53 protein-coding genes and 1 pseudogene (1 of these 54 cut by a window edge) are annotated in these 55,042 nt (G+C 71.8%); 18 read left to right on the top strand and 36 right to left on the bottom strand.

Features of this window, described 5'->3' with window-relative positions:
- The 6 genes from D466_RS0106665 to D466_RS0106640 all read right to left on the bottom strand — a co-directional run.
- Nucleotides 1–139: the 5' portion of a DUF6691 family protein gene (locus D466_RS0106665; protein ID WP_018912939.1), read on the bottom strand. The gene continues 341 nt to the left of window position 1, outside the view; the window shows 139 of its 480 coding nt (coding positions 1–139); it begins with the start codon at nt 137–139; its stop codon lies off the left edge, out of view.
- Between the two features lie 22 nt (nt 140–161).
- Complete coding sequence (locus tag D466_RS0106660) at nt 162–617, bottom strand: YeeE/YedE family protein (RefSeq protein WP_018912938.1); 456 nt, start codon at nt 615–617, stop codon at nt 162–164.
- 123 nt (nt 618–740) lie between these two features.
- Nucleotides 741–2,951 carry a xanthine dehydrogenase family protein molybdopterin-binding subunit gene (locus tag D466_RS0106655; RefSeq protein ID WP_018912937.1) on the bottom strand — a complete coding sequence of 737 codons (2,211 nt, stop codon included), beginning with the start codon at nt 2,949–2,951 and terminating at the stop codon, nt 741–743.
- Nucleotide 2,952: 1 nt separating this feature from the next.
- On the bottom strand, nt 2,953–3,417 hold the full coding sequence (locus tag D466_RS0106650) for a (2Fe-2S)-binding protein (protein ID WP_018912936.1): 465 nt from the start codon (nt 3,415–3,417) through the stop codon (nt 2,953–2,955).
- A gap of 109 nt (nt 3,418–3,526) precedes the next feature.
- Nucleotides 3,527–3,745, bottom strand: a complete 219-nt coding sequence (locus tag D466_RS0106645; protein ID WP_018912935.1) for a zf-HC2 domain-containing protein — start codon at nt 3,743–3,745, stop codon at nt 3,527–3,529.
- The gene (locus D466_RS0106640) at nt 3,742–4,338 is read right to left on the bottom strand and encodes a sigma-70 family RNA polymerase sigma factor (RefSeq protein ID WP_018912934.1); all 597 of its coding nucleotides are present in this window, start codon (nt 4,336–4,338) and stop codon (nt 3,742–3,744) included. The genes D466_RS0106645 and D466_RS0106640 overlap by 4 nt, the downstream gene beginning before the upstream one ends.
- A gap of 148 nt (nt 4,339–4,486) precedes the next feature.
- On the opposite strand from D466_RS0106640, the gene D466_RS0106635 reads away from it, so the two are divergent.
- Nucleotides 4,487–4,996: a DoxX family protein gene (locus D466_RS0106635; RefSeq protein ID WP_018912933.1), complete on the top strand. Its 510-nt coding sequence runs from the start codon at nt 4,487–4,489 to the stop codon at nt 4,994–4,996.
- 23 nt (nt 4,997–5,019) lie between these two features.
- Here D466_RS0106635 and D466_RS24685 read toward each other — a convergent pair.
- The 17 genes and pseudogenes from D466_RS24685 to D466_RS22685 all read right to left on the bottom strand — a co-directional run.
- Nucleotides 5,020–5,598, bottom strand: a pseudogene (locus D466_RS24685) (iron-containing redox enzyme family protein); the annotation flags it as partial.
- A 164-nt stretch (nt 5,599–5,762) separates the two neighbouring features.
- A complete protein-coding gene (locus D466_RS22695) occupies nt 5,763–6,527 on the bottom strand; it encodes a putative DNA-binding domain-containing protein (RefSeq protein ID WP_369759405.1) in 765 nt (254 codons plus the stop codon).
- Nucleotides 6,528–6,622: 95 nt separating this feature from the next.
- A complete protein-coding gene (locus D466_RS0106620; RefSeq protein ID WP_018912929.1) occupies nt 6,623–7,549 on the bottom strand; it encodes a DUF692 domain-containing protein in 927 nt (308 codons plus the stop codon).
- Nucleotides 7,550–7,560: 11 nt separating this feature from the next.
- Complete coding sequence (locus D466_RS20865) at nt 7,561–7,890, bottom strand: DUF2282 domain-containing protein (RefSeq protein ID WP_018912928.1); 330 nt, start codon at nt 7,888–7,890, stop codon at nt 7,561–7,563.
- A 288-nt stretch (nt 7,891–8,178) separates the two neighbouring features.
- Nucleotides 8,179–9,297 (bottom strand): enoyl-CoA hydratase/isomerase family protein, encoded by a 1,119-nt coding sequence (locus tag D466_RS0106610; protein WP_018912927.1) that lies wholly within the window; start codon nt 9,295–9,297, stop codon nt 8,179–8,181.
- A gap of 92 nt (nt 9,298–9,389) precedes the next feature.
- Entirely contained in the window at nt 9,390–10,544 is a 1,155-nt protein-coding gene (locus D466_RS22690; RefSeq protein ID WP_018912926.1) for an HD-GYP domain-containing protein, read from the bottom strand.
- A 155-nt stretch (nt 10,545–10,699) separates the two neighbouring features.
- Complete coding sequence (locus tag D466_RS0106600) at nt 10,700–11,293, bottom strand: DNA-3-methyladenine glycosylase I (protein ID WP_018912925.1); 594 nt, start codon at nt 11,291–11,293, stop codon at nt 10,700–10,702.
- 104 nt (nt 11,294–11,397) lie between these two features.
- Nucleotides 11,398–12,858 (bottom strand): efflux transporter outer membrane subunit, encoded by a 1,461-nt coding sequence (locus tag D466_RS20855; protein ID WP_081629850.1) that lies wholly within the window; start codon nt 12,856–12,858, stop codon nt 11,398–11,400.
- Entirely contained in the window at nt 12,851–14,992 is a 2,142-nt protein-coding gene (locus D466_RS0106590) for an ABC transporter permease (RefSeq protein WP_018912923.1), read from the bottom strand. The genes D466_RS20855 and D466_RS0106590 overlap by 8 nt, the downstream gene beginning before the upstream one ends.
- 22 nt (nt 14,993–15,014) lie before the next feature.
- The gene (locus D466_RS0106585; RefSeq protein ID WP_196803437.1) at nt 15,015–16,247 is read right to left on the bottom strand and encodes an efflux RND transporter periplasmic adaptor subunit; all 1,233 of its coding nucleotides are present in this window, start codon (nt 16,245–16,247) and stop codon (nt 15,015–15,017) included.
- A 99-nt stretch (nt 16,248–16,346) separates the two neighbouring features.
- Entirely contained in the window at nt 16,347–16,538 is a 192-nt protein-coding gene (locus tag D466_RS20850) for a hypothetical protein (protein WP_018912921.1), read from the bottom strand.
- A 46-nt stretch (nt 16,539–16,584) separates the two neighbouring features.
- Nucleotides 16,585–17,577, bottom strand: coding sequence for a serine/threonine protein kinase (locus D466_RS0106575; RefSeq protein WP_018912920.1), 993 nt, complete (start codon nt 17,575–17,577; stop codon nt 16,585–16,587).
- 74 nt (nt 17,578–17,651) lie between these two features.
- Nucleotides 17,652–20,003 carry an MtrB/PioB family decaheme-associated outer membrane protein gene (locus tag D466_RS0106570; RefSeq protein ID WP_018912919.1) on the bottom strand — a complete coding sequence of 784 codons (2,352 nt, stop codon included), beginning with the start codon at nt 20,001–20,003 and terminating at the stop codon, nt 17,652–17,654.
- An 18-nt stretch (nt 20,004–20,021) separates the two neighbouring features.
- A complete protein-coding gene (locus D466_RS0106565) occupies nt 20,022–21,035 on the bottom strand; it encodes a DmsE family decaheme c-type cytochrome (RefSeq protein WP_026284969.1) in 1,014 nt (337 codons plus the stop codon).
- A 74-nt stretch (nt 21,036–21,109) separates the two neighbouring features.
- Nucleotides 21,110–21,436, bottom strand: a complete 327-nt coding sequence (locus D466_RS0106560; protein WP_018912917.1) for a c-type cytochrome — start codon at nt 21,434–21,436, stop codon at nt 21,110–21,112.
- 183 nt (nt 21,437–21,619) lie between these two features.
- Nucleotides 21,620–22,255, bottom strand: a complete 636-nt coding sequence (locus tag D466_RS0106555) for a response regulator transcription factor (protein ID WP_018912916.1) — start codon at nt 22,253–22,255, stop codon at nt 21,620–21,622.
- The gene (locus tag D466_RS22685) at nt 22,252–24,285 is read right to left on the bottom strand and encodes a PAS domain S-box protein (RefSeq protein WP_156004085.1); all 2,034 of its coding nucleotides are present in this window, start codon (nt 24,283–24,285) and stop codon (nt 22,252–22,254) included. The genes D466_RS0106555 and D466_RS22685 overlap by 4 nt, the downstream gene beginning before the upstream one ends.
- 265 nt (nt 24,286–24,550) lie before the next feature.
- Between D466_RS22685 and ccmA the strand changes: the two genes are divergently transcribed.
- The 9 genes from ccmA to ccmI are packed head-to-tail and all read left to right on the top strand — an operon-like array spanning nt 24,551 to nt 31,495.
- Nucleotides 24,551–25,174, top strand: a complete 624-nt coding sequence (gene ccmA / locus D466_RS0106545) for a cytochrome c biogenesis heme-transporting ATPase CcmA (protein ID WP_018912914.1) — start codon at nt 24,551–24,553, stop codon at nt 25,172–25,174.
- Between the two features lies 1 nt (nt 25,175).
- Nucleotides 25,176–25,844, top strand: a complete 669-nt coding sequence (ccmB, locus tag D466_RS0106540; RefSeq protein WP_018912913.1) for a heme exporter protein CcmB — start codon at nt 25,176–25,178, stop codon at nt 25,842–25,844.
- Entirely contained in the window at nt 25,841–26,590 is a 750-nt protein-coding gene (ccmC, locus tag D466_RS0106535; RefSeq protein ID WP_018912912.1) for a heme ABC transporter permease CcmC, read from the top strand. Before ccmB ends, ccmC begins: the two co-directional genes overlap by 4 nt.
- Nucleotides 26,587–26,820 (top strand): heme exporter protein CcmD, encoded by a 234-nt coding sequence (ccmD, locus tag D466_RS20840; protein ID WP_018912911.1) that lies wholly within the window; start codon nt 26,587–26,589, stop codon nt 26,818–26,820. The genes ccmC and ccmD overlap by 4 nt, the downstream gene beginning before the upstream one ends.
- Complete coding sequence (gene ccmE, locus D466_RS0106525; protein WP_018912910.1) at nt 26,817–27,257, top strand: cytochrome c maturation protein CcmE; 441 nt, start codon at nt 26,817–26,819, stop codon at nt 27,255–27,257. The genes ccmD and ccmE overlap by 4 nt, the downstream gene beginning before the upstream one ends.
- Nucleotides 27,254–29,200: a heme lyase CcmF/NrfE family subunit gene (locus tag D466_RS0106520; RefSeq protein WP_018912909.1), complete on the top strand. Its 1,947-nt coding sequence runs from the start codon at nt 27,254–27,256 to the stop codon at nt 29,198–29,200. Before ccmE ends, D466_RS0106520 begins: the two co-directional genes overlap by 4 nt.
- Nucleotides 29,197–29,724: a DsbE family thiol:disulfide interchange protein gene (locus D466_RS0106515; protein ID WP_018912908.1), complete on the top strand. Its 528-nt coding sequence runs from the start codon at nt 29,197–29,199 to the stop codon at nt 29,722–29,724. The genes D466_RS0106520 and D466_RS0106515 overlap by 4 nt, the downstream gene beginning before the upstream one ends.
- Entirely contained in the window at nt 29,721–30,185 is a 465-nt protein-coding gene (locus tag D466_RS0106510) for a cytochrome c-type biogenesis protein (protein WP_018912907.1), read from the top strand. Before D466_RS0106515 ends, D466_RS0106510 begins: the two co-directional genes overlap by 4 nt.
- Nucleotides 30,182–31,495: a c-type cytochrome biogenesis protein CcmI gene (gene ccmI, locus D466_RS0106505; RefSeq protein ID WP_018912906.1), complete on the top strand. Its 1,314-nt coding sequence runs from the start codon at nt 30,182–30,184 to the stop codon at nt 31,493–31,495. The genes D466_RS0106510 and ccmI overlap by 4 nt, the downstream gene beginning before the upstream one ends.
- Nucleotides 31,496–31,554: 59 nt before the next feature.
- On the opposite strand, the gene D466_RS20835 is transcribed toward ccmI, so the two are convergent.
- Complete coding sequence (locus D466_RS20835) at nt 31,555–33,621, bottom strand: cation-translocating P-type ATPase (RefSeq protein WP_018912905.1); 2,067 nt, start codon at nt 33,619–33,621, stop codon at nt 31,555–31,557.
- A 95-nt stretch (nt 33,622–33,716) separates the two neighbouring features.
- Between D466_RS20835 and cadR the strand changes: the two genes are divergently transcribed.
- The gene (gene cadR / locus D466_RS20830; protein ID WP_018912904.1) at nt 33,717–34,235 is read left to right on the top strand and encodes a Cd(II)/Pb(II)-responsive transcriptional regulator; all 519 of its coding nucleotides are present in this window, start codon (nt 33,717–33,719) and stop codon (nt 34,233–34,235) included.
- Complete coding sequence (locus D466_RS0106490) at nt 34,232–34,810, top strand: isochorismatase family protein (RefSeq protein ID WP_018912903.1); 579 nt, start codon at nt 34,232–34,234, stop codon at nt 34,808–34,810. The genes cadR and D466_RS0106490 overlap by 4 nt, the downstream gene beginning before the upstream one ends.
- Nucleotides 34,811–34,854: 44 nt before the next feature.
- Here the strand turns inward: D466_RS0106490 and D466_RS0106485 are convergent, their stop codons facing one another.
- Both D466_RS0106485 and D466_RS0106480 read right to left on the bottom strand, forming a co-directional pair.
- Complete coding sequence (locus D466_RS0106485) at nt 34,855–36,483, bottom strand: methyl-accepting chemotaxis protein (RefSeq protein ID WP_018912902.1); 1,629 nt, start codon at nt 36,481–36,483, stop codon at nt 34,855–34,857.
- Nucleotides 36,484–36,656: 173 nt separating this feature from the next.
- Nucleotides 36,657–37,550, bottom strand: a complete 894-nt coding sequence (locus D466_RS0106480) for a LysR family transcriptional regulator (protein WP_026284967.1) — start codon at nt 37,548–37,550, stop codon at nt 36,657–36,659.
- 171 nt (nt 37,551–37,721) lie between these two features.
- Between D466_RS0106480 and D466_RS0106475 the strand changes: the two genes are divergently transcribed.
- The 4 genes from D466_RS0106475 to D466_RS0106460 all read left to right on the top strand — a co-directional run bounded on the left by D466_RS0106475 (nt 37,722) and on the right by D466_RS0106460 (nt 41,446).
- The gene (locus tag D466_RS0106475) at nt 37,722–38,342 is read left to right on the top strand and encodes a glutathione S-transferase family protein (protein ID WP_018912900.1); all 621 of its coding nucleotides are present in this window, start codon (nt 37,722–37,724) and stop codon (nt 38,340–38,342) included.
- A gap of 15 nt (nt 38,343–38,357) precedes the next feature.
- A complete protein-coding gene (locus tag D466_RS0106470) occupies nt 38,358–39,293 on the top strand; it encodes a pyridoxamine 5'-phosphate oxidase family protein (protein WP_018912899.1) in 936 nt (311 codons plus the stop codon).
- Nucleotides 39,294–39,412: 119 nt separating this feature from the next.
- Nucleotides 39,413–39,979 (top strand): NADPH-dependent FMN reductase, encoded by a 567-nt coding sequence (locus D466_RS0106465; RefSeq protein ID WP_018912898.1) that lies wholly within the window; start codon nt 39,413–39,415, stop codon nt 39,977–39,979.
- A gap of 30 nt (nt 39,980–40,009) precedes the next feature.
- Nucleotides 40,010–41,446 carry a tetratricopeptide repeat protein gene (locus D466_RS0106460; protein WP_018912897.1) on the top strand — a complete coding sequence of 479 codons (1,437 nt, stop codon included), beginning with the start codon at nt 40,010–40,012 and terminating at the stop codon, nt 41,444–41,446.
- Here D466_RS0106460 and D466_RS0106455 read toward each other — a convergent pair.
- Nucleotides 41,413–42,285 (bottom strand): FmdE family protein, encoded by an 873-nt coding sequence (locus D466_RS0106455; protein ID WP_156004083.1) that lies wholly within the window; start codon nt 42,283–42,285, stop codon nt 41,413–41,415. The genes D466_RS0106460 and D466_RS0106455 overlap by 34 nt on opposite strands.
- 179 nt (nt 42,286–42,464) lie before the next feature.
- A complete protein-coding gene (locus D466_RS0106450; protein WP_051083693.1) occupies nt 42,465–43,022 on the bottom strand; it encodes a TlpA disulfide reductase family protein in 558 nt (185 codons plus the stop codon).
- A gap of 71 nt (nt 43,023–43,093) precedes the next feature.
- Here D466_RS0106450 and D466_RS22680 point away from each other — a divergent pair, with 71 nt between their 5' ends.
- Both D466_RS22680 and D466_RS0106440 read left to right on the top strand, forming a co-directional pair.
- The gene (locus D466_RS22680) at nt 43,094–43,471 is read left to right on the top strand and encodes a hypothetical protein (RefSeq protein ID WP_018912894.1); all 378 of its coding nucleotides are present in this window, start codon (nt 43,094–43,096) and stop codon (nt 43,469–43,471) included.
- Nucleotides 43,472–43,583: 112 nt separating this feature from the next.
- Nucleotides 43,584–44,642 carry a hypothetical protein gene (locus tag D466_RS0106440; RefSeq protein WP_018912893.1) on the top strand — a complete coding sequence of 353 codons (1,059 nt, stop codon included), beginning with the start codon at nt 43,584–43,586 and terminating at the stop codon, nt 44,640–44,642.
- A gap of 70 nt (nt 44,643–44,712) precedes the next feature.
- Here D466_RS0106440 and D466_RS20820 read toward each other — a convergent pair whose 3' ends face one another.
- The 8 genes from D466_RS20820 to D466_RS0106395 form a co-directional block, all read right to left on the bottom strand.
- Nucleotides 44,713–45,273, bottom strand: coding sequence for an NADPH-dependent FMN reductase (locus D466_RS20820; RefSeq protein ID WP_018912892.1), 561 nt, complete (start codon nt 45,271–45,273; stop codon nt 44,713–44,715).
- 39 nt (nt 45,274–45,312) lie between these two features.
- The gene (locus D466_RS0106430) at nt 45,313–45,996 is read right to left on the bottom strand and encodes a response regulator (protein WP_018912891.1); all 684 of its coding nucleotides are present in this window, start codon (nt 45,994–45,996) and stop codon (nt 45,313–45,315) included.
- Nucleotides 45,965–48,745 carry a DUF4118 domain-containing protein gene (locus D466_RS0106425; RefSeq protein WP_018912890.1) on the bottom strand — a complete coding sequence of 927 codons (2,781 nt, stop codon included), beginning with the start codon at nt 48,743–48,745 and terminating at the stop codon, nt 45,965–45,967. The genes D466_RS0106430 and D466_RS0106425 overlap by 32 nt, the downstream gene beginning before the upstream one ends.
- Nucleotides 48,746–48,821: 76 nt before the next feature.
- Nucleotides 48,822–49,412 (bottom strand): potassium-transporting ATPase subunit KdpC, encoded by a 591-nt coding sequence (gene kdpC, locus D466_RS0106420; RefSeq protein WP_018912889.1) that lies wholly within the window; start codon nt 49,410–49,412, stop codon nt 48,822–48,824.
- 13 nt (nt 49,413–49,425) lie between these two features.
- Complete coding sequence (gene kdpB, locus D466_RS0106415; RefSeq protein ID WP_018912888.1) at nt 49,426–51,492, bottom strand: potassium-transporting ATPase subunit KdpB; 2,067 nt, start codon at nt 51,490–51,492, stop codon at nt 49,426–49,428.
- Nucleotides 51,493–51,511: 19 nt separating this feature from the next.
- Nucleotides 51,512–53,311, bottom strand: a complete 1,800-nt coding sequence (gene kdpA, locus D466_RS0106410; RefSeq protein WP_018912887.1) for a potassium-transporting ATPase subunit KdpA — start codon at nt 53,309–53,311, stop codon at nt 51,512–51,514.
- Nucleotides 53,311–53,400: a K(+)-transporting ATPase subunit F gene (gene kdpF, locus D466_RS23175; RefSeq protein ID WP_018912886.1), complete on the bottom strand. Its 90-nt coding sequence runs from the start codon at nt 53,398–53,400 to the stop codon at nt 53,311–53,313. Before kdpF ends, kdpA begins: the two co-directional genes overlap by 1 nt.
- Before the next feature lie 189 nt (nt 53,401–53,589).
- Entirely contained in the window at nt 53,590–54,675 is a 1,086-nt protein-coding gene (locus D466_RS0106395; protein ID WP_018912884.1) for a 3-deoxy-7-phosphoheptulonate synthase, read from the bottom strand.
- Between the last annotated feature and the right edge of the window lie 367 nt (nt 54,676–55,042).

Here is a 55,042-nt window from a genome sequence, read left to right as displayed (position 1 = left end):
AGCGCCCTGTCACGTCCAGGAAGCCCAGCACTCGATCGGGGTCGACCATGCCGCAGAGCATGAGCCCGAGGCCGAACAGGGTGCCGGAAGCCAGCGCCACCAGGTTGACGGCGCGCTTGCTGATGGCGGCGCCCTTCATCGCGGCTCCCCGCGCATCGGGCTCACAGCAGCGCTCCGGCGTGGCGGATCACGAAGACGGTAAGCATGCCGCTGGCCATGAACAAGCCCACCGCGAGCAGCGAGCGCGGCGCCAGCCGCGGGATGCCGCAGACGCCGTGGCCGCTGGTGCAGCCCGAGCCCAGGCGGGTGCCGAAGCCGGTGAGCAGCCCCGCCGGCAGCACCAGCGCCGCCGGAAGGGCGTGCGCCGCCCCGGGAAAGCCGCGGCCCAGCGCCAGCCACAGCAGGCCGCCGAGCAGCACGCCGCCCATGAACCAGGCGCGCCAGGCCTGGGCTCGCACGCCGTACACGGCGTCGTGCAGCATGGCACCGGCGATGCCGCTGCAGCCCATGATCTTTCCCGCGGCCAGCGCGAACAGCCCCGCGGCCGTGCCGATCAGCACCCCGCCGCCGAGGGCAGCAAGCGGGTGCAGATGGCTCCACTCGATGACGAAGGACATGTGGCGCGGCTCCCCGGCTGCCTGGACATGCGGCATTGTCGGGGCCCGGATACATATACTTCTATCAGTATTTGTCCGGGGGTTGGCAACCGACCCCCGCGAGGGCCGGTTGCGTCCGGAGGCTCAGGTCTTCAGCAGGTCAGGGCGCAGCGGCAGTTCGCGCAGGCGCTTGCCCGTGGCGGCGAACACCGCGTTGGCCACGGCCGGCGCGATGGGCGGAGTGCCCGGCTCGCCCAGGCCGCCGGGCGCCTGCGTGCTGGGCAGGATGTGCACGTCGACCCGCGGCGCGCTGTCCATGCGCAGCATGCGGTACTTGTCGAAGTTGCCCTGCACCACCCCGCCCGCGTGCAGGTCGATGCGGTCGTACAGCGCCGCGGTCAGCCCGTACACCACCGCGCTCTGGATCTGCGCGGTGACGATGTCGGGGTTGACCACCTGGCCGCAGTCCACCGCGCAGGTCACGCGATGCACCCGCACCTGCCCCTGCGCGTCCACCGACACCTCGGCCACCTCGGTGACGTAGCTGCCGAAGGACTCGTGCATGGCGATGCCGTGGAAATGCCCGGCCGGCAGCGCCTTGCCCCAGCCGGCCTCGCGCGCCGCCACGTCCAGCGTGCCCAGTGCGCGCTGGTCGCCGTGCACCAGCAGCTCGCGCCGGAAGCGGTAGGGGTCGGCCCCCGCGGCATGGGCGAGCTCGTCGATGAAGGATTCGACGGTGAAGGCGGTGATGGAATGCCCCACCGAGCGCCAGAAGCCCACCGGCACCGGGGTGTTGCACAGCACGTAGCGGGTCTGCGCGTTGGGCATCGCGTAAGGCAGCTTGACGGCGCCCTGCACCGAGGTGTCGTCGATGCCGTCCTTCACGTACTGCGGGAACACGCGGGAGAAGATCGACGGGCCCACGATCTGGTGGGTCCAGGCCTGCAGCCTGCCGTCGTGATCGAGCACGGCGTGCAGCCGGTGCAGGTTGGCCGGGCGGTAGAAGTCGTGCCGGGTGTCGTCCTCGCGGGTCCACACCACCTTCACGGGCTTGCCGCTGGCCTTGGACAGTTCCACCGCCTGGGCCACGAAGTCCTGCTCGAAGCGCCGGCCGAAGCCCCCGCCCAGCAGCGTGGTGTGCACGTGCACCGCATGCGGCGGCAGCCCGGCGATCTTGCCGGCGACCAGCTGGTTCATGGTCTGCGCCTGCGTGGGGCCCCAGATGTCCACGCGATCCTTCTGCACGAAGGCGGTGCAGTTCATCGGCTCCATGGTCGCGTGCGCCAGGAAGGGCAGCGCGTACTCGGCGTGCAGCGCCTTGGCGCCCGCGGCCGCCGCGGCCGGCGCCAGCGCGGCCTCGCCCTCGCCCACCTTCCAGGCCACGGCGCCGGGCTGTTCGCCGGCCTTGCGGAACAGGGCCATGATGCCGGCGTCGTCGAGCGCCGCGTTGGGACCCGGGTTCCAGTCGATCTTCAGCGCGTCGCGCCCCTTGCGCGCGGTCCAGAAGTCCTGCGCCAGCACCGCCACGCCGTCGCTGATGCGGTGCACCGAGTGCACGCCGGGAATGGCGCGCGCCGCGGAGTCGTCGAAGCCGCGCACGGTGGCGCCGAAGGCCGGCGGCTGGGCCACGCTGGCGATGAGCATGCCGGGGATCTGCATGTCCAGGCCGAACACCGCCTGGCCGGTGGTCTTCTCGGGCACGTCCACGCGCGCCAGCGGGCGCCCGACCAGCCGGAAATCCTTCGGGTCCTTCAGGCGCACCTGCGCCGGCACGGGAAGCCGCGCCGCATCCTCGGCGAGTTCCCCGAAGCGCGCCTGGCGCCCGCCGGGGCCGCGCACCACGCCGGCCTCGACGCTGCAGGCCGCCGCGTCCACCTGCCAGCGCTGCGCCGCCGCCTGCACCAACATCGCGCGCGCGGTGGCGCCGGCGCGGCGCAGCGGCAGCCAGGAGCTGCGCACGCTGGTGCTGCCCCCGGTGGCCTGCATGCCCAGCAGGGTGTTCTTGTAGGCCTCGTGCGCGCCCGCCTGCAGCAGGCGCACGCGCGGCCAGTCGGCGTCCATCTCCTCCGCCAGCAGCATGGGCAGCGCGGTCATCACGCCCTGGCCCATCTCGGACTTGTCGACCACCAGCGTGACCTGGTCGTCGCTGCCCACGCGCACGTAGGCGTTGGGCGAGAAGGCCCCCGGCTCGGCCAGGGGGTTGAACAGGGGCGCCGCGGCGGCGGCCTGCGCCACGCGCGAGGCGGTGGGCAGCATCAAGCCCAGGACCAGCCCGCCGCCGGCCAGCGCCGAGGTCTTGAGGAAGGCGCGGCGCGAGGCGGTCTCGGGCGCCATGTCGAGCAGATCGTCGGCCATTTCAGGACTCCTGGCCGAGCGCGTGCGCGGCGTCGTGGATGGCGGCGCGGATGCGCGGATAGGTTCCGCAGCGGCAGATGTTGCCGGACATGAAGGCGTCGATGTCGGCATCGCTGGGCTTGGGCGTCTGCTTGAGCAGGGCGCTGGCCGACATGATCTGGCCCGACTGGCAGTAGCCGCATTGCGGCACCTGGTGCGCCACCCAGGCGCTGCGCACGGCCTTGGCCTCGCGGGTCTGCAGGCCTTCGATGGTGGTCACGCGCATGCCCTGCACGGAGGACAGGGGAATCTGGCAGGAGCGCACGGCGTTGCCGTCCAGGTGCACGGTGCAGGCGCCGCATTCGGCGATGCCGCAGCCGAACTTGGTGCCGGTCAGGTGCAGATGGTCCCGGATCGCCCACAGCAGCGGCGTGTCGGGGCTGAGGTCCAGGGATTGCGGCTTCCCGTTGACGGTGAATTCGATCATGTTGTTCTCCCTCGGCTGCGCATCAGGCGCAAACTTCGAGAATCCTAAGAACAACTGGGAATTCTTGCGCGGAGCCGCGCAAACGTGAAATCTTGTAACGCCAGGTGCCTCAGGCGCCTTCGCCGGGCTCCGCGCCGTCGCGGTAGTTGCGCCAGGCCCCCAGCGCCTCGCGCATGCCCAGCACCTGGCGCTCGAAAATCGGGCAGGCCTGGCAGATCAGGAAATGCGCGCGGATGATCGCGCGCTCGCGCAGGCTCAGCGCGCGGTCCTCCCGCGCGATCACCAGTGCGGTGACCTCACGGCATGTGCGGAAGGGCTTGAAACTCATGATCTCGACTCACCGAACCAGCGCAGTTGCAGGCATTCGCGCAGACGCAGCCGTGCGCGGGACAGCATCTGCCATACGTTGGTCGGGGTGAAGCCCAGTTCCTGACAGATCTCGTCGGTGCCGAGTTCCAGCCACTCGCGCATCAGGAACACGCGCCCGAGCTTGCCGGGCAGCAGGTCCATGCAGGCTTCCAGCACTTCCAGGAACTGCTTCTGGCGCAGCACCTCGGAGGGGGCGTTCCACACCTGCGGGGCCTGCGCGAAATGCCCGTCGGCGAGGAACATGTGCTCGGTGGGGTCCTCCTCGTCGGAGCCGTCCTCGAACTGCTGCTCGCGCTGGCGCTGGCGCAGCTGGTCCAGCACCTTGTGCTTGAGAATGCCCACCACCCAGGTCTGCACCTGGGCGCGCGCGCCGAAGCGCGGCAGCCCCTCGATGGCCGCCAGCAGCGCTTCCGACACCGCGTCCTCGGCCCAGGCACGGTTGCGCAGCTGCAGCAGGGCCAGGCGCATCAGCGTCGGGCGCAGGGCCTCGATGCGCTCCAGCCATTGGGCCTGCTGCTCGGGACTGGCGCTGCTGGGTTCGGGAACGCTCATGGTCGGTGGGCAGGCTGCGGACGGGTTGCGCCTGCCCGGATTCTTCCACAGCTCGCAGGGCTGCGCCGCAGCCGTGTCAGGAAGCGGCGCGCCGCGCGACCAAGGGGCATCGCGGCATGGTGCCGCGCCCACCCCGAGGAGACCGCCGATGTCCGCTTCCCTGCCCCGCCACCCCCCATCCGCACTGCTGCGCCTGCCGCTGCAGGGCTGGCGCCTGGCCAGCCGCGTGCTGGACGCGCTGCGCGCGCCCGCGCTGCTGGCCGCGCGCCTGTACGTGTCCTACGTGTTCTTCCATTCCGGGCTGCAGACCCTGTCCAACTGGCAGGGCACGGTGTGGCTGTACCAGAACGAATTCCACGTGCTGCTGCTGCCGCCGCTGGCCGCGGCGCTGGTGGGCAGCGCAGGCGAACTGCTGCTGCCGCCCTTCGTGGCGCTGGGCCTGGGCGGGCGCTTCGCCGCCACCGGGCTGTTCGTGGTCAACGCGGTGGCACTGCTGTCGTACATGTACGCGCTGCAGCCGGCCGCCATCGAGCTGCACTACATCTGGGGCTCGCTGATCGCATCGGTGGCCTTGTGGGGCCCGGGCAGCTGGTCCGTCGACGCCTGGCTGCGGCGCGCGGCGGATGCGCGCAGCGCGCGGAACATGCCCGCCCAGTAATCCGCGGTGATGTGCAGGACCCGCTCGATGGAGCCGGCCAGTTCGGCCCAGTCCTTCGGTGTCCTGCATAGCCGACTCGCCGCGAGCAGCGCCTCGCGCCGGTGGGCCTTCTCCGTCGCGCCGATGTGCGCGTGGAAGTACTCGGCATGCTCGTGGAAGCTTTCGATGGAGGGATACAGCGGCATGTAGAGGCGCGCGCCCTCGTACAGCTTCGCCAGCATCGGGTAGGCAAGCCACTCCTGCGCGAGATGGGCGCCCAGGATGCCACAGGGATGCTCCGAGGTGTAGAGCACGCGCTGGGCCGCGGAGAAGGCTTGCGTGCAGGCGAGCAGCGGAGCGCGCTGCAGTTCACCGAGCGTGAAGCTGCGTCCGCCCACGCGGCTCAGCAGGTCCGTCAGGTAGTGCTCGAGCAGCTTGAGGTGGGCATGTTCGGCGTCGGCGCAGCCCAGTTCGGTGTACAGCGTGCCGGAAACCCGCGCGCGCACCTCGGTGTCCTGCACCCCCAGGATGGTCAGAGCAATCACGGCCGGGGTCTGCGAGATCCGGCCCAGGTAATTCCTGGCAAAGGTCCTCAGGTCCTCGAAACCCAGGGGCTGCCCCATCCAGAGGGCGTAGAAATCGTTGTCCAGGGCCGGATGGCGGTGGACGCCGTCCAGCAGTTCCTGGACCGCGGGGGCAACGTGGTCTGTCATGGCGAAGAGCTCCTCGTGCGATGCGCGCCGTGCCGGCGCGTGGCTGTTGGACCCCGCCGCCGCGCCGAAGTTCGCTAGCAGGCCTCGACGCCGTCGAGCCAGGCCTCGCGCACGGCCCGCTGCAGCCAAGCCGCGAAATCCCAGCCCGGCCCGGCGCTGCGCAGGGCCGAGGCCACGCTGGCGCCGCGGCGCAGCGCGCGCACCCAGCGGCGTTGCGCGGCGTCCAGCGCCTCGCATTGCACGCCCTCGGGGCCGCGCCAGGCCCAGGCGCATTGCGCGCCTTGCTCCAGTGCGCGGCGCAGGGCTTCGCCGTCCGCGCCGGGGCTGCGGTGCAGCAGCCAGAGCCGGGCCACCGGCCAGCGCGAATCCAGCTCGCTCACGCCGGCGGCCGGGCGCAGGCGCAAACGGGCCGGGTCGTGCAGCGCCAGGGCCTGCAGGTCCTGCGCGCCCAGGCGCGCGGGCCTCGCGTATTGCAGTTGCCACACGGCCCAGTCCAGGCGCGCGCAGTCGCGCAGCCAGGGCCATGCGCGCAGGCGGCGCAGGCGCCCCAGGTAGTCGGGTAGTTCGGCACCGATGCCGGCCAGGTCGCCGGCGCGCGGCGGGCGCGCGCGCCAGTAGGCCGCGCACAGCGCGCGCATCTGCGCCTCGCCGAGCATGGCCTGCAGCGTGGGGAATTGCGCCAGCAACGCGCGCTCGGCGTGCGAGCGCGCGTTGCCGCGCATGGCGTCCAGCCCGGCCTGCCAGGCCAGGCGGCTGGCGTCCACGCGCAGTTCGGCGGCGGCCGGCAGGGCCGCGCGCGGATCGAACAACGCGCGCAGCAGCGCCTGCTGGCGCCGCATTTCCGTTTGCAGGGCCCGTTCGCATTCGGCGCCCGCTTCGCCCGCGGGCGCCTCCCGCGCATCGTCCCCGGCTCGCGCGTCGCGCGCGGACGGATTCATGCCAGGCTCCCCTCTTGTGGAACAACCCCGCGCACCGCCTCGGCCAGGCGTGCGCGCGCCTGGGCCGCCTCGTCGAGCAGCACCGGCAGTTCGGGAATCGCCGTGTCCCATTCGACCAGGGTCGGAACCGGCCCGAGCAGGCGCAGCGCGTGCTCGTAGGCGCTCCACACCTGCGGCGACACGGCGCTGCCGTGGTCGTCGATCACCAGGCCGTACTGCAGGCTGTGACCGGCCAGGTGGATCTCCCCCACGCTGGCGCCCGCACCGGCGTGCGCCAGTGCGTCCAGCCAATCGCAGACCTCGTGCAGCGGCGACTCGGCGCCGCGGTTGCGCGCATTGACCATCAGGTTGTTCACGTCCAGCAGCAGCCCGCAGCCGCTGCTTCGCGCCAGCTCGGCGAAGAATTCCGGCTCGGGCATCTCGCAATCGCGGAACTCGATGTAACTGCTCAGGTTCTCCAGCAGGATCGGGCGGCGCAGGCGCTCCTGCACCTGCTGCACGTTGGACTCCAGCAGGCGCAGCTGGGCGCGCGTGAAAGCCAGCGGAAGCAGATCGTTGGCATGCGCCACGCCGCGCGCGCCCAGCGGCGCGCGGGCGAAGCATGCATGGTCGGACACGCGCGCCGGCTCGATGCGTTCCACCAGCGCGGCCAGTTGCTCGAGGTGGCGCGGGTCCACGCCGCAGGCCGAACCCAGCGCCAGGCCCACGCCGTGCAGGCTCACCGGATACAGGCCGCGCATGTGCCGGAGCACCTGCGCGGCCGCGTCGTCGGGGCAGAAGAAGTTCTCCGAATGCACCTCGACGAAACCCAGCTCGGGACGTTCGCGCGCCACCTGGGCGTAGTGCGCATGGCGCAGCCCGATGCCGGCCGCCAGGGGCGGCAGGCCGTGCGTGGCGGTCGGCGAGGGTCGCGGAGTACGCATCTGCCCGGGCCTCACATCATGTGCTTGGCCATCGTCGCCTCGAAGGCCTTGGTCTTCGCCGGGTCGGTGAGCACGGCCTTGGCCTGCGCCATGTCAAGCCCGCCCATCTTGGCGCAGGTGCCGGCGGATTCCACGACGAAATCGCCGGGGTTGTAGTTCATGTTGGCCGTGCCCTTGCACGAGTGCAGCCCCGACAGCCCGGCGCAATCGTTGTGGCCGGCCGTGGCCACGCCGAAGCACTTGCCCAGCGTGTCGGCATGCGCCGCGCCGGCGGCTCCCAGCGATCCGAGGGCCAGCAGCGAGGCGGCGGCGGCGGCTTGGACGAGTTGACGCTTGTTCATGATCTCGGACTCCTGTCGATGTTTTGCAAAGGTGGTTCAACGTGCAGACGGGAATCGCATGCACTCCACGCCGGCTTGGTCGCGGCCGCGCGGGCTTTCCTGACAGCGCACCCGCGCGCGAAGATGCAACCACTCGTAACCGGCAGGCCATCACTGGCATGGCCGGCATGTCCACCTCCGGCCCTCCCTCCGCCGCATCGCCCCCATGGGCCGCCCCGCCCTGGCTGCGCATCGCGCCGGCGCGCGAGCGCCTGAACCCGGCAGGCGCCCGAACCCGGCTTCGCAGCCTCAGTCCTGCAGGGCCGCCAGCGGGTGGGACTCGGGGGTCCAGGGGCTGACGAAGTAGGCCTGCTCGGCCCCCGCTCCGATCTCCTCGACCGCCGCCGGCTTCCAGCGCGGCCGTCGATCCTTGTCGATCACCAGCGCGCGGATGCCTTCGAGCGCATCGCCGTGCCCGCCGCCGGCCGGGTGGAAGCAGTGATGCATGACGTCGCGCTCCATGCGCAGTTCGTCGGCCAGACCCATGCTCCGCGCGCGGCGCACCAGTTCCAGGGAGACCGCCATCATCATCGGCGAATGCCGGCCCAGCGCGCTCAGCGTTTGCTGCGCGAAGGCCCCCGCGTCGGCGCGCAGCGAGGCCATGACCGAGGCCAGGTCGGGCCGCGAGAAATGGCGGTCGACGAGCTCGCGCTGCTGCAGCAGCGGCGACGCCGGGACCGCACGCGCGGCGCCGGCGACGATGTCGTGAAGTTCGCGCGCCTCGCGCGCGCCCAGCAGGCGCTCGCACAGGCCGGGCAGATCCGCGGAGTCCACCAGCACGTCGCCCAGGCCGCAGGCGATGGCGTCGCTCGCGTGCAGGGTGTGGCCGCTCAGGGCCAGGTACTCGCCCAGGCGCCCGGGGCAGCGCGCCAGGAACCAACCGCCGCCCACGTCGGGAAACAACCCGATGTTGGCCTCGGGCATGGCCAGCGCGGAGCGCTCGCTGAGCACGCGCAGCGCGGCGCCCTGGCTGATGCCCATGCCTCCGCCCATGACGATGCCGTCCATCAACGCCACGTAGGGCTTGGGGTAGCGGTGGATCAGGTGGTTGAGCGCGTATTCCTCGGTGAAGAAGGCGTCGAGCTCGGGGTCGCCGGCCAGCGCCGCGCGGTGGAAGAACTTCAGGTCGCCGCCCGCGCACAGGGCGGTCGGGCGCCCCTCGCGGGATGCGCCGCGCAGCACCACGCCGACGATCCCGGGGTCGGCGGCCCATGCGCGCAGCGCGGCGTCGAGGCTGCGCACGGCCTGCAGGTCCAGTGCGTTCAGCGCCTGCGGACGGTTGAGGGTGAGCAGTCCGACGCGCCCATGGCGCTCGGCCAGTACGGATGCCGCGGGCGCGGCGGATGCGGGCTGGGGCTGGGTGTTCAACGAGGTCTCCGGAGCTTGCGGCGCGGCATGTTAGCGAAGCCCATGCGCTGCCGGGCCGTGCAAGCTGGCCCAGGCGCGGGATCCGCCCGCGGCTACTGCAGGGAATCCGGCCCGGTGCCGGAGCCCTCGGGCGCTTCGCCCAGGTCGCCGACGTCGCCCGCGGCGTAGCCGTCCGCGGGAAGCTCCGCGGGCTCGAGCTCCGCCGCATCGGCATCCGCCGCCGGGGCCGGGGCCGGCGCAAGCATCACCGCCGGCAGTCCGAGCTGCAGCCTGGCCTTGAGCACCAGCTGGTGGCCGGGGCGAACCTGCACCGCGGCCGCGTCCACGCCACGGCGCACCGCATGGCCCCGCACGGCGGTGTCGCGTGCCTGGGGCACCAGCAGGACCCGGCCGTCGCCCCTGCGCAGGCTGGCCACCAGCGGGGTGTGCGCGCGGTTGCCGCGCTCGATCACCACGCCGAGCTCTCCGTCGGCCATTTCGACATAGGTTCCCGGCGGGTACAGGCCCAGCACGCGCAGCAGGGTCGCCCCCATGGCGTCGGGATGGTCGGCGGGCCCCATCAGCGCGCCCCGGGCCGCCAGCGCCGGCGTCAGGGCCTGGCGGGTGCGCCGCGAGCTCAGCTTGGCCGCGTACACGTCGACCCGGCGCAGCAACTCGGCCGCGCGCTGTCCCGGCTCCAGGCTGTCGGCGTCGCCGTCGTCGTGCACGAGATGGTGTTCCCGCACGGCCTGCAGCCACAGCGGGTCGCTGACCCCGATCTTCTCCAACGCCTGCGCGCCGCGCTCGGCGTGGTGGCGAATGACCTCGCGCTGCCCCATGGTGGGCGGCTCGAGCTGGCGCGCGAGCCGGTCCTGCAACTCGCCCATCGCCACGTTCATGGTCAGCGCCGCGCCGGCCACGCCACGCAGTTCCTCCTCGGGCCAGCCCAGCCAGGCGGCGCCCAGCGCCACCATGGTGGCGCAGCACACCGAATGCAGGGCGCTGTATTGCGCCGGGTTGTTGACCTTCTCGTTGAGCAGGAAATACAGGCTCAGGTCCGGGTACTCGCGCGCGAGCTGCATCAGGTCGTCGACGGACTGGCCGATGCGCTCCAGCCAGGAGGCGTCCAGGCTTTGCGCGAGCAGCAGTTGCGCCACCTTGCCGCGCATGCGCTCGACGGCCGCCAGGCCGTCCGCGACACGCTGCATGTACAGGCGCGCGGCCACTGCGTCATCGGCCTGCGCCGCGAAGTCCACCGTCTGGTTCATGTGCCGGGAAGGTTCCTTGCAGGAAAGGGTGTGCTCCGCACCCGCGGTGCAAGGCAAGAGCATAAAGGCGAGCGCGGGGATCCGCAGACCCGGAATCCGGAACAAATCCTCGAACGGGTCAAATGTTCTTGATTTGAAACAGGGTGAGCCGGCTCTCAACCGGTTTTGTCGCGACGCCATGCGCAGCCCAGGGCATGGTCGTCGACCATGCCCACCGCCTGCATCCAGGCGTAGGCGATGGTGGGCCCGACAAAGCGAAAGCCCAGGCGCTTGAGCTCGCCCGACACGCGCTCGCTCAGCGGCGTGCTCGCCGGCACGTGCACGCCGTCGCCGCGCAGCGGCCGCCCGTCCACGAAGCGCCAGCACCAGTCGGCGAAGTCCTCGCCGCGATCGTGCATCGCGCACCACACGCGCGCGCCGTCGATGGTGGCCAGGATCTTCGCGCGCGAGCGCACGATCCCGGCATCCCCCAGCAGGCCTTGCACCTGCGCCTCGCCGAAGGCGGCCACGCGCCTGGGATCGAAGCCCGCGAAGGCGCGGCGGAAGGCCTCGCGCTTGCGCAACACCACATCCCACGACAAGCCGGCCTGGAAGCCTTCGAGCATGAGCATTTCCCACAGCATGCGCGAGTCGCGCTGGGGCACGCCCCACTCGGCGTCGTGGTAGGCGCACAGCGAGGGGCTGCCCAGGGCCCAGGCGCAGCGGGGGCGGCCATCGGCCTGGAAGGGGGCTGGGGTCCTGGTGGACACGGCGGGGCTCCGGCAGGCTCCGCGCGGGCGCGGCGAAGGCCAATGATGCCACGCCGGGCCACGGCCCGCCGCCCGGCCCGGCCCCGGCGCGGCTTCATGGCAGCTCAGCGCGGCACCGCACCCATCACGGTGAACCATTGCGCGCTGTCGCCCAGTTGGCGGGCGCGGGCCTGGGCGTCGCCGATGCGCGCCTGGGCGAAGGCACGCTGGGCGGCCAGCACCTGCAGCAGGCTGCCCGCACCCGCCGCGTAGGCTTCGCGCGCCATGCGCAGCGAATCGGCGGCGCTGGCCAGCGCCAGGCGCTGCGCCTGCACGGCCTGCGCGTCGTGCTGCAGGGCCTGCAGCACATCGGCCACCTGCGCGAAGGCCTGCAGCACGGTCTGCCGGTAGGCCTGCAGCTGGGCTTCGAAGGCCTGCTGCGCGGCGCGGCGCTGCGCGCGCAGCGCCCCGCCATGCCACAAGGGCGCGCCGAGCGCCGCCGACAGGCCCCAGCCCTGGCCGCCCGACAGCAGCGTGCCCAGGCTGGCCGACTGCAGGTTCCAGTTCGCGTCCAGCGCCACGCTGGGGTACAGATCCGCCTCGGCCACGCCGATGGCGGCACTGGCCGCGTGCAACTGCGCCTCGGCGGCGCGGATGTCGGGCCGCTGGCGCACCAGGCGCGAAGGCACCACCAGGCTCAGCTCGCCGGGCAGGCGCAGGGCGGACAGCTCGAAGGGCGGCGCCTGCCAGGCGCCGGCACCACGCCCGACCAGCAGGGCCAGCGTGTCTTGCGCCGCCGCCAGCTGCTGGCGCAGCGCGGGTTCGAGCGCCTGGTCCGCGGCGAGCTGGGCCTGCGCGGCAGCCACGTCGGCGCCCGAGGCGCGGCCCGCCGCGCGAGCCAGCTCCACCAGTTCCAGGTTGGAACGGTCGGAGTCGAGAATCTCCCGCAGGCCGAGGAGTTGTTCGCGCGCCGAGGCGCTCGCGATGGCCTGGCCCACCACCTGTCCGCTCAGGGCCAGGCGCAGCGCGTCGAGCTGCTCGGCCTGCACCTCGGCCAGCGCCTGCTGCTGCTCGATGCGCCGGCGCGTGCCGCCGAATACGTCGGGAGCGAAGCTCACCAGCGGCCCGGCGCTGTACTGCTCGGCGGCGCCCGCGCCGGCCTGCGAGCTGGCGCGGGTTCCCGAGGCCTGCAGGTCCAGCCAGGGCCAGGCCGCGCCGCGCGCGACCTGCACCTGCTCGCGGGCCTGTGCCAGCGTGGCCGCCGCCTGCCCCAGGGTGGGGCTGTCGGCCAGCGCCAGGCGCACGGTGGCGTCGAGGCCCTCGTCGCCGAAGGCGCTCCACCACTGCCGCGGCAAGGCGGCGCCGGCCTGCAGGCGCTGCGCCGGCGCCGAGCCGGCCGCCGCCAGCACGACCGGGCGCGGCGTGTAGGCGGCCTCCGCGGGAGCGCTCGGAGCCTGGAAGTCGGGACCCACGGTGCAGCCGCCGAGCAGCAGGCTCGCGGCCAGCACCCGGACGGCCGCCGGCAGCCGGGCGGGGCCCGCGCGCGGCCCGCGCGGGCTGCCCTTGCGGACTCGGGGGCTATTCATAGCGCAGGGCCTCGATGGGGTCCAGGCGCGAGGCCTTGCGCGCCGGGTAGAAGCCGAAGAACACGCCCACCGCCGCCGCGAAGCCGAATCCCCCGGCCATGGCTGCGGGCGAAAGCAGGGTCGGCCAGTGGGCCAGCGCGGACACGGCCGCCGACACTCCGACCCCGCAGGCGATGCCGGCCAGGCCGCCCGTGGCGCTGAGGAAGATGGCCTCCGCGAGGAATTGCAGCAGCACATGCAGGCGGCGCGCGCCGATGGCCATGCGCAAGCCGATCTCGCGCGTGCGCTCGGTCACCGACACGAGCAGGATGTTCATGATGCCGATGCCGCCCACCAGCAGGGAGATCGACGCCACCACCGCGAGCAGCAGGGCCATCACCGCGGAGGAGCTTTGCGCGGTCTCGGCGATCTGGCTCAGGTTGCGCACCGAGAAATCCGCGGTATCCCCCTCGGCGACGTGGTGCCGGCGGCGCAGGGTCTGGGTGACCTGGCGCATGGCCGCGTCCACCAGCTCGGGGCTCGCCGCCTGCACGAAGATCACGTTCACGTAGCCGGTCAGGCGCGGCGGGATGTTGAAGGGGTTGGGCGGCGCGGGGAAGGCCGCCGCCGTGTTGTTCACCGGCACGCTGGCGCCGCCCAGCGCGGTCACCGCCACGGTCTGCGCCTGGCTGGGCGCGGCCACGCCGAGCACCTTGCGCTGCGCGGCGCTGAAGGGCAGCATGATCAGGTCGTCCTGGTCCTGGCCGTAGGGTGTCTGCCCCTTGGGCTCGAGCAGTCCGACCACGCGCACGCTGAAACCCTTGACCAGGATGTTGGCGCCGATCGGGTTCGCGTAGGGCCCGAACAGCTCGCGCGCCACCGTCTGGCCGATCACCGCCACCATCGACGCCGAGGCCTGGTCGGGCTCCTGCAGCGCGCGTCCGCGCTGGATGCGCCAGTTGGTCATCGACAGGTAGTCGGGGGTCACACCCTGGATGCTGGTGCTCCAGTTGTTGCCGCCGTACTGCACCTGGCCGAGCTGGCGGATCATGTACGCGGTGCGCGCCACCGCCGGGTCCTCGCGACGCAGCGCGCGCGCGTCGGCCTCGGTCAGCGTGGAGGCGCTGCCGAAGCCGGCGCGCACCCCGGCCCGCGTGGTCGCGCCGGGCATGATCACCAGCAGGTTGGTGCCCAGGCTCTCGATCTGCTTGCGCACCGCCGCATTCGCACCCTGCCCCACGGCCACCATCACGATCAGCGCCGCCACGCCGATGAACACGCCGAGCATGGTCAGCGCCGAGCGCATCTTGTTGCGCGTGATGGCCTGCGCCGCGGCCGCCACGATCATGCCGGCGAAGCCCGCACCGGCCAGCGCGGCCGTACCCGCCGCCGCCCCCGCGCGCGGCGCGACCCCCGCCGCGGGCGCCGCGCCGGCCTCGGCGACCTCGGTGGGCGCGGGGTTCACGCGGTCGTCGACGATGCGCCCGTCGCGCATGGTGATGATGCGCCCGGCATAGGCTGCCACGTCGCTCTCGTGGGTCACCACGATCACCGTCACCCCCTGTTCGGCGTTGAGCTGGCGCAAGGTGCGCATGATCTCGTGGGAGGTGCGGGTGTCCAGGTTGCCCGTGGGCTCGTCGGCCAGCAGCAGCGCCGGGCGGTTGATCAGGGCCCGGGCGATGGCCACGCGCTGCTGCTGGCCTCCTGAGAGCTGGCCCGGCGTGTTGCCCTCGCGCCCGCCCAGGCCCAGGCGGGCCAGGGATTCACGGGCGCGGCGCAGCCGTTCGGCGCGCGGCACCGGACCGGCCGTGGCGTACAGCAGGGGCAGCGCCACGTTGTCCAGCGCCCGGGTGCGCGCCAGCAGGTTGAAGCTCTGGAACACGAAGCCGATGCGTTCGCCGCGGATGCGCGCCAGGCTCGGCTCGTCCAGGCGCGCCACGTCCAGGCCGTCGAGCAGGTAGCTTCCGGAACTGGGCCGGTCCAGACAACCGCACAGGTGCATCAGGGTGGACTTGCCCGAGCCCGAGGAGCCCATGATGGCGACGAACTCGCCGCGCTCGACCCGCAGGTCCACGCCGTCCAGCGCGCGCAGCTCGGTGTCGCCGGCCACGTAGACCCGCGACACCCCCCGCAGCTCGATCAGCGCCTCGCCCATCGCCGCCCCCGCCCGCGCGCCGCTACAGACCCAGGCGCAGCGAGGTGCCGGCGCGGGCCCCGGCGCCCGACGCGCCACGCTGCTCGCCCACGATCACGGCGTCGCCCTGGCGAAGCTGCCCGCCCAACACCTCGGCGTAGCTGTCGTCGTCCAGCCCGATGCGCAGCGGCACGGCCACGGGCTTGCCCTCGCGCAGCACCCAGACCCGCGCGCCGGAACCTTGCTTGCGCTCGGGGGCCTGCGGCGCGACGAGCGCGCCCGGCTCGAAGCGCAGCGCCTGATCGGGTACGCGCAGCACGCCGCGGCGCTGCTCGGTGACGATGTCCACGGTCGCCGTCATGCCCGGCTTGAGCCGCAGCGCGGCGTTGTCCACCCCGAGCACGACGTCGTAGGTGATGACGTTCTGCACCGCCTGCGGCGCCTGGCGCACCTGCACCACGCGGGCCTCGAAGGGCTGCCCCGGGTAGGCCTCCACGGTGAAGCGCGCGGGGTCCGCGTCGTGCACGCTGCCGATGTCGCTTTCGCTGACGTTGGTGTCCACCTGCATGCGGGTGAGGTCGGTGGCGATGAGGAACAGCGTCGGCGTCTGGAAGCTCGCCGCCACGGTCTGCCCGATGGTCACGTTGCGCGAGACCACGGTGCCGTCGACCGGGGAGACGATGTCGGTGTAACCCAGGTTGACCCGCGCCGCTTCCAGCGCGGCCTCGCGCTCGCGCACCGCGGCCTGGTCCAGGCTGATTTGCGCACGGGCCTGGGCCAGGGCGTTGCGCGCGGCATCCACCACGTCCTGCGAGACCACGCCGCGCCCGATCAGCGAGGTCTGGCGGCGCTCGTTGATGCGCGCGTAGTCCAGTGCGGCGCGATCCTTGTCCAGCTGGGCGCGCGCCACCGCGAGCTGCGCCACGTTCTCGTCCACCACCGTCTGGTAGGGCCGCGGGTCGATGCGCGCGCACAGCTGCCCCTTGTGCACGCGGGTGTTGAAATCGCAGGACTGCGACTGGATCACCCCCGACACGTAGGAGCCGACGAGCACGGTGAGCACCGGGTTGACGGTGCCGGTGGCGTGGACGCTGCGCGTGACGTCGCCGCGCGAGACCGGCGCCGTCAGGTACTGCACGGCGGGCTGGCGCCGCGCGGCCCACCAGGCCACGCCCGCCACGCCCGCCAGCACGAGCGCGGCAAGGGCCGCGGCCATGCGCAGGGAGCGCGCACGGCCATGGCCGGCGCGCGGCGAGACTCCAGGGGAAACGGACACGGGAAGCTCCCGCGATTGCACATGCCCCGTTTCTAGCTCCGGCGCGGCGCCCGCGCGTTGACCCAGGTCAGCGCCGCGGCGATGCGTGGCGCCAAGGGCTCAGAGCAGGTGGATGGCCTGCGCTGGAAACATCCAGTCGATGGCGCTGCCGAGCATCCAGCAGGCGATGCTGGCGAGCAGGAACACCAGCATCTTGCGCACCATGCCGGGATCGAGCCAGTCCTCCAGGCGCCGGTGCAGCCACCAGGCGACTAGGGGATAGGCGAGCGTGGAGAGAATCAGGGAGTACATGGCGGACGCCCGATTCTAGGCATCGGTCCCGCCCGTACTCGTAACTTCATGCTGCAAGCAGCGGAGGATCCTGCATCAACGCCACCTGCTCGCGCAGTTCCAGGATGCGGTCCTGCCAATAACGCGCGCTGCCGAACCAGGGAAAGGCCGCCGGAAAGGCCGGATCCTGCCAGCGGCGAGCGATCCACGCGCTGTAATGCAGCAGGCGCAGGGTGCGCAGCGCCTCCACCAGGCGCAGTTCGCGCCGGTCGAAGGCGCGGAACATCTCGTAGCCGCGCAGCAGCGCGTCGAGCTGGTGGCGCATGTCCTGCGGGTCTCCGCCCAGCAACATCCACAGATCCTGCACCGCGGGAGCGCAGCGGCTGTCGTCGAAATCGACGAAATGCGGGCCGTCGTCCGTCCACAGCAGGTTGCCGGCGTGGCAGTCGGCGTGCACGCGCAGCATGCGCGGCTCGCCGGCCGCGCCCCAGGCCTGCCACACCCCCTGCAGCGCCAGCTCGGCGATGGAACTCCAGGCCTCGCGCAGTTCGGGCGGGATCCAGTCGCCCTGCAGCAGGAAGTCCCGCGACTCGACGCCGAACACCCGCGGCTCCAGCGGGGCGCGGTGCGCATAGCCGGCTTCGGCGCCCAGCGCGTGGATGCGCCCAAGGAACCGTCCGATGCGCTCGAGCACCGGCTCCTGCTCGATCTCCGGCGTACGCCCGCCCTGGCGCTCGAACAGCGCGAAACGGTGCTTGCCGTGATGATGCAGCGTGGCGCCGTGCAGGACCTTCGGCGGCACCACGGGAATCTCCCGCTGCGCCAGGTCCAGGCTGAAGGCGTGCTCCTCCAGGATGGCCGGGTCGCTCCAGCGCCCCGGGCGGTAGAACTTGGCGATGCAGCTTCCGCCCTCCTCCAGCCCGAGCTGGAACACGCGGTTCTCGAAACTGTTGAGCTGCAGCAGGCGGCCGTCGCAGCGCGGGCCGACACTTTCCACGGCGTCGAGCACGGCGTCGGGGCCGAGGTCGGCGTAGGGGGTGTCGAGGCTGTCGGTGGTCACGAAACGGCGCGAAAACGAGGGCGGGCGGGCGCAGTGTACGCGCCCGCCCGCCCTCGGCCCGCCGCGCGTTGCCGCTACATGAAGCTGTAGCGGTAGGCCAGGAACAGCACGTTCTGGCTGTAGCTGGGGTCGGCGAGGTTGGCCGGCATCACCGAGGTCGAGGTGTAGCCGAGCTGGTAGAAGTTGTAGAGGTAGTCGTTGGAGTTGAGCTTTTCGTGCAGGTAGCCGAACAGGAAGGTGCTGCGGCGGTCCAGCTTGTACTCGCCGCTCAGTCGCAGGCGCAGCAGTTCGTTGCGGATGTCGGGCACGGCGCCGCAGTTGTAGCCGCTGGTGCCTCCGGTGTTGCAGGTGAAGCCCGTGGCCGCCGCCGTGGTGTAGCGCGTGGTGTCGATCTGGTAGGACAGGTCGGCCTTGAGCGTGAGCTTGTCGGCCAGCATGCCGCTGCGCTTGGCCGACAGCCCCAGCGTGAGCGCCTGGTCGCGCAGGTCGTTGGTCCAGTCGGTCAGGCCGGTGGTCGACAGGGCGTTGCGCCCAGTCGCCGACAGCAGCGCTCGGGTGCGCCATTGCCAGGATGCGTACAGCGAACCGGTGGTCTGCTCGGAGAAGCGATAGTCGGCCTCCGCGTTCAGGTTGGCGCTATGTCCGTTCTGCACCCCCAGCGCCGAGTCGAGGTAGGAGTCCTGGGTGACGAAGCCGTCCAGGCTCAGGCTCATGGCCTGCGTGGGTTCCCAGTTCACCCCCGCGCGCAGCAGGTTCTCGCGCCGCGAGGCCTGGAAGTAGGCCAGGTAGCCGTAGTTCTCGAAGCCCTCGCTGAAGGACTGCATGGGGTTGTAGAAGGAGGGGTTGACCGTGGCCTTGCGGTCGGCGAAGGCATAGCCGACACGGAAGTTCAGGTTCTCCGCGGCCCGCACGCGGTAGTTCAGGTCCAGCTTGTTGTCGCGCTGGCTGGGCACCTGCATGCAGCTCACGTCGGTGTAGTAGCCGGCCTTGGCGGCGGCCAGGGTCTCGGCCAGCGCCACCGCGGACAGGTTGTTGCACCAGCGGTGCATGGTGTCGTTGCTCAGCGCCGCATGCAGGTTCTGCGCCGGGCTCAGCCGGTAGTCGGCCGTGACATCGGTGACCGTGTGGCTGTAGCTCTCGGGCACGTTCACCGGGCTGGCCGCGTCGCCACCCAGGGTGTAGAAGGGATAGGTGTAGGAAGGCGTGCGGTTGTCGCGCTTGTTGTAGACCACGCCGGCCGCCAGGGTCAGGGCCTGCGTGGCGCGATGGCTCAGGCGCGCATCCGCGTGGGTGTTGACCACCAGGCCGTCCAGCGAACCCACGGGCGTCGTGCCCGACTGCATCTCGGCCGGCTCGTAGGCGAAGCCCATGTTCTGGGTGTTGCGCCCGTAGGAAAGTCCGCCGGTGAGGCGGGTGGCCGAACTCAGGTCATAGCCCCCCGAGAGCTTGAGCTCGTTGTTCTCGTTGCTGGGCGGCGTGCCCAGCAGGTCCACCGGATAGGGGTTGGCGCCGGGCAGCACCGTGCCGTTGGCGGCGACGCTGGAGGTATAGGGGTTGGAGAAATACAGCGCGCTGTAGTCGTCGTGGTAGCGCGAGCCGGCGTAGACCAGCGTGGCGAAACCGCGCTGGTTGCGCCAGTCCAGCGCCAGGTCGAAGTTGTCGGTATGGCTGCTGGTCGGGTTGGCCAGCAGTTGCACCGCTTCGTTGCCCGGCTTGTAGCCCGCGGCGACAAAGGCCGCCGAGGTGGTCTGCGCGTCGCTGCCCGAGCCGATGAGCTTGTCGCCCGACTGCTCGATGTGGGTCCAGTGGAACCGCAGGTCGAGCCCGGGCCCGAAGTCGTGCTCGGCTCCGAAGTGCGTGGTGCCTCGCTGCGAATACAGGTTCTGCGTGTGGAAAAAGCCCTGCTGGGTAGGCGTCAGCGCCTGCGTGCCCAGGCTGCCCCTGGCCTTGCTGACGATGCCGAATCCCGGCGGCATGGTGTAGCTGTTGCCCGAGCCCACCAGAGGGGTCTGGTAGGAGTTGCTGATCTCGTGGCGCAACTGGTCGTAGCCCAGGTCGATCTTCCAATGCCCCTGGTCGGTGACGTTGGCGTCGAGCGAGCGGCTGCTCAGGCCCAGGTTGCTGCCGTCGACCGACCAGCGCATGGTGCCGGGCTGCTGGCCGTAGGAATCCCCGCCCAGCAGGTCGATGTTGCCGATCAGCGACGCGCCGGAGTCGTACAGGCCGTTGTACTGGCCGAACTGGCTGGACGCGTGCTGCGTGTAGGCGCCGCCGACCTCGACCTGGCTGGTCGGACGGACCAGCCGGTTCAAGTCGTCGTCGGCCCGGGCCGCCGTAGCCAGCGAAAGCATCGACAGGGCTGCGAGGGCTGCTTGCACCGCGAGGCTCAGCGTGCTGGCCCGCGGTGCGACCTTGGCATTGCTCATGGTCTCACCTCGTTTTCGTTAGCGGTGCAGGAAGGCACCGGCAGGGTTGTTCGAGCCGTGCACCATCACGTGGCAGTTCAGGCACGAGCGTCCGGCACCGTTTCCGCTGGGGTTGGGCACGCCGGTGTAGCCGGTGCCCGGAACCTGCGGGCCGGCGATGCCCGGGCCGAAGGCGGTGCCGCTGGCATGCGGGCCGTCATGGCATTCCTGGCACAGGAAGGGAGGACGCGACTTGAGCAGCGGCGCGACGTTCGAGCCGTGCGGGTTGTGGCAGTTGGTGCAGTCCTCGGTGACCGGCTGGTGCTCCCACAGGAAGGGGCCGCGCTTGTCGGCGTGGCAGGTCCAGCAGGTCGCGTTCACCGAGTCCTTCTTCATCAGGTGCGGCGCCACCGAGCCGTGCGGGTTGTGGCAGTCCGAGCAGGCCATCTTGCCCTCGGCCACGGGGTGGTGCGAGACCTTCATCATGTCCGCGCGCCGGTCCTTGTGGCAGGTGTAGCAGACGGCCGGCTGGGTCAGGCGCTGGCGCACCTTGTCGACCGGGCTGTGGACCACGTGGCAGTCGCTGCAGGCCAGGCCGTTGGCCTGGTGGGCGCTGCCCTCCCAGTGCGTGCGCTGGGTTCCCGAGTGGCAGGCCAGGCAGGCCGTGGCGCGCTTGTCGGCGCTGGACTCCTTGTAGCCGCCGTCGCTGTTGAAGCGCACGTCGGGCGGAGCGATCTTGCCGTTCACCGGACCCGCCAGGTGCGCCAGGCTCGGGCCGTGGCAGGACTGGCAGGTGGGCGTGCGCGGATCGCCGGTGACTCCGTGCGGGGTCTGGAAAATGGAAAGAATCGGCTTGGCCTCGTTCTCGTCGTGACAACGAGTGCACTTGGCGTCCTCCGCCAGATGCTGCCTGGAGACCACGGCCGCGTCGCTCGACACGGCCTGGCTGGCGCCCAGTGCGGGCAGCCGGATGGCGTCGGCGGCCCCGGCCGGTGCGCTCCAGGCGCCCAGGACCAATGCCGCGGCCATCATGAATCGAGAAAGGATCTGCACTTGTCGCTCCCCTGCGCGTGTTGGATTGCGCGCCTGCGTTGGATGCACCCGCCGGATTCGTCCGGATGGCGGGATCACTTCTTCTGGCTGAGGATCCAGTCGGCGATCAGCTTGGCGTCGCTGTCCGTCAGCCCGGCCTGCGCCGGCATGGGCATCGCGCCGAAGGTGCCCTTCTCGCCGTGTTCCATGGCCTCGGCCAGGGTCTGCGCGGCATTGGGCTTGCCGGCGAACTTGGCGGCGATCTCGGCGAAGCCGGGGCCGACCTTGGTTCCCGCCATGGCGTGGCAGGTGAAACAGGCGTGGGACTTGGCGAGATCCTTGCCGTCCTGCGCCTGCGCGGCGGCGGCGAAGCCCAGCGTGACCACGGCCAGCACCGAGGTCCAGCGGACGATCTTGTTCATGGCATGCACTCCTTCGTGAACGTGCCACGTGCGACGCACGCGGATCACGTCCGGATGTCTGCCATTCTTCTCAGGGATAACCCGGGGCGCCATCGGATCCCGATGAAAATGCCCATCGGAAAACTCCTAGGCCCGGTAGGAGCGGGCGGCCCCCGGCCCGGGCCCGCCCGGATCAGCTCCGGCTCAGGCCAGGCCGTGCTGCAGCGCGTAGCGCACCAGGTCCACGTCGTGCGCGACCTGCAGCTTGTCGAGGATGTGCGACTTGTGGGTGCTCACCGTCTTGATGCTCAGGCTGAGATCGGCGGCGATGTCGGTCAGGCTGCGCCCGTCGACGATGGCCCGGAACACCTCGAATTCGCGGTTGGACAGCAGCGTGTGCAGCGGTGCGTGTTGCGGACGTGCCACTTCGGTGGCCAGCAACTCGGCCACTTTCGCGCTCACGTACATGCCGCCGCGGGCCACCTTGCGGATGGCCGCGAGCAGGACGTCGCCGTCGGCCTCCTTGGTCAGGTAGCCGGCCGCGCCGGCGCGCATCGCGCGCACCGCGTACTGTTCCTCCTGGTGCATGGTGAACACCAGGATGGGCAATTGCGGCCGCTCGGCCTTGACCAGCTTGATCAGGTCCAGGCCGTTGCGTCCGGGCATCGACAGGTCGAGGATCAGCAAGCGCCATTCGCGCGCGCGCACCATCTCCAGCAGCATGTGCCCGTTGGACGCCTCGCCCGCGCAGCGCAGGTCGTCGGTGTCGTCCAGAATGTTGCGCAGGCCGTCGCGGATGATCGCGTGGTCGTCGGCCAGCAGGACCTCGAGCCGGTTCATGATGCAACTCCCTCGGGCGCCGCCTCGGGCAGCGCCAGCGTGACTTCGATTTCGGTTCCCCCGCCCTCGGCCGCGGAGATGCGCAGGCTGCCGCCCAGCGCGGTGGCCCGCTCGCGCATGCTCAGCAGCCCCACCCCCGCGCCGCCGCGCGCGGGATCGAAGCCGCGGCCGTCGTCGCGCACGCGCAGGCGCAGCCACTCGCCCTCGGCGCGCAGCTCGATGCGCACCAGCGTGGCGCCGGCGTGGCGGGCCACGTTGGTCAGCGATTCCTGCACGATGCGGAACAGCGCCGTGGCCATCGCGCCGTCGTGCACCCGCGCAGCGGCATCCAGCTCCAGTTGCACCTGGATGCCGCTGCGCCGCGTGAACTCGCCGGCCTGCCAGGCCACCGCCTCGCCGAAGCCGAGGTCGTCGAGCATGCGCGGGCGCAGCTCGGTGGAAATGCGCCGCACCGCGCCGATCGCCCCGTCGAGCAGGTGGCGCATGGACTCGAAGGTCTGCGGCGTGAGCTCGCGCCCGTCGCGCGAACGCGCGATCAGGCGCGACAGGTCGAGCTTGATGCCGGTGAGCTGCTGCCCCAGGTCATCGTGCAACTCGCGCGAGATGCGCGAGCGCTCCTCCTCGCGCACCGCCTGCTGCGCCCGCGACAGGCGCCGCAGCTCCAGGTTCATGTGCTGCAGTTCGGCCTCGCGGCGGCGGCGCTCGGTGACGTCGCGCAGCACCGCGGTGAACTGCAGCTCGCCGCCGACTTCGGCGCGCGAGATGGCCGATTCGATGGGAAATTCGCTGCCGTCGGCGCGGCGCCCGTACACCTCCAGGCGCGGCGCCATGTCGCGCGAGGGCACGCCCGAATCGGCGAACTCGCGTACATGCTCCGCGTGCGCCTGGCGACGCGCATCGGGAATGAGCAGGCTCAACGGCTGGCCCACGGCGTCCGCGGCGCGCAGGCCGAACATGCGCTCGGCGGCCGGGTTGAACATGATGATGCGCTGCTCGCTGTCGATCGAGACCATCGCGTCGCGCACCGAGTCGATGGTGCGCCGCCAGCGGTCGTCGGCCTCGCGCAAGGCCCGGTTCAGGCCCTGCTCGCGCTGCAATTCGTGGCCCAGCAGCAGCGCGGCGGCGCCGAGAAAGGCGCACACCACCATGGCGCCGCCGGCGATCGGCGCGGCCACCGCGCGCCACTGCGCCAGGGTCTGGTGCATGTCGTCGCCGACCCCCACCAGCAGCCCCAGGCCGGGCACGCGCGCCACGGTCAGGCTGCGGTCGGCGCCGTCTGGCTGCAAGGCATCCGCGCGCAACAGGCGGCCCGGCGCCGGCAGCCCGAGGCCGCGCAATTCAGGGGCCGGCCGGCCGAGCTCGGCGTCGCGCCGCGGCAGGCTGGCCAGCAGGCGCCCGTCGTCCAGGTACACGGCCGCCGGGCGCCCGAAGTCGCGCAGCACGTAGGTGTACAGCGGCTCCAGCGCCGAACTCGGCACGGAGGCGACCAGCACGCCGCGCAGGGACCCGTCGCGGTCGCGCAGGGCCCGCGCCAGGTGCACGGTCCAGGCGCCGGTGGCGCGGCTGCTCACCGGAGCGCCGATGTACAGGCCATGGCGGGATCCGCTGGCGAAGGCGCGGAAATAGTCGCGGTCGGCCACCGAGACGCGGGGCGCGGGGAACTCGCGCGTGGAGTTGATCACCCTGCCCCGCGCGTCCACCAGCAGCAGCGCGCCGGACTCGCCCAGCCCGTGCGCGTGCGCAGCCAGCAGCAGGTGCACCGGCAGGCTGTCGAGGCCGAGCCCGGCGACGAAAGAGGACTGCAGGCGCTCGGACACACTGCGCAGGGTGGCGTCGCTGCGCTCGAAGGCCTGCGAGGTCTGCCGCGCCAGCAGCCGCGTGAGGGTCTCGGTGAGCTGCGCGTCGCGGGTCTGCGCCCGCTCGCGCAGTCCCCACAGCAGCGCCAGCACCGACACCGACACCGCCACGATGGTCAGCACCGCGAACAGGCCGACCGCGCGCGCAGGCTGGATTCGCAAGTGCAGGGACATGGCGGCGAAGAGGTGCGGGAGGGGCGCGGGTGCGCACATCCCCGGCGCCGATGCTAGGAGCCCGCCCGCGGGCACCCGCTTGACGCGGATCAAACTCTGGTGAGTCCGTGGCCGCACGGGCACGCCCGGGCGGGCCGCCCAGGGCATGTGAGCCCTTGCTTGATGCGAGTCAAGATTGGATACGAGTTCCCTGCCTACTCTGGCATCACGAGGACGCCGCGCGAGTGTCCCGCCAACGTGGTAACCGCCTCTCGCCGAGCTTGTCATGCATGCGTCCGAACACGAACTGCGCGCCAGCGCGCTGGCCTGCCGCCGAGGCGGGCGCGAGTTGTTCCACGGCATCGGATTCACGCTGCGCCCGGGCCAATGGCTGCACGTGCGCGGGGCCAACGGCGCCGGCAAGACCAGCCTGCTGCGCATCCTGGCCGGACTGGCGGTGGCGCATGCCGGTCGCCTGGAGTGGTGCGGCGTGGAAATGCGGCGCGCGCGCGACGACTACCGCGACGCGCTGGCTTGGCTGGGACACCGCGGCGGCCTCAAGGATGAACTCAGCGCCCTGGACAACCTGCTTCTTGCCGCCGCGCTGGACGGGCACCCGCTGAGCGAGGACGGCGCGCGCGGCGCGCTGGCCCGGGTGGGCCTGCGCGGGCGCGAGAGCCTGCCGCTGCGCGTGCTCTCCCAAGGCCAGCGGCGCCGCGCGCTGATGGCGCGGGTGCTGGCACGCGGCGCGCGGCTGTGGATCCTGGACGAGCCGCTGGCCGCGCTCGATGCCGACGGCATCGACATGGTGGCCGGGCTGCTCGAGGAGCACCTGGACCGCGGCGGCAGCGCGGTGCTCAGCAGCCACCAGCCCATCGGGCTGGGCGGCGGCCTGGGCGTGGAGCTCTGAGATGGGTGCCAGCCTGCTGGCGATGCTGCGCCGCGAGTTGCAACTGGCCTTGCGCCGGCGCAGCGAGGTGCTGACCGCGCTGGCCTTTTTCGTGCTGGTCGCAAGCCTGTTCCCGCTGGCCATCGGCCCCGAACCCGAATTGCTGCGGCGCATCGGCCCCGGCGTGCTGTGGGTGGGGGCTCTGCTGTCCACGCTGCTCGGCCTGCACCGCATGTTCGCCGACGACTACGCCGACGGCACGCTGGAGCAGATGGCGCTGTCGCCGCTGCCCTTCGCCTGGCTGGCAGGCGCCAAGATCGCCGCCCACTGGCTGGTGTGCGGGCTGCCGCTGGTGCTGCTGGCGCCCGTGCTGGGCCTGCAGTTCGCCCTCGACGCGCCGGCGCTTGCGCTGCTCACCGCGGGCCTGCTGATCGGCACGCCGCTGCTGTCCCTGCTGGGGGCCATCGGCGCCGCGCTCACGCTGGGCTCGCGCGGCGGCGGCGCGCTGCTGGCCTTGCTGGTGCTTCCCTTGTACGTGCCGGCCCTGGTGTTCGGGGCCGGTGCGCTGTCCGCGCAGGCCGCCGGGCTGGACTTCGGCAGCCATCTCGCACTGCTGGGCGCCATGCTGGCGCTGGCGGTGTTCTTCGCTCCGCTGGCCACGGCCATGGCGGTCAGGATCGCGCTCGAATGAAAACCCACCGCAACAAGCTGCTCCACTACGCCAGCCCGGCGACCTTCTACCCGCTGGCCGGACGCATGATTCCCTGGTTCGCCGCCGCCGCCGCGGTGTTCGCGCTGCTGGGCCTGTGGGTGGGCTTTTTCGTGGCCCCGCCCGACATCCAGCAGGGCCAGGGCTACCGCATCATCTTCCTGCACGTCCCGGCCTCCTGGATGTCCATGTTCCTCTACATGGTCATGGCCTTCTGGGCCGGCGTCGGGCTGGCCATGAACACCCGCCTGTCGGGGATGATGGCCGCGGCGCTGGCGCCCACGGGCGCGCTGTTCACGCTGCTGGCCCTGGTCACCGGCTCGCTGTGGGGCAAACCCATGTGGGGCACCTGGTGGGTGTGGGACGCCCGGCTGACCTCGGAACTCATCCTGCTGTTCCTGTACCTGGGGGTGATGGCGCTGCGCTCGGCCATCGACGAGCCGCAGCGCGCGGACCGCGCCTGCGCCGTGCTCTCGCTGGTGGGCGTGGTCAACATCCCGGTGATCTATTTCTCGGTGCAGTGGTGGAACACCCTGCACCAGGGCGCCTCGATTTCCTTCACCCACGCGCCCACCATGGCCCTGACCATGCTGCTGGGCATGCTGCTCATGGCCCTGGCCGCGTGGATGTACAGCATCGCCGTCGCACTGGCACGCGTACGCGTGATCATTCTCGAGCGCGGCAGCGAGTCCGACTGGATCCTTCAACACACGGAGGTGGCGGCATGAACTGGCATTCGGCCGCGGAATTTTTCGCGATGGGCGGCTACGCCCTGTACGTCTGGGGCAGCGTGGCGGCCTGCGCGCTGGCCCTGGGCGCAGAACTGATCCTGCTGCGCCAGCGGCGCCGCGCCGCGCTGTCGCTGCTGCGCAGGCAATGCGAGGTGCTGGACATCGAAAGCGGCGAGCGCATGCAAGGCGCCCGGCTGCACGCGCGCCTGCGCCGGGAGGCGGCATGAAGGCCCGGCACCGGCGCGCCGCGCTGATTCTCGCCGGACTGTGCGCCACCGGCGTGGGCACGGCGCTGGCGCTGCACGCGCTCAACGGTTCCATCGCCCTGTTCGTGACGCCCAGCCAGATCCTCGCCGGGGAGGCGCCGCACGCTGCCCTGTTCCGCCTCGGCGGGCTGGTGCAGCAAGGCTCGTTGCAACGCGACGGCCTGAGCGTGCGCTTCCTGGTCACCGACACCGCGAAGGCGGTGCCGGTGGTCTACACCGGCATCCTGCCCGACCTGTTCGCCCAGGGACGCGGGGTGGTGGTGCAGGGAAGGCTGGGACCGCACGGCACCTTCCACGCCACGCAGGTGCTGGCCAAGCACGATGCCGACTACATGCCGCCCGAGGCACGCGATGCCGTCGAGCAGGCCCGACAGGCGCAAAGGACGCTGGTGCAATGATCCCTGAACTCGGACACTACGCGCTGCTGCTGGCGCTTCCCGTGGCGCTGATCCAGGCGCTGCTTCCCCTGCTGGGCGCCTGGCGCGGCAACCGCGCCTGGATGGCGCTGGCGCGGCCGGCCGCGCGCGCCGGCTTCCTGCTCGTGGGCCTGAGCTTCGGCTGCCTGGTGTGGAGCTTCGTCACCGACGATTTCTCCGTGCGCTACGTCGCCGAGAACTCCAATTCCCTGCTGCCGATGATTTACAAGGTCGGCGCCACCTGGGGCGGCCACGAGGGCTCCTTCCTGCTGTGGCTGTTCATGCTCGCGGGCTGGACCCTGGCGGTCTCCATGTTCTCGCGCAGCCTGCCCGAGGACATGGTGGCCCGGGTGATCGGCGTGCTGGGGGCCATTTCCGTGGGCTTCCTGGTGTTCATCATCCTGGCCTCCGACCCCTTCGTGCGCCTGCTGCCCGCGGCCCCCAACGGGCGCGACCTGAACCCCTTGCTGCAGGACCCCGGGCTGGTCGGACATCCGCCGATGCTCTACATGGGCTACGTGGGCTTCGCCGTGGCCTTCGCCTTCGCCGTGTCGGCCCTGCTGGCCGGGCGCCTGGACGCCGCCTGGGCGCGCTGGTCGCGGCCGTGGACCCTGGCGGCCTGGGTGGCGCTGACCGCGGGCATCGCTCTGGGTTCGCATTGGTCCTACTACGAGCTCGGCTGGGGCGGCTGGTGGTTCTGGGACCCGGTGGAGAACGCCTCCTTCATGCCCTGGCTGCTCGGCACCGCGCTGATCCATTCGCTGGCCGTGACCGAGAAGCGGGGGAGTTTCCGCAACTGGACCGTGCTGCTGGCCATCGGCGCCTTCTCGCTGTCGCTGCTGGGTACCTTCCTGGTGCGCTCCGGGGTGCTGTCCTCGGTGCACTCCTTCGCCACCGATCCCCGGCGCGGCCTGATGATCCTGCTGCTGCTCGCGCTGGTGGTGGGCGGCTCGCTGCTGCTGTTCGCGTTGCGCGCGCCGCGCATCGCGCCGGGGGCGCCGTGTGCGCTGATCTCGCGCGAGACCCTGCTGCTGGGCAACAACGTGCTGCTGCTCGTGGCCACAGCCAGCGTGCTGCTGGGCACGCTGTACCCGCTGCTGATGGACGCGCTCGGCCTGGGCAAGCTCTCGGTCGGGCCCCCGTACTTCAACAACGTGTTCGTGCCCGTGGTGGTGCCGCTGTTCCTGCTCGCTGCCGTGGGGCCGATCGCCCGCTGGCGCAACGCCGACCCCCGCGACCTCGCCCACAAGATGCGCGGGCCCGCGCTGGCCGCGCTGGTGGCTGCGGTGGCGCTGCCTCTGTGGCTGGGACGCTGGAACGCCGGCGCCGCGCTGGGCAGCTTCTGCGCCATGTGGGTGGCAGCGTCCGCCGTCAAGCAGACGCGTGAGCGCCTGCGCAGCGGCAACCCGCCCGCCGGCTACTGGGGCATGCAGCTGGCCCACATGGGGCTGGCGGTGAGCATCGTCGGGGTGGCGCTGGTCAGCCACTACCAGGTGCAGCGCGACCTGCGCATGGCCCCGGGCGACAGCACCCTGATCGCCGGCTACAAGGTGCGCTTCGACGGCGTGCGCGAGGTGCCGGGCCCCAACTACAAGGCGCAGCAGGGCCGCCTGGAACTGTCCCGCGACGGACGCGAACTGGCCCTGCTGCATCCGCAAAAGCGCGACTACTTCAGCTCCTCGATGCCGATGACCGAGGCGGCCATCGACAGCGGCCCGTTGCGCGACATCTACGTCTCGCTGGGCGAGCCGCTGGGCGGGGGTGCCTGGGCGGTGCGCGTGTACTACAAGCCCTTCGTGATCTGGATCTGGGGCGGGGCGCTGCTCATGGTCGCGGGCGGCATCGCCGCCGCGGCCGACCGCCGCTACCGCCTGCTCAGCCGGCGCGCCGCGGCCGCCCTGTCCGCGCAAGTGAGTACGACATGAAACGCATTTGGCTGATTCCCCTGGGCCTGTTCGCGGTGCTGCTGGGCTTCCTGGGCGTGGGGCTCACGCGCGACCCGCACCGCATTCCCTCGCCGCTGATCGGCCGCGCGGCGCCGGGCTTCGATCTGCAGCGCCTGAACTCGCCCGGCGAGTCGATCTCCCCGGCCGACTTCAAGGGCCGCGTGTGGCTGCTCAACGTGTGGGCCTCATGGTGCGACTCCTGCCGCCAGGAGCATCCCCTGCTGCTGCAGTACGCCCACAGCCAGCATGTGCCGCTGGTGGGGCTGGACTACAAGGACTCGCCGGTGGACGCCCGCCACTGGCTGGCCGAGGCCGGCGACCCCTACGACATGGTGGGCGTGGATGCCGACGGCCGCGTGGGCGTGAACTACGGCGTGTACGGCGTGCCCGAGACCTACGTGATCGACCGCCAGGGCCACATCGTCTACAAGCAGATCGGACCCCTCACCCCCGAGGTGCTGAAGGACCGCCTGCTGCCTCTGATCCGCAAGCTGTCATCATGAAAATCCTGCTCCTGCTCCTCGCCTGCCTGCTGCTGGGCCGCGCGGCGGCCGCCGCCGAGGCGCCCCCGCTGTACGCCGACCCGGCGGTGGAGCAGCGCATGCTGTCCATCACCGGCGAATTGCGCTGCCTGGTGTGCCAGAACGAATCCCTGGCCGATTCCCAGGCCGACCTCGCACGCGACCTGCGCGCGCAGGTGCGCGGCCTGATCCACAAGGGCCTGAGCGACCGCCAGATCGTCGCCTACCTGGTGCAGCGCTACGGCAACTACGTGCGCTACCGCCCGCCCTTCGACGCCGAGACGGCGCTGCTGTGGCTGGGCCCCTTCGCGCTGCTGGCCGCGGGCCTGCTGGTGCTGCTGACGCAGATCCGCGCCGGCGCCCGGCGCGACAGCGGCGCGCTCGACCCGAATTCCCTGCAACGGGCGCGCGAACTGCTGTCGCGCGCCGGAGACGCGCCATGACTTCCTTCGTGCTTGCCGCCGCCGTGCTGACCCTGATCGTGGCCGCCATGCTCGGCCTGCCGCTGCTGCGCCCGCCGCGCTCGCCCGGCGTGGACCGCGCAGCCCTGAATGCGCGCCTGCTGCGCGAGGAGCTCGCCAGCCTGGAAGCCGACCACGCCCGCGGCACGCTGGACGCGCAGGCCTTCGAACGCCAGCGCGACGAGCTCACCCGCCGCGTGCTGGACGACGTGGGTGGCGCCTCGCCCTCGCGCGCACTGGCGCGCCACGCGCTGCCCACGCTGGGCGGCCTGCTGCTCGTGCTGCCGCTGAGCGGGGCGCTGCTGTACCTGCTGCTGGGCAGCCCCGGCGCGCTGGCCGTGGCCGGCTCGACGGGGTCCGCCGGCCCCGCCACCACAGCCACCACAGCCACCACCGCCGCCGCCGCCGCGGTGCAGCCGACGGCCGACGCCGCGACACCGCCGAAGCAGATCCAGGACATGGTGTCCAAGCTCGCGGCGCGCCTGAATGCCCACCCCGACGACCCGAAGGGCTGGGCCATGCTCGGGCGCTCGTACAGCGTGCTGGGCCGCTTCGGCGACGCCGTGGCCGCCTACGCGCGCATCGGCCCCACGCTGCAGGCCAACGCCAGCTGGCTGGCGGAATACGCCGACGCGCTGGCCATGCAGGCCGGCGGCAATCCCGTGGGCCGGCCGGACACGCTGGCACGCGCGGCGCTGCGCATCGACCCCGACAATCTGCTGGCGCTGATGCTCGCCGGCTACGCCAGCACCCAGCGCGGCGACGACCAGGCCGCCCTGCCGCTGCTGCGCCGGGCCGCGCGCGAGGTCGCGCCGGGCAGCGACGACGCCGCCTTCGTGGACAACCTGCTGCAGCATGCGCAAGCCCGCCTGGGCAGCTCCGCCGCGGGCCTCGCGCCCGGGGCGGCGTCCACGCGGCCGGCCGTGCCTTCCTCCCCCGCGCCGGCCGGCGCCGCCGCGCCCACCGTGCTCACGGCCCACCTGAGCCTGGCGCCCGCGCTGCGCGCACAGGCGGCCGGGCGCACGCTGTACGTGATCGCGCGCAAGCCGGGCGAGACCATGCCGGTAGCGGTGCTCAAGCGCAGCTCGCCCAGTTTCCCGCTGGACGTGGGCTTGAGCGACGCGGACTCGATGATTCCCGCGCAACCGCTGTCCAAGGCGGGCCCGGTGCGCATCGAGGCCCGCCTGTCGGCCAACGGCGATGCGATGCCCGCCAGCGGCGACGACTACGGCGTGTCGGCACCGCTCTCCTCGGGGCGCGTCGATCTGATCATCGACCGCCGCCGGCCCTGAGGAGCCTGGGCGGCAGAGGCCAAGCTAGGAGCCTGGGCCGCGGGCCCGCCGCCACCGGCTCAGGCCGGCACGGCGCGCCCCGGCATCCCCCACGCCCGGAACACCGGCTCGCGCGTCAGCCGCAGTCCGTTGAACACGACCAGCAGGCTGGCGCCGGTATCGGCGAACACGGCCATCCACATGCTCGCGTCGCCGGCCAGGGCGAGAGCCAGGAAGACCGCCTTGATGCCCAGGGCCAGCGCGATGTTCTGCCGCAGCACGCGCTGCGCGCGGCGCGACAGCCGGATGGTCTGCGCGACCCGGCGCGGATCCTCCCCCATGATCACCACGTCGGCGGCCTCGGTCGCCACGTCGGCCCCCGCACCGCCCATGGCGAAGCCGATGTGGGCCGCGCCCAGCGCGGGAGCGTCGTTGATGCCGTCGCCCACCATGGCCACCGTCCCGGTCTCGCCCAGACGCCGCACCAGCGCCAGCTTGTCCTGCGGCAGCAGGCCGGCGTGCACCTCGTCGATGCCGACCTGCCCTGCGATGGCCCGCGCCGTGGCCTCGTTGTCCCCCGTGAGCATCAGCGTGCGCACCCCCAGCTCGCGCAGTTCGGCGAGCGCCTCGCGGCTATGCGGGCGCGGCGTGTCGGCCACCGTGAACCAGGCCAGCGGCCCCTGCGCATCGGCCAGCACGCTGACGCTGCGGCCCCGCGCCTCCTGCTCCTGCAGGGCGGCCTGCAAGGCGGGCGTGCACTGCCCGCGTTCGGCGATCCAGCGGTGGCTGCCCAGCACGTAGGCGGCGCCATCGATGACCCCGTGCACGCCTCGCCCCGGCTGGGCTCCGAAGTCCTCGACCTCGGGCAGGACCGCGCCGGACAGGTCCGGCAGGTCCGGCAGGTCCGACACGTCCGCCAGGCCCGCGGCCAGCGCCCGCGCCAGCGGGTGGTCCGAGCGCAGCGCCAGCGCGCGCGCAAGCCCGAAGGCGCGAGGCGGCGCCATGCGCGCATCCAGCGCGGCCCGCGCGACCATCGTGGGCCGGCCCTCGGTCAGCGTCCCCGTCTTGTCCAGCGCGACCACGCGGATGCGGCGCGCCTGTTCCAGGTACACGCCGCCCTTGAGCAGGATGCCGCGGCGCGCCGCGAAGGCCAGTGCGCTGACCACGGTGACCGGCGTGGAGATCACCAGCGCGCAAGGGCAGGCGATGACCAGCAGCACCAGCGCCCGGTATACCGCGGCATGCCAGGCCCAGCCCAGCCACAGCGGCGCGCCCAGGGCCACGGCCACGGCGAGGACGAACACGGCCGGCGTGTACACCCGCGCGAAGCGTTCCACGAAACGCTGCGTGGGCGCGCGCCGCGCCTGCGCCTGCTCGACCGCCTCGATGATGCGCGCCAGCACCGTGTCGCCGGGCGCGCGCGTCACTTCATACTCCAGCGAGCCGTCGCGGTTGATGCTGCCGGCGAAGACCTCGTCGCCCAGCGACTTGTCCACCGGAAGGCTCTCGCCGGTGATCGGCGACTCGTCCACCGCGCCGCGCCCTGCGCGCACGGTGCCATCCAGCGCGAAGCGCTCGCCGGGGCGCACCCGCGCGATGGCGCCGACCGCGGCCGAGCGGGCGTCCACCGCGCGCCAGGACCCGTCCGGCTGGCGCAACTCCACGCGCGCCGGCGACAGCGCGAGCAGGCCGCGGATGGCGTCGCGCGCCCGCTCCACCGAACGCGCCTCGATGCGCTCGGCCAGCGCGAACAGGGTCATCACCATGGCCGCCTCGGGCCACTGGCCCAGCGCGAAGGCGCCGGCCACCGCCACGGCCATCAGCGCGGCGATGTCCAGGCGGCCCTTGACCAGCGCCGTCAAACCCTCGCGCAGCACCGACAGTCCCGACAGGGCGACCGCCAGCACCGCGGCACCCATGCCCAGCGTGCGCCACGGCGTGCCCGGCGCAGCGTAGACCCCCAGCCACTCCGCGAACAGGGCCAGCGCCAGCGCACCGAGCAGGCGAAGCCAGCGCGAACGCTCCAAGCTGTCGCGCGGCGCGGCGTCCGGCGCCGCCGACAAGGGCATGCTGCCGCAGCAGCCGTGCCCGCAGGCGCCGGCATCCGGGCGGCTTCCCGCGGAGTCCTGGGGTCTGGTATCGCTCATGCTGGGCTCCTCTCGACATGGAAGGGCCATTGGAATCCCTGAAGCAGCTACAGAGTCAAGCGACTACACTGATTGACCATTCAGGAACCCGGGACATGCGCATCGGCGAACTCTCCAAGGCGACCTCGACCTCCGTCGAGGCGATCCGCTACTACGAGCGCGAGGGCCTGCTCGACGCGCCCGCGCGCACGGCCGGGAATTTCCGCGTCTACCAGGCGGGGCACCGCGAGCGGCTGCAATTCATCCGCTTCTGCCGCGGGCTCGACATGAGCCTGGACGAAATCCGCCTGCTGCTGCGCCTGCAGGATGCGCCGGCTCAGGATTGCGCCGAGGTCAACGAGCTGCTCGACCAGCACCTCGCCCAGGTCTCGCTGCGCATGCGCGAGTTGCGCACGCTGCAGGAATGGCTGCGCGAGCTGCGCGGGCGCTGCGCAAGGCCCAGCCAGGCCGCGCAGTGCGGCATCCTGCGCGGCCTGGAACAAGCCGCGCAGGCCTCGCGAGCCGGCCCCTCGGTCCACGCGCCGGCGGCGGCGCCGGTCCGCGCCGTGCGCCCGCCGCTTCCGACTTCCCCTTCCCCTTCCCCTTCCCGTTCCCGTTCCCGTTCCCAGCGATGAGCCTGAGTCCCCTCGACCCCAAGACCGCCCTGATCGTCGTCGACCTGCAGCAAGGCGTGGCCGTGCTGCCCACCGCGCATCCCGTGACGGCGGTGGTGGCGCAGGCGGCGCGACTCGCCGGTGCCTTCCGGGCCCGCGGCTGGCCGGTGGTGCTGGTCAACGTCGCCGGCACCGCCCCTGGGCGCAGCGAACAGCCGCGCCGCGCCGCCTCGCAGGACCCCAACTGGTCGGCGCTGCTGCCCGAGCTCGGCGCCCAGGCCGGCGACCACCTGGTGACCAAGCGCAGCTGGGGCGCCTTCACCGGCACCGACCTCGAGGACTACCTGCGGCGCTGGGGCGTCACCCAGGTGCTGCTGTGCGGCATCGCCACCAGCATCGGGGTCGAGTCCACCGCGCGCCAGGCGCATGAGCTGGGCTTCAACGTCGCGCTCGCCGTCGACGCCATGACCGACCTCAGCGGCGAAGCCCACGCCAACAGCGTGCAGCGCATCTTTCCCCGCCTGGGCGAAACCGCCACCACCCGCGAAGTGCTGGAGCAGCTTCGCGCGGCGCCGGGCCGCCCCAAGTTTTCTTGACCCCCACGGGGGGCGGGCCGGGCGCAGCCCGGCCCTGGGGGCACTCAGAACTTCACGAAACCGTCGCCTTCCACCGCCGCGGCCGGCTTGGCCTCGGGCAGCGGCGCGGGCTCGGAGAATCCGTGCGCCACGCGCTCCGCGGCGCGCGGGGCCGCGCCCGCCGGAGCCGGCGCTTCCTCGCCGCGCATGCGGAATTGCGCCGCCGAATCCTGCAGCGCGGCCGCCTGGCCGTTCATCTCCTCGGCGCTCGCGGCCAGTTCCTCGGAGGCCGAGGCGTTCTGTTGGGTCACCGCCGACAGCTGCGCCACGGCCTGGTTGATCTGCTGGATGCTGGTCGCCTGCTCTTCGGAGGCGGCGTTGATCTCCTGCACCAGGTCCGAGGTCTTGCCGATCGCCGGCAGCACCTCGGCCAGCAGCTTGCCAGCGCGGTCGGCCTGTTTCACCGACGAAGACGCCAGATCGCTGATCTCCTTGGCAGCTGCCTGGCTCTTCTCGGCCAGCTTGCGCACCTCGGCGGCCACCACCGCGAAACCCTTGCCATGCTCGCCGGCGCGCGCCGCCTCGATGGCCGCGTTCAGCGCCAGCATGTTGGTCTGGTAGGCGATGTCGTCGATGATGGAAATGCGCTCGGCGATCGACTGCATGGCGCTGACGGTGCCCTGCACCGCCGAGCCCCCTTCCTGCGCCTGCCTGGCCGCCTGCTGGGCCGTGGTGTCGGTCAGGCGTGCGTTGTCGGCGTTCTGGCGGATCGAGGCGCTGGCCTCCTCCAGGGTCGCCGAGGTCTCCTCGACCGAGGCGGCCTGCTCGGACGCCGACTGCGACAGGCTTTGCGAGGTGGAGGAGACCTGCGCCGAGGCCGCCAGCAGCTGCGCCGCGGACTGGCGCACCGAGCCGATCACGGTGCCCAGGCGATCCACCATCTCCTGCATGGCGCGCAGCAGCGCTCCGGTTTCATCGCGCGCGCTCGAATCCACCTGCACGGTCAGGTCGCCGCCGGCCACGGCCTGCGCCACCTTCACCGCCTCGCCCAGCGGGCGCGCGATCGAGCGCGTGATGAGCAGCGCCAGCACCACCGCCACCACCATCGCCAGCACGCCGGCCCCGATGCTGAGCTTGACCGTGGCGCGGTACTGGGCCTGGCTGGCCTCGTACATGGCGTCGATGTCCGCCTTCTGGTCGTCGAGCAGCTGTTGCATCGCGCCCTGAAGCGCGCCGATCTTGGGCAGCGAGTTCTGCAGGTAGGCCTGGGTGGCGCCGGCGAAGTCCCCGGCATTCATTTTCGCCAGCACCGTCTGCTCGGCGCCCCGGCTGTCATGCAGGGCAGCCTGCAGGCCGTGCACGTCGGCCGCGGCCTTCGGGTCCAGCACCATGTGCGTGAGCTTGGTCACCGCGGCGTTGGTCGACACCTGGTTGGCGTGGATCTGCTTGACGTTGTTTTCGGCGCAGTTGTATTGCAGCAGGCACACCAGGGTCACGCGGGTGGTGCCCTGGAAATTGCTGAATGCGGTGTTGGCCGCCCGCTCGGCTTCCACCCGTACGGTGATGATGTCCTTCATCGTGGCGTCGATGCGCGAGAGCTGCATGACGCCGAAGGCGCTGGTCGCAAGCAGCAGGAGCACGAGGATCCCGAAGGCCAGGGTCAGCCGCGGTCCGATGCGAAGTTTTTGGAGCATGGGTCTCGCTTGGGTGAGAAGTTTGGCGCCGACGGGCCGGACCGTGGCGTGAAGAACAAGCATCCGTGACGGTCCGCGCCTTCGGCGCGCTCACACGGAACGGCCAAGGATACATCCGGCGCTCCGGTTTGCCTTGCGAGAAAGCCCGAATTTGCGCGCCAGTGTGACTTTGTTCACAGCGCCCGGCGCAATTCCTCGGCCATGGCATCGACGAATGCACGCGTGCGCGCCGACAGCCAACGCGCGCTGGGATAGGTCAGGCTCACCGGCCAGGGCTCCACCTCGAAATCCTCCAGCACGATGCGCAGCCGCCCCTGCGCCAGCAAGGGCGCGGCCTGGTAGGACAACACCCGGCAAAAGCCCAGGCCCTCGGCACAGGCATGCAGCACCGGGGCCGCCAGGTTGCACTGCAGCGGCCCCTGCACCGCCACTTTGCAGTCCCGTCCCGAGTCCTTCTCACGGAAGGTCCACACCCCCGATTCCGCGTTGTCGAAACGCAGGCACGGCAGGCCGGCCAGGTCGCGCGGATGCTCCGGCACGCCCAAACGGGCCAGCAGCTGCGGGCTGCCCAGCACCACCCTGCGGATGCTGCCCACGCGCAGCGCCACCAGGGTCGAGTCCTGCAGATGCCCGATGCGGATGCCCACGTCGAGCCCCTCCTCCACCAGGTTGACCACGCGGTCGAGCAGCACCAGGCGCACCTGCACGCGCGGGTAGCGCCGCAGGAAGCGCGTGACCGCCGGCGCCACGTGGTATTGGCCGAACAGCACCGGCGCCGTGATACCCAGCGAGCCCGCGGGCTCGGCCCGCCCCTCGCCCACCATGCGGTCGGCTTCGTCGAGGTCGGCCAGGATGCGCCGCGCACGCTCCAGGTACTGGCGCCCGTCCTCGGTGAGCGACAGCCGGCGCGTGGTGCGGTTGAGCAGGCGCACGCCCAGCTCCTTCTCCAGCGCGGCCAGCATGCGCACCGTGGCCGACAGCGAACTGCCCTGCGCCTGCGCCGCCGAGCTGAGGCTGCCGTGCTCGACGATGGCCACGAAGCCGCGCAATGCACGCAATTTGTCCATGAAAGGGAGGATGAGGCCGGGAACGGAAAGCTGCGCAGACGGAGCAAGCGGCAGAAACCGCGCCCATGATTACGCCGTTTTACGGCGTAGTCAAATGCGCCTGCGATTCTTTATTGCGGAGATTTTCGCCACCACAATGCCCCCATCGACCCTCAACCCGGAGCAGCCCCCATGTCCGCCGAGCCTCCCATCGTGCTGTATCGCCACCCGCTGTCGGGCCATTGCCACCGCGTGGAACTGCTGCTGAACATGCTGGGCCTGCGCTACCGGACCCGCGACGTCGACCTGCTGGCGGGCGAGCAGCGTCAGCCCGCCTTCCTCGCGATCAATCCCTTCGGGCAGGTGCCGGTGATCGACGACGGCGGCACCGTGGTGGCCGATTCGAACGCCATCCTGGTCTACCTGGCGATGCACTACGGCGAGGCCTCGTGGCTGCCGCGCGACGCGCTGGGTGCCGCGCGGGTTCAGCGCTGGCTGTCGCTGGCCGCCGGAGCGCTGGCCCACGGGGCGGCGCGCGCACGCGCGGTCCGCGTGTTCCGGCGTGCGATGGACCCCTCCGAGGCGATCGCGGCCGCGCAGGCCCTGTTCGCGCACATGGACAGCGCGCTGGAGGGCCAGACCTTCCTGGCCGCGGACGGCCCCACCATCGCCGACCTGGCGATGTACAGCTACACCGCCCATGCCCCCGAGGGCGGGGTGTCGCTCGAGCCCTACCCCCGGCTGCGCGCCTGGCTGGAGCGCGTGCAGTCCCTGCCCGGCTTCGTGGCCATGCCGGCCTCGCCCACCGCTTGAACCGGGAGCCACGCCATGTCATCGGACTCCGGCCCCGACAGCGTGTTCCACGCCGGCGAACGAGCGCTGCAGGAGCAGGCCGGCTCGCGTGAGTCCCTGGCGCGGCACGGCGCGCGCATCCTGGCGAAGGCCATGCCGGAGGCTCACCAGGCCTTTTTTGCGCAGCTTGCCTGGCTCGTGCTCGGCGCCGCCGATGCGAGCGGCCAGCCCTGGTGCAGCCTGCTCGAGGGGGCGCCCGGCTTCGTCCATGCCCGCCACGCGCGCAGCCTGCGCGTGCAGGCCCTGCCGGACGCGCAGGACCCGCTGGCCGCCTGCCTGCACGAGGGCGCGCAGGCGGGCATGCTGGGTATCGAGCTGGCCACGCGCCGGCGCAACCGGGTGAACGGGCGCGTGGTGGAACTGGACGCCACCGGCTTCACCGTGGAGGTGCAGCAGAGTTTCGGCAACTGCCCGCGCTACATCCAGCGGCGCGAGCAACTACCCGGCGTGGGCTCGGCGGAGCAGCCGCAAGCCCTGCGCTCGCCTCGCCTGCAGGGCGAGGCGGCGGCCCTGGTGCGCCGCGCCGACACCCTGTTCATCGCCACCCGGGCCGCCGAGGGCCAGGCGGGCGGCGGGGCCGACGCCTCGCACCGCGGCGGCAAGCCCGGTTTCGTGCAGGTGGACGACACCGGCAGCCGCCTGGCCTGGGCCGATTTCCCCGGCAACCTCTACTTCAACACCCTGGGCAACCTGTTGCTGGAGCCGCGCGCCGGGCTGCTGTTCCCCGACTTCGCCAGCGGCGACCTGGTGCACGTGGCGGGCCGTGCCGAGCTGCTGGACGGCGCGGCGGCGGCGGCCCTTGGCGCAGCCGAGCGCGCCGTCCTGCTGCACGTGGAGCAGGTGATCCACCGGCCCGGGGCGCTGAACCGGCGCTGGCGCCTGCTGGAGTATTCACCCTACCTGCCGGACTGAGGAACTCCCATCGGCGCGCGCCCGGGAAAGCCCCGGCAACCCCGGCAGCCCCTGGGCGGCGCTGCGCAGCTGCGCGCGATCTGCTGAAATACCGCTGCCAACAACATGGGAATCCCAAGATGACCGACTCCAGACCTCTGCATTTCGTCACTTTGCTCGGCAGCCTGCGCAAGGGCTCGCTCAACGCGGCCATCGCCCGCGCCCTGCCCGCGCTGGCGCCCGAGGGCGTGCGCATCTCGGCGCTCGGCTCGGTGGCCGAGTTCCCGCACTACGACGCCGACCTGCAGGCCGGGGGCTTTCCCGCGCCGGTGCAGGCCATGGCCGAACAGATCCGCGGCGCCGACGGCGTGATCATCGTCACGCCCGAGTACAACTACTCGGTGCCCGGCGCGCTGAAGAACGCCATCGACTGGCTGTCACGACTGACGCCGCAGCCCTTCGCCGGCAAGGCCGTGGCCATCCAGACCGCCTCGCCCGGCCTGCTGGGCGGCGCGCGGGCCCAGTACCACCTGCGCCAGAGCCTGGTGTTCCTGGACGCCCACGTGCTCAACAAGCCCGAGGTCATGGTGGGCCAGGCGGCCGCGAAGGTCAGCGGCGACACGCTGGAACTGAGCGACGGCGCCACGCGCGATTTCATCGCCACCCAGCTCAAGGCCCTGGCGGCGCTGGCCGCCAAGGTCGCCTAGGCGCCGGCGCGGCCGCGGCGCGCGGCCCGTATGTCGGCGGATCTGTTCGAGCAGGGCACGCGCCTGCTGGGCCAAGGGCGCGCGGCCGAGGCCGCCGCGCTGCTGCGGGCCGCGGTGGCCCTGCAGCCCGGCATGGCCGAGGCCCACGCCAACCTCGCGCTGGCACTGGAGCGCGGCGGCGACGACGACGCGGCCCGCGCGCACCACCTGCGGGCCCTCGCGCTGGCGCCGGCGCGGGACGAGGCCTGGTGCAACTACGGCGCCTTCCTGGAGCGCGACAAGCAGTACGCGCAGGCCGAACAGGCCTACCGCGAGGCGCTGCGCCGGGCGCCCGGCAGCGCGGCCGCCTGGAGCAACCTGGGCGTGCTGCTGGACATCCTGCGGCGCAGCCCCGAGGCCGAGCAGGCGCACCGGCGGGCGGTGGCGCTGGCGCCGCACTGGCCGCAGGCCAGCGTCAACCTCGCTCAGTGCCTGCTGCGCCAGGGGCGCATGGAGGAAGGCTGGCGGTATTACGAGGCGCGAGACTGGTCGAAGGATTTCGCCGCCCGCGTGGACATCCCGCGCTGGGACGGCGGCCCGCTGCAAGGCCGCGCCCTGCTGCTGGGCGTGGAAGGCGGCCAGGGCGACATGATCCAGTTCTGCCGCTACGCCCGCGAGCTCAAGCGGCGCGGCGCTTCGGTGCTCGGCATCCTGTGCCACCCCGCGCTGCAGCCGCTGCTGCGCCAGGCCGAGGGCATCGACCACGCCATCGCCGTCGGCCCCGAGGCCGGGGGCCGCCTGCCCGATGTGGCTTGGGACCTGTGGTGCCCCACGTTGAGCCTGCCCGCGCTATGCGCGACGCGGCTGGATTCCATCCCCACCGATCTGCCCTACCTGCGCGCCGACCCCGCGCGCGCCGCCGCCTGGGACGAACTGCTCGGCGAGGGGCCCGCGCTGCGCGTCGGACTGGTGTGGAAAGGCAACCCCCGGTTCTCCAACGACCGCGAACGCTCGCTGCCCGGGCCCGGGCTGCTGGCGCCGCTGGGCGCGATCTCCGGCGTGCGCCTGTACAGCCTTCACCCCGGGAGCGGCGAATGCGCCGACGAAGGCACCGCCGGCCCGAATGCCGGCGAGGCGGCAGCGCCGCCCATGGTCGCGCTGGGTGCCGGCATCCGCGATTTCGCGGACACCGCGGCCATCGTCAGCCGGCTGGACCTCGTGATCAGCGTGGACACGGCCGTCGCCCACCTGGCCGGCGCGCTCGCCCGCCCCTGCTGGGTGCTGCTGCCCCGCCACAAGACCGACTGGCGCTGGTTGGAGCAGCGCAGCGATTCCCCGTGGTACCCGGGGGTGATGCGCCTGTACCGGCAGGGACCGGGCGAGGACTGGTCAGGCGTCATCGCCGAACTCACGCGCGACCTGCGGACCCTGGCCGGAGCGAGGCCGGCCCCGGCTCAGGGCCCTGGGTCCACCGGACTCCGGCGATAGGGGTAGTTCTTCAGGCGCACGTCGCTGCGGGTGATGGTCTGCCCCACCGACCTGGCCGGATCCACCCATTGCGCCCACTGGAAGTCCGGAAGGACCTCGGCGCTGTAGCTCTCGCTCAGCGGATGGTCCAGGATGTCGTTGACCTGTTCCCATTGCTGGTAGCGCATCTGGTCGACCTGGTACGGCGTGGGCTTGCCGCCCGCCGACTTCACCACGGCCTTCAAGGCCTCGATGTCCAGCATGCTCACCCTGGGTTTCCAGGTGATCTTGCCGGGCAGCATCACCGGCTCACCGGGAATGTTGTTGATGCCCTCCTTCCACGTGGCGAGCACCGCGACCTTGGTGTCCTCGCGGTACAGCACGATGGCATGGCTGTAGCGCTTGTCCCGGAAGAACCCAAGATTGCCGTATTGCAGCCGCGCCCCGGTCAGGAAGGCGACACCGTCCGACCAGCAGGGCGAGTCCCCGCTGATGCCCCACAGCACGCTTCGGTCGATGATGCCGTCGGGAAACAGAATCCGGAAGGCCACCCAGGCCGCGTTGGCCACGTGCACCGTTCCCTCGCAGTCGTGCCCGTGGAAGCGGATCATGTCCTTCAAGGTCACCGGGTAGGTGTAGGGGTAGTAGCGCCCCTGCGTGCCCTGCGTGGCCAGCATCTCGAAAGTCGGCGCGTAGGGCCGGTTCACCATCGACGCATACCAGGTGGGCGAACGGTCCGGCGCCTCCACTCCCGTCTCGATGAAGATGGAGCGCCCTTCCACGAAAGTGGGCGGCGCCGCCCAGGCCAGCGCGCACACCGCCCATGCGGCTGCCGCCAGCACTCCACGAATGCCACGCATGTCCCTGCCTCCCGAAGGCGCCCGAAGCGCGCGCGGCGCACGACGCGCCGCACCCAAGCCCGCCAAGCACGAGACTCACTGTAGGCGCGAAGACGCGGGATCGAGCTTGACGCACCTCAACTGCGGTGGCGCGCGACAGGCCGCGCATGCGGGGTCACAGGGGGCCGCGCAAGTCGGCATCAAGCGCGCAGCAAGGGCAGCACGATGCGCCGCAGGCGTTCGGTGGTCCACGACGGCTGCGCATCGTTCCAGCCGTCGTCGGCCAGCAGGCCCCGGCGGTCGATGGTGAAGCTCACCGGAATGCGCCATACGCGCCCGTAGGCCCCCGCGTAGGCGCTGCCCAGAAGCCCGACCGGAAAACCCAGCCCGGCAGCCACCTCGCGCACGGCCGGCAGGGCGTCCGGCGTGTCCAGGCTGAAGCCCAGCACTTCGAGACCCTGGCGCCGGTGCCGCTCGTGAAAGGCCGAGAGCAGCGGCAGTTCCTCGCGGCAGGGCCCGCACCAGGTGGCCCAGAAGGTCGCGATCACCACCTTGCCGAGCAGCTCGCGGGTCGCGATGCTGCGCCCATCCAGGCTGTGCAGCACCAACGGCGGCGCCGGGGCGCCGACCCGCAAGGCCTCGTCCGCGCGCGCCCCCGGCGCGACCGCGCCGAGCAGCAGCCAGGCCAGCGCGCGCCGCAACGACTCGCGCCGCGCGACCAAGGTGGCAGATCCTTCATGGAGCGGATGCGGAGTCATGGGGCGTGGTTGCGCAAGCCTGGCCGGGGTTCCTCGGCCCGTATCATGCATCACGATTGCTCCCCTGCCCCATGACCGCCCTCGCGCGCCTGCGTCGTTCCAGCCGCGGCCTCCTCGTATGGATGCTGCTGGCCGCCTACGCCTGCACGCCGCTGGCGGCGTGGGCGCAGCCGCGTGCGCTTGCGGTGAGCGTGCCCTTCTGCACGACGCAGGCGCCGGCTTCGCCCGGCACCCCCGCGCCGCGGCGCATCGTGCTGCGCTTCAGCGGCCATGCGCAGGTTGCCGCGAGCGCGCTGGCGCTCGCGCTGCCCGCCGCTTCCCCACGGGGTTTCGCGGTCGCAGGCAAGACGGGCGTCCCGCCCACGCCGGCACGCGACGCCCGCGCCGCGCTTGCCTTCGCCTGGCGCCCGCCACCGCGCGCGCCACCGGGTTTCCCGACACGGCTTTGACACCTTGCCGCCCGCGGCGCCGCCAGGCCCGCGCGCGGCTCCAGCCATCACATGCATGGCGAGCGCCCCGCCCCGTCGCGGACAGCGCCGCCCTGCCACGGGAAGTCCTCTCATGCCTTGCGCAATCCGCCCCCTGGCGCGACTGCTGGCGCTGTGCGCCGCGCTCGTCCCCGCATCCGCCTTCGCCTGCGCCACCTGTGGCTGCGCCCTCTCCTCCGACGCAGCCATGGGCTATTCGGCCTCGGCCGGATGGCGCATCAGCCTGCAATACGACTTCATCGACCAGAGGCGGCTGCGCTCCGGCACCTCGGCCGTATCGGCTTCCCAGGTAGCCGCAATCAACGACGCCGGCGGCACGCAGGAAGTCGAGGGTCGCACCATCAACCGCTACTGGACCCTGGGCCTGGCCTACAGCCCGAACGCAAACTGGACCCTCAGCCTGCTCGTGCCGGAAATCGACCGCAGCCACACGACCTACGGTACGGCCTCCAACCCGCTGTCCTCGCAGGATCTCAGCTCGGCCACGGTCCACGGCGTCGGCGACATCAAGCTGCTCGCCGCCTGGCAGGGGCTGCTGCCCACGCATGCGCTGGGCCTGCAGCTCGGCGTGAAACTGCCCACCGGCGCCTACGGCGGGCCCGACGCCGCGGGAACCGGCGTGGCCGGGCACGACCCGGCGGCCTTCTCCAGCGGCCCGAACGCGCGGCAGCCCTCGCCAGGCAACCTGCTCGACACCAGCCTGCAGGCCGGCAACGGAAGCACCGACCTGATCGTCGGCGCGTACTACTACCAGGCCGTGAGCCAGAACTTCGACGCCTTCGCCAGCGCGCAGTTCCAGGCCTCGGTGCAGCACCGGCTCGACCAGCCGGGGCAGGACTTCCGGCCGGGCAACCAGGAGAACCTCAGCGTCGGCCTGCGCTACGAAAGGAATCCCGACTGGGTGCCGCAGTTGCAGCTCAACCTGAGCCACAAGAGCGCCGACCAGGGCGCGCTGGCCGACACCGCCGACACGGCAGGAACCGTGCTCTACCTCAGCCCGGGCGCCAGCGTGGTGCTGGCTCCCGGAGTCGTCGCCTACGGCTTCGTGCAACTGCCGGCCTACAGCAACTTGCAGGGCTACCAGCTGTTCCCGCGCTGGACGGCCAGCGCCGGCATCAGCCGTGCCTTCTAGTGTTTTCCAGGGCTCCCCGCGCGGCCGCGGCTCGATGCCGCCACCCGCGGCGCAGACCGGCGGCCTCGCATCAGGTGGCGGCGAAGGGAGAGCGCGCACCCGGCGCGGCCGGGTCGCGCAGTTCCTCGCGCACGGCGGCCACGATGCGGCGGATGCGCGCCGAGGTGTCCGGGCAGGCCAGCATGGCGTCCTCGGTGGTGCAGGTGGCGAGCAGTTGAATGTTCAGCGATGCGCTCTCGAGCACGCGGGCGGACATCGTGCGCAGGGTCTCGAGCATGGCCTCGTGGGCGTGATGCGCGCGCGGCGAGGTGTTGACCAGCGCCACCGGCTTGCCCACGAAGGCCTCGTCGGCGACCAGCCAGTCCAATGCGTTCTTCATCACTCCGGACACGCCGTGCGCATATTCGGGGCTGGCGATCAGCAGGGCGTCGGCGCCCTGCACCGCCAGGCGCCAGCGCCGCGCCGGCTCGGGCGCGTCGGGCTCCAAGTCCGGGTTGAACAAGGGCAGATGCCCCAGCCCGGCGTACACCGTGACCGGAGTCCCGGCCGGCGCCAGCCGGGCCGCCGCGCGGCAGAACGCGGCGTTGATCGAGGCCGCCCGCAGGCTGCCGGGAATCGCGAGGATGTGCATGGGAGAGCCCGTGTGCGGGGAGCTGGAACGAATCGACCCTCACAATACCAGCCTGTACCCGGCGCCGCTCTCCGTCAGCAGATGCCGGGGCCGAGCCGGCTGATCCTCCAGCTTGTGCCGGAGGCGCCCCATGTACACCCGAAGGTAGTGCGGGTTGTCCAGCGCATTGGGGCCCCAGAGCTCCTGCAGCAGGCGCCGGTGGGTGAGCAGCCCTCCCGCGTTGCGCGCCAGCAGTTCGAGCAGGCGGTACTCCATCAGGGTCAGGTGGACCGGGGCTCCAGCCTTCTCCACCGATCTCTTGCCCATGTCGAGCACCACCTCGCCGAAACGCAGCACGCTGCCATGCTCGCCGGTCTTGCGCCGGCGCAGCGCGGCCCGGACCCTCGCGAGCAGTTCGGCGACCCCGAAGGGCTTGGTCAGGTAGTCGTCGGCCCCCAGGTCGAGCGCGGACACCTTCGCGGCCTCCTCTTTGCGCGCCGACAGCACGATCACCGGCGCCTGGCTCCAGGCGCGGAACTCGCGCAGGAACACCATGCCGTCGGCGTCGGGCAGGCCCAGGTCGAGCAGGACGAGGTCCGGCCGGCGCGCCGCGGCATCGAGGAGTCCCCTCCCGCATTGCTCGGCCTCGTGCACGCGGTACGCCTCGGCCTCCAGCGCCGAGCGCACGAAGCGCCGGATCCCGGCCTCGTCCTCAACCACGAGGATCAGCGGCTGGCTGGTCATGCGCGATGTCCTCCGCCGTCTGGTCCGGCCCGTCGTCAGCCGGCTCGTCCGCCTGCTCGCTCGCCAGCTCGGGCGAGGCCCGCAAGGGCAGCTCGAAGCTGAAGCCGGCTCCGCCTTCGGGCCGGTTGAGCGCGCCGATGCTTCCGCCGTGCGCCTCGATCACCGAGCGGCAGATCGCCAGCCCCAGGCCCACGCCGGGCACCGGCGACTCCGACTGGCCTCGCGCGAACTTGTCGAACAGCTCCTGCTCGCGCCCCCGCGGCAGTCCCGGCCCCTCGTCCCACACGCTCACGCGCAGCACGCGCCCCAGCGCGCGCGCGCTGACCCCGATGCGGGTCCCGGCCGGGGTGTACTTCAAGGCATTGTCCAGCAGGTTGACGAATACCCGCTCGATGAGTTGGGCGTCGACCTGGATCAGCGGAAGATCCGCGGGCAGGTCCAGGCTCAGCGGGTGCTGCGCGAGCTGTTCCTCGTCCAGCTCGCGCAAGGCGCTGCCGAGCAGTTCCTCCAGCGACTGCCAGTCCTTGCGCAGCCTCACCCTGCCGGACTGCAACCTGGCCATCTCCAGCATGTCCTCCACCATCCTGGCCACGCGCCGCGACTGCTTGCCGATGGAATCCGCCTGCGCCTGCAGCGTCGGTGCCTCGCTCGCGGCGCGCATGCGCAACAGGTCGGCGGCACCGATCAGCGAGGTCAGTGGCGTGCGCAGGTCGTGCGACAGCGCGGACAGCACCGAATTGCGCAGGCGTTCGGCCTCCATCGCCACCAGGGTCTCCTGCGCGACCTCGACGAAGTGCACGCGCTCCAGCGCGATGGCGATCTGCGTGGCGATGGTGTCGAGCAGCCTGCGCTGCTCGGGCACCAGCACGTTGCGCTGCAGGCTGGGGGCCACGACCAGCACGCCGCGCACCCGCATCGGAGCCTTCAGCGGCAGATACAGCAAGCCGAGCGCGGGCAGGGTGTTGGTGCCGATCCCCGCCGGCTCCTCATGCTCCAGGCACCAGCGGGCGAGGTCGGTGTCCACGTCGTCGATCGGCCCCGCGGGGTCGGGCGAGTCGGCCGGGTAGAGCTTCTCGTCCTTGCCCAGCAGCAGCAGCGCGGCGCGCGCGCGAAATCCGTTGCGCACGGAACCCAGCCCGAAGTCCACCACCTGCTCCACGGTGAGCGCGCCGGACAGGTCGCGCGAAAGGGCGTACAGGTCGCGCGCGCGGCCTTCGCGCAGCTTGGCCACCCGCACCTGGTAGCGCAGCCCCGAGGTGAGGTGGCCGATGAGCAGGCCCACGCCCAGCATGACGCTGAAGGTGAACAGGTACTGCACGTCGCTGACGCCGAAGGTGAAGCGCGGGGGCACGTAGAAGAAGTCGAAGGCCAGCACGTTGACGAAGGCCGCCAGCACCGCCGGCCCGCGTCCCAGGCGCCAGGCGGTGAGCACCACTCCCGCCAGGAACAGCATGACCATGTTCGACAGATCGAAATAGCCCAGCAGCGGGCTGGCCAGCAGGGTCACCGCGGCGCTGCCGGCCAGCGACCAGGCGTAGTCCCGCCACGGCAGGGGCGCCGCCTCGCCCACGCCGCCCGCCGGCTCCGCCACGGGCTGCCCCGCGTCGGACTCGGGCGCCAGCAGGATGAGATCCAGATCCGGCGCCAGGGCGCCCAGCGCGCGCGCGAAGGAGCCGTGCCGCAGTTCCCGCCACCAGCTGCGCCGGCGATGGCGGGCCATGAGCACGCGGTTGAGGTTGTGCGTGCGCGCATAGGCCAGCACCTCGGCCGCGGCCTGCTGCCCCGCCAGCACCGCGCTGTGCGCGCCGAGGTCGCGGCCAAGCTGCAGCAGCTTGAGAATGGCCGCGCGTCGTGCCTCGGCCAGCTGCTGCAGCGGCGGCGTCTCGGCGTAGACCACGTGCCAGCGCGCGTGCAGCGCCTCGGCCAGGCGCGCGGCGGCGCGTACCAGGCCGGGCCCGTTGTCGGGCCCCACGCAGACCAGCAGGGCCTCGGACGCGCTCCACACCGCGCCGCCCACCTGGGTGCTGCGGTAGCTGCGCATCTGGCTGTCGACCCGCTCGGCGGTCAGGCGCAGCGCAAGCTGGCGCAGCGCCAGCAGATTGCCCTTGCGAAAGAAATTCCTCAGCGCGCGCGCCGCCTGCGCGGCGACGTAGACCTTGCCCTCGCGCAGGCGCTGCAGCAGTTCGTCGGGCGGAAGATCCACCAGCACGACATCGTCGGCCTGCTGGAACAGGCTGTCCGGCACGGTCTCGCGCACCGGCACCTCGGCGATGCTGGCGACGATGTGGCTGACGCTGTCCAGGTGCTGCACGTTGAGCGTGGTGTACACGTCGATGCCGGCGGCCAGCAGTTCCTCGACGTCCTGCCAGCGCTTGGGGTGGCGGCTGCCCGGGGCGTTGCTGTGCGCCAGCTCGTCCACCAGCAGCACGGCGGGCCGGCGCTGCAGCGCGGCGGCCAGGTCGAACTCCTGCACGGCGCGGGCGCCCTCGCCCAGGCGCGCACGCGGCAGCAGCTGCAGGCCTTCGAGCAGGCGCTGCGTCTCCTGGCGGCCGTGGGTCTCCACCACGCCGCACACCACGTCCACCCCCTTGGCGCGCAACTCGCGCGCCGCGCCGAGCATGGCGTAGGTCTTGCCGACGCCCGGCGAGGCGCCGAAGAAGATCTTCAGCCGGCCGCGCAGCGCCTGCTGCTCCTGCTGCTCGACCTCACGCAGCAGGGCATCCGGGTCCGGGCGGTCGTCGTCGGTCATCGAGCAGAGCGGGTGCTTGGCGGCCGCGGCGCGCGGTCAGGCTCTTTCGCTGTCCGTATTGTGCCTGCGCCGGCACTCAGCGAACACGCGCGGGAACGTCGCCGTCGAGCGCCAGGTTCAGCTCCAGCACGTTCACGCGCGGCTCGCCGAACAGACCCAGCGCGGGGTGCCGGGCGAAGCGATCGATGACGGCCTGCACCTGGCTTGCCGGCAGGTGGCGCGCCTGCGCGATGCGCGCCACCTGGTACTGCGCCGCCGCCAGGCTGATGTCGGGATCGAGCCCCGATCCCGAGGCGGTCACCAGGTCGGCCGGCACGGCGACATTCGCCTCGGCCGGATCGGCGGCGCGCAGCGCCTCGACCCTGGCCTTCACCGCGGCCAGTTCCGCGGGATTGCTCGGGCCGAGGTTGGACCCGCCGGAGGCCAGGCCGTTGTACGGCTGCGGCGAGGTCGCCGACGGACGTCCCCAGAAGTCGCGCGGTGCCGAGAAGGACTGGCCGATCAGCCGCGAGCCGACGGGCCTGCCGCCCACCGCGAGCACCGAGCCGCCGGCCTGCCACGGAAACACGAGCTCGGCCGTTGCGGTCACCAGCAAGGGGTAGATCAGCCCGGTCAGCAGGGTGAAGCCTGCGAACAGAAGCAGCGCGGGTCGAAACATGCGAAGCATGGCAGTCTCCGGGTCAGACCAGGTGCAGCGCGTTCAGCAGCAGGTCGATCGCCTTGATGCCGAAGAAGGGAAGAATGATTCCGCCGGCGCCGTAGACCAGCAGGTTGTTGCGCAGCAGCACCGAGGCCGACAGCGCGCGCAAGCGCACTCCCTTGAGCGCCAGGGGAATCAGGAACACGATGATCAGCGCGTTGAAGATCACCGCCGACAGAATCGCCGAATCCGGGGTGGCCAGGTGCATGAGGTTGAGCGCGCCCAGTTGCGGATAGGTGCCGACGAACATCGCCGGAAGGATGGCGAAATATTTCGCCAGGTCGTTGGCGATGCTGAAGGTGGTCAGCGCGCCACGGGTCATCAGCATCTGCTTGCCGATTTCCACCACCTCGATCAGCTTGGTCGGATTGGAGTCCAGGTCCACCATGTTGCCGGCTTCGCGCGCCGCCTGCGTGCCGCTGTTCATCGCCACCGCGACGTCGGCCTGCGCCAGCGCCGGCGCGTCGTTGGTGCCGTCGCCGGTCATCGCCACCAGGCGACCCTCCGCCTGGTACTTGCGGATCAGCGCCAGCTTGGTCTCCGGCGTGGCCTCGGCCTGGTACTCGTCCACCCCAGCCTCGGCCGCGATCGCCGCCGCGGTGAGCCGGTTGTCCCCGGTGATCATCACGGTCTGGATTCCCATGCGCCGCAACTGGGCGAAGCGCTCCTTGATGCCGTCCTTGACGATGTCCTTGAGCTCGACCACGCCGAGCACCCGCCGGTCATCGGCCACCACCAGCGGCGTGCTGCCGCGGCGCGACGCGGCCTCGACCAGTTCCTGCAGGTCCTGCGGCAGCAGGCCGCCGCGCTCGCGCACGAACCCGGCGATCTCCTGCGCCGCGCCCTTGCGCACGGGCCTGCCGCCGATGTCCACGCCGCTCATGCGGGTCTGCGCGGAAAACGGCACGAAACTGGCGTGCAGCGACTCCAGGCCGCGTTCGCGCAGGTTGAAGCGCTGCTTGGCCAGCACGACGATGCTGCGCCCCTCCGGGGTTTCGTCGGCCAGTGAGGCCAGCTGCGCGGCGTCGGCCAGCTCGCGCTCGCTCACGCCCGCCACCGGCAGGAAGGCGCTGGCCTGTCGGTTGCCCAGGGTGATGGTGCCGGTCTTGTCCAGCAGCAGCACGTCGATGTCGCCGGCGGCCTCCACCGCGCGCCCCGAGGTCGCCACCACGTTGGCTCCCAGCATGCGGCTCATGCCGGCCACGCCGATGGCCGACAGCAGGGCGCCGATGGTCGTGGGGATCAGGCACACCAGCAGCGCCACCAGCACGGTGATGCTCACGGGCCGGCCCGCTCCGGCCGCCTGGACCGAATGGATCGAATAGGGCAGCAGCGTGACCGTCGCCGCCAGCAGGATCACGGTCAGGGCCACCAGCAGGATGCTCAGCGCGATCTCGTTCGGGGTCTTGCGCCGCCTGGCGCCCTCGACCAGGGCGATCATGCGGTCGAGGAAGGAGTCGCCGGGATCGGCCGTGCAGCGCACGACGATCCAGTCCGACAGCACCGTCGTGCCGCCGGTCACCGACGAGAAGTCGCCGCCCGACTCGCGGATCACCGGGGCCGACTCGCCGGTGATCGCGCTTTCGTCGACGGTGGCCGCACCCTCGATGACCTCACCGTCGCAGGGAATCACCTCGTGGGCCAGCACGACCACGACTTCGTCCTTGCGCAGCGCGTCGCCGTCGACCAGGGTCCACGAAGCGCCGTAGCGCGGCTCGGCGAGCCTCCTGGCCTGGGTTGCAGTGCGGGTACCGCGCAGGCTGGCCGCCTGCGCCTTGCTGCGCCCTTCGGCCAAAGCCTCGGCGAAATTGGCGAACAGCACGGTAAACCACAGCCACACGGTAACCGCCAGGATGAAGCCTGCCGGCGCCTCACCGCGCCCGTGCAGCGCCTGCAGCCACAACCCCGTGGTCAGCAGGCTGCCGACGTAGACCACGAACATCACCGGGTTGCGCAACTGCACCCGCGGGTCGAGCTTGCGAAACGAATCGAGCACCGCGGGTCCGAGCAGCGCGGCATCGAACAGGGGAAGGCGTTCACGCGTCATCATCGTTCCTCGTCACGGATCAATGGCCGGCCCACAGCGCCAGGTGCTCGGCGATGGGCCCCAGCGCCAGCGCCGGCAGGAAGGTCAACGCGGCCACCAGCAGGACCGTGCCGAGGAGCAGGCTGACGAACAGCGCGCCATGCGTGGGCATGGTTCCGCTGGACGCGGCCAGGCGCTTTTTCGACGCCAGCGATCCGGCGATGGCCAGCGCGGCGACGATGGACACGAAACGGCCGAACCACATCGCCAGGCCCAGGCCCAGGTTGTAGAAGGGCGTGTTGGCGTTCAGCCCGGCGAAGGCGCTGCCGTTGTTGTTCGACGCCGACGTGAAGGCGTAGAGCATTTCCGAGAATCCGTGCGCCCCCGGGTTGGCCGGGCCGGCCAGGCCGGCCGCGGTGACCGAAGCGACCGCGGTGCCGAGCACCACCAGAAGGGGCGAGACCAGCAGCCCGATCGAGACCATCTTCATCTCGAAGGACTCGATCTTCTTGCCCAGGTACTCCGGCGTGCGGCCGATCATCAGGCCGCCGACGAACACCGCCATCAGCGCCACCAGCAGCATGCCGTACAGGCCCGTTCCGGTGCCCCCGGGGGCCACCTCGCCGAGCTGGATCAGCAGCATGGGCACCAGGCCGCCCAGCGGGGTGTTGGAGTCCAGCATCGAATTCACCGCGCCGGTCGACGTACCGGTGGTCGCGGCGGTGAACACCGCGGTCGAGGCGATGCCGAAACGCGTCTCCTTGCCCTCCATGCTGCCGCCCGACTGCAGCGCGCCAGGCTTCTGGTCGACGTGCAGCGCGATCAGCGCGGGGTTGCCCTGCTGCTCGAAGTGCGCCTCCGCGGCCATCGCCCCGCCGAGCAGGATGGCCATCGCCGCCAGCAGCGCCCAGCCCTGGCGCGGGTCGCCGACCATGCGGCCGAAGGTGAAACTCAGCGCGACCGAGATCAGCAGCAGCGCGAAGATCTCCAGGCCGTTGCTCAGCGCGTCGGGGTTCTCGTAGGGATGCGCCGAATTGGCGTTGTAGAAGCCTCCGCCGTTGGTCCCGAGTTCCTTGATCGCCTCCTGCGAGGCCACCGGTCCCAGCGGCAGGGTCTGCCGTGCGGCCTGCGAGGCCACCATCACCGGCTGCCCCCTGGCGTCGCTCAGCGGATGGCCCTGGGCATCGGTCCCGGGCACCTGGAAGCTGACCGGGGCGATGAGGTCGACCGTGCGGTCGGCGCGCAAGGTCTGCGGCACGCCCTGGCTGACCAGCACGATGGCGAACACGAAGGAGAGCGGCAGCAGCACGTAGCTCGTGATGCGGTGCAGGTCCACCCAGAAGTTGCCGATGGTCGAGGCGCCGCGCCGCGCGAATCCACGCACCATGGCGAAGGCCACCGCGATGCCGGTGGCCGCCGACAGGAAATTCTGCACCGCCAGGGCGGCCATCTGCACCAGGTTGCCCATGGTGCTCTCGCCCGAGTAGCCCTGCCAGTTGGTGTTGGTGACGAAGCTGATGGCGGTGTTGAACGCGGAGTCGGGGCTCGGCGCCCCGAAATGCTGGGGATTGAGCGGAAGCACCCCCTGCAGGCGCTGCAGCGCGTAGACCGCCAGCACCCCGAGCACGTTGAACAACAGCAGCGCACGCGCGTAGGCGCCCCAGCCCATCTCCTCGCCGGGCCGCGCGCCGGCCAGGCCCAGCAGACGGGCCTCCAGCGCGAGCAGCGCCGGGGGCATGCGCCCCTCGGCCAGCGCGGCCATGTACAGGCCCAGCGGCCTGCCGACGAGCAGCAGGGCCGCGAACAACACGGCCAGCAGAACCCAGAACGCCGGAGTCATCAGAACTCCTCCGCGCGCACCAGCGCATACACCAGGTACACCAGCAGCAGGAACGCGACGATCCCGCCCAGCACGTACAGCGGGTTCATGTCAGCGGCCCGCCTGCAGTTTTTCGCAGCCGCGGACCAGCCAGACCATGGCGGCCCAGCCCAGCAGCACAAGTCCCAAGTACAGAAAATCCACGACGGCTCTCCCGTTGCATCGCTGGGAGAAGCCTAGGACCGAGGACCTCAACGCCGCGTAAATTCGGCGCTAGTGTGCTGTCCCGCCAGGAACCGTCATTTCGCCGGGCCGCCCGCGCCGCGCAGCCGGCGCCCGGCGCGCACCGCGTCGGCCAGCTGCTCCAGCACCCCGACGGTGGCGTCCCAGCCGATGCAGCCGTCGGTGATGCTCTGGCCGTAGCACAGCGAGGCCGGATCGCCGCCGAGGGTCTGGCGCCCCTCGACCAGATGGCTCTCCAGCATCAGTCCCAGGATGTCGCGGCTGCCGCCGGCGATCTGCGCGGCCACGTCCGCCGCCACCAGCGCCTGGCGCCGGTAGTCGCCGCCGCTGTTGGCGTGGCTGCAGTCGATCATCACGCGCTGGGCGATGCCCGCGTCCCGCAAGGCCTGCACCGCGGCCGCCACGCTGCCGGCGGAGTAGTTCGGTCCGGACTCGCCCCCGCGCAGGATCAGGTGGCAGTCGGGATTGCCCGTGGTGGTCACCACGATCGCGCGCCCGTCCAGCGAAATGGACGGAAAGCGGTGCGACTGCGCGGCAACGACGATGGCATCCACCGCCGTCTGCAGCTTGCCGCTGGTCGGGTTCTTGAAACCCAGCGGCGCCGACAAGGCCGAGGCCATCTGGCGGTGCAGCGGACTCTCGGTGGTGCGCGCGCCGATGGCCCCCCAGGACAGGAGCTCGGCGTAGTACTGCGGCGTGACCAGGTCCAGGATCTCGGAGGCCGCCGGCACCCCCAGGCCCGCGCAGGCCACCAGCAGGGAGCGCGCCTTCAACAGGCCCTTGTGGATGTCGCCCCGGCCGTCGAGGTCCGGGTCGTAGATCATGCCCTTCCAGCCCAGGCGCGTGCGCGGCTTCTCGAAATACACCCGCATCACCAGCAGGAGCGCGTCGTCCACCCGCGGCGCGGCCTCGCGCAGACGCCCCGCGTACTCCAGCGCGGCATCGACGTCGTGGATGGAACAGGGGCCGGTGACCACCATCAGGCGGTCGTCGCGCCCGTGCACGATGTCGCGCACCAGGCCGCGCGAGCGCGCGATCACCGCCTGCTCGGCCTCCCCGGCCGGCACGGCGGCATGCAGTTCACGGGGCGTGGGCAGCAGTTCCTCGCCTGCGATGCGCAGGTCGGCGATGCGGGTGGGCATGGGAGATGCGGAGGTGGTGCGATCGATGCCGCGGCATGATAGTGCCAGCCTCGCGCCGGCACCGGACAGCCTGCTAGCCTGGATATTTCATGAGCCGCCATCGACGTCGGGTTTGGCATCGAACACGAAGCGAGTGGCATCGCGGATGAGGGCCTGAAGCCTCGACGCGCGGGTCTTGGCGAACGCAGGGCGCAGTACCCCCTTACCCCCGTTGTTCGTCAACGTGCCGGGGACAGCACTTTTCGCGGCTCAAGGGGCCAGGGCGTGGGCGGCGCTGAGGAACACGTGCTTGAGGGGATGGCTGGAGGCCAGCAGCAGCCGCACGCGGCGGGTGTTGCGCACGACGGCCGCGCCGATCTTGAGCAGC

This window comes from Thiomonas sp. FB-6, assembly GCF_000377645.1.
In the GTDB taxonomy this organism is placed as follows: domain Bacteria; phylum Pseudomonadota; class Gammaproteobacteria; order Burkholderiales; family Burkholderiaceae_C; genus Thiomonas_A.
This window is presented reverse-complemented; position numbering and strand designations above follow the sequence as displayed.

Excerpts from the sequence above, each read along its gene's own strand:
- D466_RS22690 (WP_018912926.1), bottom strand. The coding sequence starts at position 10,544 with ATGAACCAGACGGTGGACTTCGCGGCGCAGGCCGATGACGCAGTGGCC.
- kdpB (WP_018912888.1), bottom strand. The coding sequence starts at position 51,492 with ATGACGCGTGAACGCCTTCCCCTGTTCGATGCCGCGCTGCTCGGACCC.
- D466_RS20835 (WP_018912905.1), bottom strand. The coding sequence starts at position 33,621 with ATGAGCGATACCAGACCCCAGGACTCCGCGGGAAGCCGCCCGGATGCC.
- D466_RS20850 (WP_018912921.1), bottom strand. The coding sequence starts at position 16,538 with ATGTACTCCCTGATTCTCTCCACGCTCGCCTATCCCCTAGTCGCCTGG.
- D466_RS0106395 (WP_018912884.1), bottom strand. The coding sequence starts at position 54,675 with ATGCCCACCCGCATCGCCGACCTGCGCATCGCAGGCGAGGAACTGCTG.
- D466_RS20820 (WP_018912892.1), bottom strand. The coding sequence starts at position 45,273 with ATGCACATCCTCGCGATTCCCGGCAGCCTGCGGGCGGCCTCGATCAAC.
- kdpF (WP_018912886.1), bottom strand. The coding sequence starts at position 53,400 with ATGAACCCGCTGTACGTGCTGGGCGGGATCGTCGCGTTCCTGCTGCTG.
- D466_RS22680 (WP_018912894.1), top strand. The coding sequence starts at position 43,094 with ATGACCGCCCTCGCGCGCCTGCGTCGTTCCAGCCGCGGCCTCCTCGTA.
- D466_RS0106640 (WP_018912934.1), bottom strand. The coding sequence starts at position 4,338 with ATGAGCGTTCCCGAACCCAGCAGCGCCAGTCCCGAGCAGCAGGCCCAA.
- D466_RS0106425 (WP_018912890.1), bottom strand. The coding sequence starts at position 48,745 with ATGACCGACGACGACCGCCCGGACCCGGATGCCCTGCTGCGTGAGGTC.
- ccmD (WP_018912911.1), top strand. The coding sequence starts at position 26,587 with ATGAACTGGCATTCGGCCGCGGAATTTTTCGCGATGGGCGGCTACGCC.
- kdpA (WP_018912887.1), bottom strand. The coding sequence starts at position 53,311 with ATGACTCCGGCGTTCTGGGTTCTGCTGGCCGTGTTGTTCGCGGCCCTG.
- D466_RS0106650 (WP_018912936.1), bottom strand. The coding sequence starts at position 3,417 with ATGATCGAATTCACCGTCAACGGGAAGCCGCAATCCCTGGACCTCAGC.
- D466_RS0106635 (WP_018912933.1), top strand. The coding sequence starts at position 4,487 with ATGTCCGCTTCCCTGCCCCGCCACCCCCCATCCGCACTGCTGCGCCTG.
- D466_RS0106465 (WP_018912898.1), top strand. The coding sequence starts at position 39,413 with ATGACCGACTCCAGACCTCTGCATTTCGTCACTTTGCTCGGCAGCCTG.
- D466_RS0106645 (WP_018912935.1), bottom strand. The coding sequence starts at position 3,745 with ATGAGTTTCAAGCCCTTCCGCACATGCCGTGAGGTCACCGCACTGGTG.
- D466_RS0106480 (WP_026284967.1), bottom strand. The coding sequence starts at position 37,550 with ATGGACAAATTGCGTGCATTGCGCGGCTTCGTGGCCATCGTCGAGCAC.
- D466_RS0106475 (WP_018912900.1), top strand. The coding sequence starts at position 37,722 with ATGTCCGCCGAGCCTCCCATCGTGCTGTATCGCCACCCGCTGTCGGGC.
- D466_RS0106655 (WP_018912937.1), bottom strand. The coding sequence starts at position 2,951 with ATGGCCGACGATCTGCTCGACATGGCGCCCGAGACCGCCTCGCGCCGC.
- D466_RS0106430 (WP_018912891.1), bottom strand. The coding sequence starts at position 45,996 with ATGACCAGCCAGCCGCTGATCCTCGTGGTTGAGGACGAGGCCGGGATC.
- D466_RS0106620 (WP_018912929.1), bottom strand. The coding sequence starts at position 7,549 with ATGCGTACTCCGCGACCCTCGCCGACCGCCACGCACGGCCTGCCGCCC.
- cadR (WP_018912904.1), top strand. The coding sequence starts at position 33,717 with ATGCGCATCGGCGAACTCTCCAAGGCGACCTCGACCTCCGTCGAGGCG.
- D466_RS0106520 (WP_018912909.1), top strand. The coding sequence starts at position 27,254 with ATGATCCCTGAACTCGGACACTACGCGCTGCTGCTGGCGCTTCCCGTG.
- D466_RS0106515 (WP_018912908.1), top strand. The coding sequence starts at position 29,197 with ATGAAACGCATTTGGCTGATTCCCCTGGGCCTGTTCGCGGTGCTGCTG.
- ccmB (WP_018912913.1), top strand. The coding sequence starts at position 25,176 with ATGGGTGCCAGCCTGCTGGCGATGCTGCGCCGCGAGTTGCAACTGGCC.
- D466_RS0106450 (WP_051083693.1), bottom strand. The coding sequence starts at position 43,022 with ATGACTCCGCATCCGCTCCATGAAGGATCTGCCACCTTGGTCGCGCGG.
- ccmE (WP_018912910.1), top strand. The coding sequence starts at position 26,817 with ATGAAGGCCCGGCACCGGCGCGCCGCGCTGATTCTCGCCGGACTGTGC.
- D466_RS0106570 (WP_018912919.1), bottom strand. The coding sequence starts at position 20,003 with ATGAGCAATGCCAAGGTCGCACCGCGGGCCAGCACGCTGAGCCTCGCG.
- ccmC (WP_018912912.1), top strand. The coding sequence starts at position 25,841 with ATGAAAACCCACCGCAACAAGCTGCTCCACTACGCCAGCCCGGCGACC.
- D466_RS0106485 (WP_018912902.1), bottom strand. The coding sequence starts at position 36,483 with ATGCTCCAAAAACTTCGCATCGGACCGCGGCTGACCCTGGCCTTCGGG.
- D466_RS20855 (WP_081629850.1), bottom strand. The coding sequence starts at position 12,858 with ATGAATAGCCCCCGAGTCCGCAAGGGCAGCCCGCGCGGGCCGCGCGCG.
- D466_RS0106440 (WP_018912893.1), top strand. The coding sequence starts at position 43,584 with ATGCCTTGCGCAATCCGCCCCCTGGCGCGACTGCTGGCGCTGTGCGCC.
- ccmI (WP_018912906.1), top strand. The coding sequence starts at position 30,182 with ATGACTTCCTTCGTGCTTGCCGCCGCCGTGCTGACCCTGATCGTGGCC.
- D466_RS0106490 (WP_018912903.1), top strand. The coding sequence starts at position 34,232 with ATGAGCCTGAGTCCCCTCGACCCCAAGACCGCCCTGATCGTCGTCGAC.
- ccmA (WP_018912914.1), top strand. The coding sequence starts at position 24,551 with ATGCATGCGTCCGAACACGAACTGCGCGCCAGCGCGCTGGCCTGCCGC.
- D466_RS0106455 (WP_156004083.1), bottom strand. The coding sequence starts at position 42,285 with ATGCGTGGCATTCGTGGAGTGCTGGCGGCAGCCGCATGGGCGGTGTGC.
- D466_RS0106510 (WP_018912907.1), top strand. The coding sequence starts at position 29,721 with ATGAAAATCCTGCTCCTGCTCCTCGCCTGCCTGCTGCTGGGCCGCGCG.
- D466_RS0106560 (WP_018912917.1), bottom strand. The coding sequence starts at position 21,436 with ATGAACAAGATCGTCCGCTGGACCTCGGTGCTGGCCGTGGTCACGCTG.
- D466_RS0106470 (WP_018912899.1), top strand. The coding sequence starts at position 38,358 with ATGTCATCGGACTCCGGCCCCGACAGCGTGTTCCACGCCGGCGAACGA.
- D466_RS22695 (WP_369759405.1), bottom strand. The coding sequence starts at position 6,527 with ATGCGGCGCCAGCAGGCGCTGCTGCGCGCGTTGTTCGATCCGCGCGCG.
- kdpC (WP_018912889.1), bottom strand. The coding sequence starts at position 49,412 with ATGCTTCGCATGTTTCGACCCGCGCTGCTTCTGTTCGCAGGCTTCACC.
- D466_RS20865 (WP_018912928.1), bottom strand. The coding sequence starts at position 7,890 with ATGAACAAGCGTCAACTCGTCCAAGCCGCCGCCGCCGCCTCGCTGCTG.
- D466_RS0106590 (WP_018912923.1), bottom strand. The coding sequence starts at position 14,992 with ATGGGCGAGGCGCTGATCGAGCTGCGGGGGGTGTCGCGGGTCTACGTG.
- D466_RS0106460 (WP_018912897.1), top strand. The coding sequence starts at position 40,010 with ATGTCGGCGGATCTGTTCGAGCAGGGCACGCGCCTGCTGGGCCAAGGG.
- D466_RS0106555 (WP_018912916.1), bottom strand. The coding sequence starts at position 22,255 with ATGAACCGGCTCGAGGTCCTGCTGGCCGACGACCACGCGATCATCCGC.
- D466_RS22685 (WP_156004085.1), bottom strand. The coding sequence starts at position 24,285 with ATGTCCCTGCACTTGCGAATCCAGCCTGCGCGCGCGGTCGGCCTGTTC.
- D466_RS0106660 (WP_018912938.1), bottom strand. The coding sequence starts at position 617 with ATGTCCTTCGTCATCGAGTGGAGCCATCTGCACCCGCTTGCTGCCCTC.